This window comes from uncultured Maribacter sp. (assembly GCF_963977385.1).
Taxonomy (GTDB): domain Bacteria; phylum Bacteroidota; class Bacteroidia; order Flavobacteriales; family Flavobacteriaceae; genus Maribacter.
In genome coordinates, this window is record NZ_CAXBOU010000019.1 from 57,672 (window position 1) to 108,403 (window position 50,732).

51 protein-coding genes and 1 pseudogene (1 of these 52 only partly in view) are annotated in these 50,732 nt (G+C 33.6%); 30 read left to right on the forward strand and 22 right to left on the reverse strand.

All coding sequences use genetic code 11. The features are described 5' to 3' along the window. From AAC084_RS17675 to AAC084_RS17690, 4 genes are all read left to right on the forward strand, one after another. Positions 1–1,636 carry the 3' portion of a PAS domain S-box protein gene (locus AAC084_RS17675; RefSeq protein ID WP_339841569.1) on the forward strand. It extends 209 nt beyond the left edge of the window, so only the last 1,636 of its 1,845 coding nucleotides appear in the window; its start codon lies off the left edge, out of view; it ends in the stop codon at positions 1,634–1,636. A 117-nt stretch (positions 1,637–1,753) separates the two neighbouring features. Further along, a complete protein-coding gene (locus tag AAC084_RS17680) occupies positions 1,754–3,607 on the forward strand; it encodes a PAS domain-containing protein (RefSeq protein WP_339841570.1) in 1,854 nt (617 codons plus the stop codon). After that, positions 3,594–3,998, forward strand: coding sequence for a response regulator (locus AAC084_RS17685; protein WP_339841571.1), 405 nt, complete (start codon positions 3,594–3,596; stop codon positions 3,996–3,998). The genes AAC084_RS17680 and AAC084_RS17685 overlap by 14 nt, the downstream gene beginning before the upstream one ends. Before the next feature lie 67 nt (positions 3,999–4,065). Next, positions 4,066–5,814 (forward strand): M14 family metallopeptidase, encoded by a 1,749-nt coding sequence (locus tag AAC084_RS17690; protein ID WP_339841572.1) that lies wholly within the window; start codon positions 4,066–4,068, stop codon positions 5,812–5,814. On the opposite strand, the gene AAC084_RS17695 is transcribed toward AAC084_RS17690, so the two are convergent. Beyond that, the gene (locus AAC084_RS17695) at positions 5,811–6,401 is read right to left on the reverse strand and encodes an NUDIX domain-containing protein (protein ID WP_339841573.1); all 591 of its coding nucleotides are present in this window, start codon (positions 6,399–6,401) and stop codon (positions 5,811–5,813) included. The genes AAC084_RS17690 and AAC084_RS17695 overlap by 4 nt on opposite strands. A 7-nt stretch (positions 6,402–6,408) precedes the next feature. On the opposite strand from AAC084_RS17695, the gene pyrE reads away from it, so the two are divergent. Together pyrE and AAC084_RS17705 are read left to right on the forward strand one after the other, a co-directional pair. After that, positions 6,409–7,053 carry an orotate phosphoribosyltransferase gene (gene pyrE, locus AAC084_RS17700; protein ID WP_339841574.1) on the forward strand — a complete coding sequence of 215 codons (645 nt, stop codon included), beginning with the start codon at positions 6,409–6,411 and terminating at the stop codon, positions 7,051–7,053. Positions 7,054–7,055: 2 nt separating this feature from the next. Beyond that, positions 7,056–7,448: an SRPBCC family protein gene (locus AAC084_RS17705; protein WP_339841575.1), complete on the forward strand. Its 393-nt coding sequence runs from the start codon at positions 7,056–7,058 to the stop codon at positions 7,446–7,448. Here AAC084_RS17705 and AAC084_RS17710 read toward each other — a convergent pair. Continuing rightward, complete coding sequence (locus tag AAC084_RS17710) at positions 7,445–8,176, reverse strand: biotin--[acetyl-CoA-carboxylase] ligase (protein ID WP_339841576.1); 732 nt, start codon at positions 8,174–8,176, stop codon at positions 7,445–7,447. The genes AAC084_RS17705 and AAC084_RS17710 overlap by 4 nt on opposite strands. A gap of 93 nt (positions 8,177–8,269) precedes the next feature. Between AAC084_RS17710 and rsfS the strand changes: the two genes are divergently transcribed. The 7 genes from rsfS (at position 8,270) to AAC084_RS17745 (ending at position 13,622) form a co-directional block, all read left to right on the forward strand. Continuing rightward, the gene (gene rsfS / locus AAC084_RS17715) at positions 8,270–8,647 is read left to right on the forward strand and encodes a ribosome silencing factor (protein ID WP_339841577.1); all 378 of its coding nucleotides are present in this window, start codon (positions 8,270–8,272) and stop codon (positions 8,645–8,647) included. A 9-nt stretch (positions 8,648–8,656) separates the two neighbouring features. Continuing rightward, on the forward strand, positions 8,657–10,663 hold the full coding sequence (ftsH, locus tag AAC084_RS17720; RefSeq protein ID WP_339841578.1) for an ATP-dependent zinc metalloprotease FtsH: 2,007 nt from the start codon (positions 8,657–8,659) through the stop codon (positions 10,661–10,663). A gap of 41 nt (positions 10,664–10,704) precedes the next feature. Continuing rightward, positions 10,705–11,316, forward strand: coding sequence for an LUD domain-containing protein (locus AAC084_RS17725; protein ID WP_339841579.1), 612 nt, complete (start codon positions 10,705–10,707; stop codon positions 11,314–11,316). A 1-nt stretch (position 11,317) separates the two neighbouring features. Continuing rightward, positions 11,318–12,121 (forward strand): phosphatidate cytidylyltransferase, encoded by an 804-nt coding sequence (locus AAC084_RS17730; RefSeq protein WP_339841580.1) that lies wholly within the window; start codon positions 11,318–11,320, stop codon positions 12,119–12,121. After that, positions 12,111–12,794 carry a phosphatidylserine decarboxylase family protein gene (locus AAC084_RS17735; RefSeq protein WP_339841582.1) on the forward strand — a complete coding sequence of 228 codons (684 nt, stop codon included), beginning with the start codon at positions 12,111–12,113 and terminating at the stop codon, positions 12,792–12,794. The genes AAC084_RS17730 and AAC084_RS17735 overlap by 11 nt, the downstream gene beginning before the upstream one ends. Continuing rightward, a complete protein-coding gene (locus AAC084_RS17740; RefSeq protein ID WP_339841583.1) occupies positions 12,769–13,026 on the forward strand; it encodes an acyl-CoA-binding protein in 258 nt (85 codons plus the stop codon). The genes AAC084_RS17735 and AAC084_RS17740 overlap by 26 nt, the downstream gene beginning before the upstream one ends. A 107-nt stretch (positions 13,027–13,133) precedes the next feature. Beyond that, a complete protein-coding gene (locus tag AAC084_RS17745) occupies positions 13,134–13,622 on the forward strand; it encodes a hypothetical protein (protein ID WP_339841584.1) in 489 nt (162 codons plus the stop codon). On the opposite strand, the gene AAC084_RS17750 is transcribed toward AAC084_RS17745, so the two are convergent. The 4 genes from AAC084_RS17750 to AAC084_RS17765 all read right to left on the reverse strand — a co-directional run bounded on the left by AAC084_RS17750 (position 13,616) and on the right by AAC084_RS17765 (position 18,478). Then, positions 13,616–14,380 carry a creatininase family protein gene (locus AAC084_RS17750; RefSeq protein WP_339841585.1) on the reverse strand — a complete coding sequence of 255 codons (765 nt, stop codon included), beginning with the start codon at positions 14,378–14,380 and terminating at the stop codon, positions 13,616–13,618. The genes AAC084_RS17745 and AAC084_RS17750 overlap by 7 nt on opposite strands. Positions 14,381–14,526: 146 nt before the next feature. Then, positions 14,527–14,694, reverse strand: a complete 168-nt coding sequence (locus AAC084_RS17755) for a lmo0937 family membrane protein (RefSeq protein ID WP_339841586.1) — start codon at positions 14,692–14,694, stop codon at positions 14,527–14,529. Positions 14,695–14,832: 138 nt separating this feature from the next. Continuing rightward, on the reverse strand, positions 14,833–15,717 hold the full coding sequence (locus tag AAC084_RS17760; protein WP_339841587.1) for a dienelactone hydrolase family protein: 885 nt from the start codon (positions 15,715–15,717) through the stop codon (positions 14,833–14,835). A 130-nt stretch (positions 15,718–15,847) separates the two neighbouring features. Continuing rightward, entirely contained in the window at positions 15,848–18,478 is a 2,631-nt protein-coding gene (locus AAC084_RS17765) for a valine--tRNA ligase (protein ID WP_339841588.1), read from the reverse strand. 192 nt (positions 18,479–18,670) lie between these two features. Between AAC084_RS17765 and AAC084_RS17770 the strand changes: the two genes are divergently transcribed. Further along, positions 18,671–19,060, forward strand: a complete 390-nt coding sequence (locus tag AAC084_RS17770) for a DUF1573 domain-containing protein (protein ID WP_339841589.1) — start codon at positions 18,671–18,673, stop codon at positions 19,058–19,060. Between the two features lie 62 nt (positions 19,061–19,122). On the opposite strand, the gene AAC084_RS17775 is transcribed toward AAC084_RS17770, so the two are convergent. Next, positions 19,123–20,454, reverse strand: a complete 1,332-nt coding sequence (locus AAC084_RS17775) for a PDZ domain-containing protein (RefSeq protein ID WP_339841590.1) — start codon at positions 20,452–20,454, stop codon at positions 19,123–19,125. A 147-nt stretch (positions 20,455–20,601) separates the two neighbouring features. Here AAC084_RS17775 and AAC084_RS17780 point away from each other — a divergent pair, with 147 nt between their 5' ends. From AAC084_RS17780 to AAC084_RS17820, 9 genes are all read left to right on the forward strand, one after another. Continuing rightward, the gene (locus AAC084_RS17780) at positions 20,602–21,792 is read left to right on the forward strand and encodes a pyridoxal phosphate-dependent aminotransferase (RefSeq protein WP_339841591.1); all 1,191 of its coding nucleotides are present in this window, start codon (positions 20,602–20,604) and stop codon (positions 21,790–21,792) included. Next, positions 21,792–22,808 (forward strand): UDP-N-acetylmuramate dehydrogenase, encoded by a 1,017-nt coding sequence (gene murB, locus AAC084_RS17785; protein WP_339841592.1) that lies wholly within the window; start codon positions 21,792–21,794, stop codon positions 22,806–22,808. The genes AAC084_RS17780 and murB overlap by 1 nt, the downstream gene beginning before the upstream one ends. A 205-nt stretch (positions 22,809–23,013) precedes the next feature. Then, on the forward strand, positions 23,014–23,577 hold the full coding sequence (locus AAC084_RS17790; RefSeq protein WP_339841593.1) for a sigma-70 family RNA polymerase sigma factor: 564 nt from the start codon (positions 23,014–23,016) through the stop codon (positions 23,575–23,577). After that, complete coding sequence (locus tag AAC084_RS17795; protein WP_339841594.1) at positions 23,574–24,332, forward strand: anti-sigma factor; 759 nt, start codon at positions 23,574–23,576, stop codon at positions 24,330–24,332. Before AAC084_RS17790 ends, AAC084_RS17795 begins: the two co-directional genes overlap by 4 nt. A gap of 73 nt (positions 24,333–24,405) precedes the next feature. Next, complete coding sequence (locus tag AAC084_RS17800) at positions 24,406–24,609, forward strand: membrane or secreted protein (RefSeq protein WP_339841595.1); 204 nt, start codon at positions 24,406–24,408, stop codon at positions 24,607–24,609. A 44-nt stretch (positions 24,610–24,653) separates the two neighbouring features. Then, entirely contained in the window at positions 24,654–25,211 is a 558-nt protein-coding gene (locus AAC084_RS17805) for a sigma-70 family RNA polymerase sigma factor (protein ID WP_339841596.1), read from the forward strand. 109 nt (positions 25,212–25,320) lie between these two features. Then, a complete protein-coding gene (gene lipA, locus AAC084_RS17810) occupies positions 25,321–26,196 on the forward strand; it encodes a lipoyl synthase (protein WP_339841597.1) in 876 nt (291 codons plus the stop codon). 95 nt (positions 26,197–26,291) lie between these two features. Next, positions 26,292–27,302, forward strand: coding sequence for a type I glyceraldehyde-3-phosphate dehydrogenase (gap, locus tag AAC084_RS17815; RefSeq protein WP_339841598.1), 1,011 nt, complete (start codon positions 26,292–26,294; stop codon positions 27,300–27,302). Continuing rightward, positions 27,299–29,518, forward strand: a complete 2,220-nt coding sequence (locus AAC084_RS17820; RefSeq protein WP_339841599.1) for an ATP-binding protein — start codon at positions 27,299–27,301, stop codon at positions 29,516–29,518. The genes gap and AAC084_RS17820 overlap by 4 nt, the downstream gene beginning before the upstream one ends. On the opposite strand, the gene lpxK is transcribed toward AAC084_RS17820, so the two are convergent. Continuing rightward, complete coding sequence (gene lpxK / locus AAC084_RS17825) at positions 29,499–30,500, reverse strand: tetraacyldisaccharide 4'-kinase (protein WP_339841601.1); 1,002 nt, start codon at positions 30,498–30,500, stop codon at positions 29,499–29,501. The genes AAC084_RS17820 and lpxK overlap by 20 nt on opposite strands. Positions 30,501–30,550: 50 nt before the next feature. Between lpxK and AAC084_RS17830 the strand changes: the two genes are divergently transcribed. The 3 genes from AAC084_RS17830 to AAC084_RS17840 all read left to right on the forward strand — a co-directional run bounded on the left by AAC084_RS17830 (position 30,551) and on the right by AAC084_RS17840 (position 32,908). Further along, the gene (locus tag AAC084_RS17830; protein ID WP_339841625.1) at positions 30,551–31,645 is read left to right on the forward strand and encodes a Nif3-like dinuclear metal center hexameric protein; all 1,095 of its coding nucleotides are present in this window, start codon (positions 30,551–30,553) and stop codon (positions 31,643–31,645) included. Position 31,646: 1 nt separating this feature from the next. Further along, positions 31,647–32,426, forward strand: coding sequence for a C4-type zinc ribbon domain-containing protein (locus AAC084_RS17835; RefSeq protein ID WP_339841602.1), 780 nt, complete (start codon positions 31,647–31,649; stop codon positions 32,424–32,426). A gap of 68 nt (positions 32,427–32,494) precedes the next feature. Further along, entirely contained in the window at positions 32,495–32,908 is a 414-nt protein-coding gene (locus tag AAC084_RS17840; RefSeq protein ID WP_339841603.1) for a DUF4174 domain-containing protein, read from the forward strand. A 4-nt stretch (positions 32,909–32,912) separates the two neighbouring features. Here AAC084_RS17840 and AAC084_RS17845 read toward each other — a convergent pair whose 3' ends face one another. From AAC084_RS17845 to AAC084_RS17865, 5 genes are all read right to left on the reverse strand, one after another. After that, complete coding sequence (locus tag AAC084_RS17845) at positions 32,913–34,256, reverse strand: NAD(P)/FAD-dependent oxidoreductase (RefSeq protein ID WP_339841604.1); 1,344 nt, start codon at positions 34,254–34,256, stop codon at positions 32,913–32,915. A 353-nt stretch (positions 34,257–34,609) separates the two neighbouring features. After that, positions 34,610–35,158, reverse strand: a complete 549-nt coding sequence (locus AAC084_RS17850) for an ATP-dependent Clp protease proteolytic subunit (RefSeq protein ID WP_339841605.1) — start codon at positions 35,156–35,158, stop codon at positions 34,610–34,612. 118 nt (positions 35,159–35,276) lie between these two features. Further along, positions 35,277–36,110, reverse strand: coding sequence for a mechanosensitive ion channel domain-containing protein (locus AAC084_RS17855; protein ID WP_339841606.1), 834 nt, complete (start codon positions 36,108–36,110; stop codon positions 35,277–35,279). 27 nt (positions 36,111–36,137) lie between these two features. Continuing rightward, positions 36,138–36,323: a hypothetical protein gene (locus tag AAC084_RS17860; protein WP_339841608.1), complete on the reverse strand. Its 186-nt coding sequence runs from the start codon at positions 36,321–36,323 to the stop codon at positions 36,138–36,140. Next, positions 36,323–36,949, reverse strand: a complete 627-nt coding sequence (locus AAC084_RS17865) for a sigma-70 family RNA polymerase sigma factor (RefSeq protein ID WP_339841610.1) — start codon at positions 36,947–36,949, stop codon at positions 36,323–36,325. The genes AAC084_RS17860 and AAC084_RS17865 overlap by 1 nt, the downstream gene beginning before the upstream one ends. Before the next feature lie 78 nt (positions 36,950–37,027). Here AAC084_RS17865 and AAC084_RS17870 point away from each other — a divergent pair, with 78 nt between their 5' ends. Both AAC084_RS17870 and AAC084_RS17875 read left to right on the forward strand, forming a co-directional pair. Then, positions 37,028–37,708, forward strand: coding sequence for a hypothetical protein (locus tag AAC084_RS17870; RefSeq protein WP_339841611.1), 681 nt, complete (start codon positions 37,028–37,030; stop codon positions 37,706–37,708). Between the two features lie 43 nt (positions 37,709–37,751). Beyond that, the gene (locus tag AAC084_RS17875; RefSeq protein ID WP_339841612.1) at positions 37,752–38,921 is read left to right on the forward strand and encodes a hypothetical protein; all 1,170 of its coding nucleotides are present in this window, start codon (positions 37,752–37,754) and stop codon (positions 38,919–38,921) included. Positions 38,922–38,937: 16 nt separating this feature from the next. Here AAC084_RS17875 and AAC084_RS17880 read toward each other — a convergent pair whose 3' ends face one another. The 3 genes from AAC084_RS17880 to AAC084_RS17890 form a co-directional block, all read right to left on the reverse strand. Beyond that, positions 38,938–40,086 carry an MFS transporter gene (locus AAC084_RS17880; RefSeq protein ID WP_339841614.1) on the reverse strand — a complete coding sequence of 383 codons (1,149 nt, stop codon included), beginning with the start codon at positions 40,084–40,086 and terminating at the stop codon, positions 38,938–38,940. Positions 40,087–40,193: 107 nt separating this feature from the next. After that, complete coding sequence (kynU, locus tag AAC084_RS17885; RefSeq protein ID WP_339841615.1) at positions 40,194–41,462, reverse strand: kynureninase; 1,269 nt, start codon at positions 41,460–41,462, stop codon at positions 40,194–40,196. A gap of 65 nt (positions 41,463–41,527) precedes the next feature. Continuing rightward, positions 41,528–41,998 carry a GNAT family N-acetyltransferase gene (locus AAC084_RS17890; RefSeq protein ID WP_339841616.1) on the reverse strand — a complete coding sequence of 157 codons (471 nt, stop codon included), beginning with the start codon at positions 41,996–41,998 and terminating at the stop codon, positions 41,528–41,530. 63 nt (positions 41,999–42,061) lie between these two features. On the opposite strand from AAC084_RS17890, the gene AAC084_RS17895 reads away from it, so the two are divergent. Further along, positions 42,062–42,703, forward strand: a complete 642-nt coding sequence (locus AAC084_RS17895) for an O-methyltransferase (RefSeq protein WP_339841617.1) — start codon at positions 42,062–42,064, stop codon at positions 42,701–42,703. On the opposite strand, the gene AAC084_RS17900 is transcribed toward AAC084_RS17895, so the two are convergent. From AAC084_RS17900 to AAC084_RS17925, 6 genes are all read right to left on the reverse strand, one after another. Further along, positions 42,666–43,241: a phosphatase PAP2 family protein gene (locus AAC084_RS17900; protein WP_339841619.1), complete on the reverse strand. Its 576-nt coding sequence runs from the start codon at positions 43,239–43,241 to the stop codon at positions 42,666–42,668. The genes AAC084_RS17895 and AAC084_RS17900 overlap by 38 nt on opposite strands. 11 nt (positions 43,242–43,252) lie before the next feature. After that, on the reverse strand, positions 43,253–43,591 hold the full coding sequence (locus AAC084_RS17905) for a twin-arginine translocase TatA/TatE family subunit (RefSeq protein WP_339841620.1): 339 nt from the start codon (positions 43,589–43,591) through the stop codon (positions 43,253–43,255). Between the two features lie 83 nt (positions 43,592–43,674). Next, entirely contained in the window at positions 43,675–45,987 is a 2,313-nt protein-coding gene (locus AAC084_RS17910) for a M1 family metallopeptidase (protein WP_339841621.1), read from the reverse strand. Between the two features lie 57 nt (positions 45,988–46,044). Continuing rightward, on the reverse strand, positions 46,045–46,551 hold the full coding sequence (locus tag AAC084_RS17915; RefSeq protein ID WP_339841622.1) for a DUF6702 family protein: 507 nt from the start codon (positions 46,549–46,551) through the stop codon (positions 46,045–46,047). A 51-nt stretch (positions 46,552–46,602) separates the two neighbouring features. Beyond that, on the reverse strand, positions 46,603–47,376 hold the full coding sequence (locus AAC084_RS17920) for a hypothetical protein (protein ID WP_339841623.1): 774 nt from the start codon (positions 47,374–47,376) through the stop codon (positions 46,603–46,605). After that, positions 47,366–48,109, reverse strand: a complete 744-nt coding sequence (locus AAC084_RS17925; protein ID WP_339841624.1) for a hypothetical protein — start codon at positions 48,107–48,109, stop codon at positions 47,366–47,368. The genes AAC084_RS17920 and AAC084_RS17925 overlap by 11 nt, the downstream gene beginning before the upstream one ends. Before the next feature lie 293 nt (positions 48,110–48,402). Between AAC084_RS17925 and AAC084_RS17930 the strand changes: the two are divergent. Then, positions 48,403–50,732: pseudogene (locus AAC084_RS17930) on the forward strand (hypothetical protein); the annotation flags it as partial.

The window sequence follows — 50,732 nt, forward strand, 5'->3', positions numbered from 1 at the left end:
CTATAGTTTAGACGGCCTTCGAGATATTAAATTCAAATATAACGCCAAGAATTGCCAATATTCTTCAAATGATACTATTTGGCACCTAAACCCTTGGAAAGATGGTTATGGAAAAATTATAGGTGTAATAATAAAAGTAGAACCAATTACTAATTCCCATAAGCTCGAATTAGAACTTAGTAGGACCAAATTAATTCTAAAACAAAAAAGTTCTGTCGCAAAAATTGGTAGTTGGGAGTATGATGTTCAAAACAAAACATTATCGTGGACTCCTGTGATAAATAAAATATTTGGCGTTTCAAAAAATTATAGACCGACTTTAGAAAAAGTTTTAGCCTTTTATTTAGAAGGGAATTCTAGAAATACCAAAAAGAAAATCATAGATAATGCTATATGCTCAGGAAAGCCTTGGAATGAAAAACTACAATTAAAAAGAGAAGATGGGACCATTATTTGGGTAAACACAATAGGGAGACCTAAATACAGCGAAGGGAAATGTAATAGAGTGATTGGAACCATTCAAAATATTACAGATACAGTTAAAGACAATTCAAAGCAATTAACCAAAAGTTCAGATGACTATCCATTATTTGAAAAAGTCCCATTTGGCTTAGCAATCATAGATTATGCTAAAGGAAATTTTATAAATGTGAATGAACAATTTTTGAAACTGACTTGTTTTGAAAAAGAATACTTCTTAGGCCAAAATTTTAAAACCTTTTTAAATTCTAATGTAAAAAATAAACTTGCGACTTTAAAAATTCAATTAAAAGAGAAGAGTTCATTCGACCCAATTAAGCTTAATTTCTTAAATCAAAAAAAGACTAATTTAAATATAAAAGTATCTGGTACATTGGTTGACGATATTTCTGGAACTAAACATATTCTTTGCACTTTTGAGGACATTACCTCTCAAACTAAACTTGAGAAAAATTTAAAAAATACAATATCATCATCTAAAGAGCAAAATGAGCAACTTTTAAATTTTGCCCATATGGTATCTCATAATTTAAAGACTCATGCTACCAATTTTTCCTTATTACTAAATTTTTTAAATGCAGAAAAAGGTAAAAATCAACGCTCTAAATTAATGAACATGTTGTTTAATGCCTCAGATAATTTATCTGAAACTATTAAAGGACTTAGAGAAATTGTTGCCGTTAAATCTAAAATTAATGATGAGAAAAAAATGCTTTCTTTAAATGAACATATATTTCAAGTAGAACAAAATGTAGCTGGTTTATTAAAAGAAACTAATGGAAAAATAATTAACGAAATTCCAGATACTGTTAAAATTAAAGCATTGCCAGCATATTTAAATAGCATTTTAACCAATTGCATTACAAATTCTATTAAATATAGGAGTGATGAAAAAAATCCTTTAATTATACTTAGTACTGTGGAAGATAAAAATTTTACAATTTTAAGTATTGAAGACAATGGCTTAGGAATTGACTTGGAAAAATTTGGACACAAACTATTTGGTCTTTACAATACGTTTCATAGGAATAAAGAATCTAGAGGTATTGGTCTTTACATAACCAAAAACCAGATTGAAGCTATGAATGGAAAAATAACAGTAACAAGTGCTCCAAATGAGGGTAGTATTTTTAAAATTTATTTTAATAAAAAATAAGATAAATACTTATTTAAGCAGACTTTAAGTGGATATACAACATTTATCCACCTCTTCACAACAAATATTCATTTAAAACCCAGTAGTCCCACTACTTTAGTAAGAAATTACATCGGTATGATAAAAGTTCCCCAAGCAATAAATACCTCGTATATAATTAGTCAATTGCCTTCACCAACGGCTTTTATTGATACTGATTATAATATTGTTCATACATCTAATAAATGGAAGAGCATTTTTAGCAATAATAACGAGAGCTATAAGACTAAAAGTTTATTTAAGGTATTCCCTAAACTAAGTCCTAAATGGAAAATGGTTTTAGAGAATTGCTTTAAAGGAAATGCCCAACCAATGGGTATTCACCAAGCAAAAGATAACAATGATCAACAACTTTGGTTCGAGTGGACAATTGCCCCATGGTATGATTCAGACGAAAATATAATTGGAGCCATAATTCAACTTAACAATATAACCGATTCTGTCAATAACGAATTGGAATTAAATAAGAAAGATTTACTCTTACAACAACAAGCCGAAATAACTAAAATTGGTCGTTGGGAATATAATTTCAATGACAATAAACTTTTTTGGTGCACCACCACGAAGGCAATACACGAAGTGCCACCTCATTTTACACCGAATATTGAAACTGCTCTTTTTTATTATAAAGAAGGACATAGCAGAAATACTATTTCAATGGCTCTTTTTGAGGCTCAAGATAAAGGTAAAGCTTGGAATAATTTAAAATTGCAAATTATAACTGCTGAGGGAAACGAGAAGTGGATTATGGCTGGTGGAAAACCAGTTTACAACAAAGGTAAATTAGTTGGTTTATTAGGAACAATTCAAGATATTAATGATCAAGTAGTCGCCGATATTAAGACTTTAGATAATGAAAAATTACTAAGAACTTTAATTGACAACTTACCGGTTAACGTATATATAAAGGATACCGAATCTAGAAAAATTTTAGTCAATAAAGAAGAATGTAAATATTTAGGCATTGATGATCCAAATGAAATTTTAGGTAAAAATGATTTTGAACTTTATCCTTCAGAATCAGCCATAAAGTCAAGAGAAGAGGATTTACATGTAATGAATACTTTAAAACCTGTACTAGGTAAAGAAACCATAAATGTAAAATTAGATGGCAAAAAAACTACTTTTCTGAGCTCAAAAATTCCATTATTAGATAATAATGGGGTTGCATATGGCATTGTAGGTATTAGTTTAGACATTTCTAAATTGAAGGAAAAAGAAGTTGAATTAAGAAATATTATAAATATTGCATCTATTCAGAATAAAAAACTCTTGAATTTTGCTCATATTGTATCACACAACTTAAGATCTCATTCTGCTAATTTTTCAATGTTATTAAACTTTTTGGAAAGTGAACCAGAAGAAGATGAAAAGGTTCGGATAATTGGAATGCTTAATGATGCTTCTAAAAATCTTTTGGAGACATTAGATAATCTAAATGATGTTGTTTCTATTAATACTCATACTAACATAGAAAAGCAGAAAATAAATCTAAACGAGAAAGTAAGAAATGTAAACCAAAATTTAATTTCTTATCTTCTTAATAATAATGCTACTATAAAGAATAATATTCCTTCTAATTTCAATGTAAAGTCTGTACCTTCCTATTTAGATAGCATTTTAACGAATTTTATTACCAATTCTGTTAAATATAGAGACCCAAACAGAAAACCACTTATTACCCTAAGTGCAGTTAAAAAAAATAATTACTCTATTTTAACTATTGCTGATAATGGCTTAGGAATAGACCTAGAAAGGCATGGTAAAAAATTATTTGGCATGTACAAAACTTTCCATGATCATAAAGATGCAAAAGGAATTGGTCTATACATAACTAAAAACCAGATTGATGCTATGAACGGTAAAGTAGAAGTAACTAGCGAAGTAGGTAAAGGAACAGAATTTAAAATATTCTTTAATGACGAAAATTAGTGATATCACTATAATTGACGATGACGCAATAACAGTTTTTGGTTTGCGTAAATTAATTTCTTGCACTATAGATTGTAATTCCATAGTATCGTATGGAAATGGATTATTAGCATACGAAGGAATTTTAGAAAAGCTTAAAAACAACCAACCTATTCCAGAAATCATCTTTTTAGACATTAATATGCCTATAATGGATGGTTGGGAATTTTTGGAATCTTTTATAAAACTACCAATATCTAAAAAATTAAGAATAAACATTGTTACGTCATCTATTGACCCTTTTGATAAGCAACAATGGGACTTTTATAAAGATAAAAGTCACCATTTAATTACCTTCAATCAAAAACCGATGGATAGGAGTAAAATTGCAGAAATTACCAAAATTGCATAAGGCAATAAAGTATTGATTATTTTTACTGAGCTAATAAGGATTTTAATCCTAAAATACTCGTTTGGTAATGCGAATAATACATCTATCCCTACTATTGGTTCTATTGATTTCTTGTGAGAAAAAAATAGAAAATACCGAAGCTAATTTTCCTACACCATTCGAGATTTCGAATAAAACTGAAACTGCCACCTACGATCAGGTAGTTGAATTCTACCTTAAATTATCTAAAGAATTTTCTAGTATAAATATTCAAACTATAGGCACTACCGATAGTGGCAAGCCTTTGCATTTAGTAACCTTTAACGCACAAGGTGATTTTAATTTTAAAAAATTAGGAGAAGACCATACCATGATGCTTATTAACAACGGCATACACCCTGGCGAGAGTGATGGCGTTGATGCTACTATGTTATTATTTAGAGACTTAGCAAGCAAAAAAATAAAAACTCCAAATCAAACTATTATTTCTACAATACCTATCTATAATATTGGTGGCGCATTAAATCGAAATAATACAACAAGGGCAAATCAAAACGGACCTAAAGAATATGGGTTTAGAGGTAATGCCAAAAATTATGACCTAAACAGAGATTTTATTAAAACAGATACTAAAAATGCTGAAACATTTAGTAAAATATACCATCTTGTAAACCCAGATGTTTTTATTGACAACCATGTAAGTAATGGTGCCGATTATCAATACACGCTTACTCACCTATTTACGCAACACAACAAGCTTGGTGGCAAATTAGGAGAATATGTTCATGACCGATTAATGCCGCAACTAAAAGACTCACTTTTAAAATCTAATTGGGAAATTACGCCCTATGTGAATGTCTTCAATAAACCGCCAGAAATAGGGTTTCAACAATTTATGGACCACCCGAGATATTCTAGTGGCTATACTACATTATGGAATACTTTGGGCATGATGGTTGAAACACATATGTTAAAACCATATGACAAACGAGTAGAAGGTACTTATGAGCTAATGCTGAAAATGATTGCTATCACAGAAAACGATGGAAGTGAAATAAGAGCAATGCGCGATAATTCTACACAAGCGTTTAACCAAAATGAATATTATCCAATCGCCTGGCAAGTAGATACCACAAAAGTGTCAAAGTTTATTTTTAAAGGATACAAAGCAGATACCATAATAAGCGAAGTTACCGGATTACCTAGATTAAAGTTCAATCGTAATATACCTATTGAAAATGAAGTAGCATACCAAGATTATTTTAAAGCATCAGATTCAGTGCAAATCCCAAAAGCTTATGTCATAGGTAAACAATGGCAGAATATTATTGAAAAATTAGATTTAAATAACATTACTTACTCAACAATTAAAAAAGATACCATCATAAAGGTAGAATCTTATCAAATAGCTGACTATGAAACTGTTTCCTCGCCTTATGAAGGTCACTACTTGCACTTTAATACTACAATAAATTCAATTGAAACCAATGTAAATTTTCATTCTGGCGATATAGTAGTGCCCACAGATCAACCAGGAGTTAGATATATTATAGAAACTTTAGAGCCAGCTGCTATAGATTCATTCTTTAATTGGAATTTCTTCGATACTATTCTTCAGCAGAAAGAAGGTTTTTCTCCTTATGTTTTTGAAGATACTGCACTTTTGATGCTAGAAAATGATTCAGTTCTAAAAAATACGTTCATAAACAAAAAGAAACTAGACGCGAATTTCAACTCCAACTGGTATCTTCAGTTAGATTGGTTATATAAACAAAGTAATCTCTATGAGAAAGCACATTTACAATATCCTATTTACAGAATTATAAATTTAAATTAATCGCCTTCAAACAAAATTTTAATATTCGCGTATGAATTTAAAAGCGCCTTTTGAATTTTAACTGGACCTTTCCATTTTACTTTTACGATTCCTTCCTTTTTTTCAGGTTTTAGTTTACCAGTGTAATCGGTCTTCATCGCATACCAATGAACTTGTTTAAGCGTTATTATTCCATTATTTTTAAAAATATGGTATGTGGTTCGTAAGAAATTTTCAATTTTAAGCCCTTTCACACCAGTTTCTTCCTCAACCTCGCGAATAGCACAATCTTCTATAGATTCTCCTTTGTCCAATTTACCTTTTGGCAAATCCCACTTATCATTTCTATAAATAAATAAAACTTTTCCTTCTTCGTTGGTAACAACACCACCGGCTGCAACAACTAATGGAATTTGTTTAGTAAATTTCTTTAAAATCTCCTCATGATTTGGGTGGTAGATATATGCTTCTTGTAGCTTTCCCTTCTTCAAAGACCTTATTGCCTCTTGTATTGAAGCCTGATTTAATAAAAAATACTCCCCATTTGCGGTTTCGGAGAGCTTATTTGTTAAAATCAAAGGCAATTCATTAACAAAAACTTTATACATTTGCGTCATGGTTTTAGACAAAAACACGGCTAAAAAAACAGCAGAGCTTCTGCTGCAAATTAATGCAATAAAATTGAAACCGGAAAATCCTTTTACTTGGGCTTCCGGATGGAAATCTCCTATCTATTGCGACAATAGAATTTTACTATCTTATCCTATCATCCGAAATTACATTCGAGATGAAATGGCGAAGCAGGTTGAACAGCTATATGGCAAGCCAGATTGTATTGTGGGTGTTGCTACAGGTGCAATTGGTATAGGGGCATTAGTTGCAGACAAATTAAACTTACCTTTTGTATATGTAAGGCCAGAACCAAAATCTCATGGCAGACAAAATCAAATTGAAGGGCATTTAGAAGCACACCAAACGGTAGTTGTCATCGAAGACTTAATAAGCACAGGTAAAAGTAGTTTAAACGCCGTTGACGCATTAAGGGCTATCGATGCTAATGTAAAAGGCATGTTGGCCATTTTCACCTATGGTTTTGAAACAGCCTCGAACAATTTTAAAGAAAAAAATACCGAACTGCATACATTAAGCAGCTACGAGTATCTTATAGAACAAGCATCTGATACGGGTTACGTAAAAGAAGAGCAGTTAAAAACGTTAATGGAATGGAGGAAGGATCCTTCACAATGGTCAATTAAATAATTATGTTTATAGAAACACCAAAGGCTCAAGTATCGAAAAGTAAAGAAGATACTTTTAACTTTTTAAACGAATTATCAAACTTCAGACAATTAATGCCTGAAAACATTGATAAGTTCGAAGTTTTAAATGAAAATAGATTTTTGTTCGCATTAAAGGGAATGCCCGAAATAGTTTTAGAGAAAAAAGAACAAACACCATTTGACAAACTAATTTTAGGTGCTGCGAGTGAAAAACTACCGTTTACCTTAACTGCAGATATTATAGAATTAGAAAATGATAAGAGCGAAGTAGTTTTAAGTTTTTCAGGTGATTTTAATGCGATGATGGCAATGATGATAAAAAAGCCTATTACAAACTTTATTAATACGTTATCAACTAATTTGGGGAAGATTTAATACTGAAGTTGTATTTCTTTTAACCCAAATTCTTGAAGGTCACCATTTTCAAATTTTACTTTAAGCTTTCCGTTATTAGAGACTCCTTCTATAACACCTTCAATTAGCTTATCCTCTTGAATTTTGAAAGTGCTCTGCTCTCCTATTCTAAATAATTTGGAATGATATTCTTTGTACAGGTCATTTTCAAAAGTTAGAATAGGTCTGTTTAATTGTTGATGCAAATTTTCAATTATAGAATAAAAGACCGTATCAAGGTTAAAACTTTTTTTCTTTATATTTTTTAAAGACGAGGCATTTGGAGCATTTTTAAATTTTGATTGATTTATATTTAACCCAAACCCAATTATACTTTGTTTTATTTTTGATCCAGAAATAATATTTTCAATTAAAATTCCTCCTATTTTAAAATTACCTGACAGAATGTCGTTAGGCCACTTTACCTTCAAATTCGGAATTCCGAATAGACTTAAACTTTTCAAAATAGCTAATGAAACACAAATATTCATTAAGAATAAATGCGCTATAGGTAAGTCGATATTGTTTTTCAATATACTGATTGCTAGATTTTTACCTTTTTCAGACTCCCATTTAGAATTTAATTGCCCTCTACCTAATGTTTGATTATTAGTTGTTATAATTGTAAAATCTTCGAGTTCTTTAACTGTCGATAATTCCTTCAAATAGGTATTAGTAGACGCCGTGGCATCAAGTTTGATTATTTGCATATGCATTACATATTATAAATCTTTAATGTATTGTTAAAAACTAGACCTAAAAGAACAAAAATATAATAACTTTGTAAAAACTAAAATTTTTGAATGCAGGAAAGTAAAGCTAGCGTTGATGAGTTAATTGCATTAATTATACAGGGAGTTGACGAAGTAAAAGGGCACAATATAAATCTATTAGATTTAAGAGAAATCGAGAATACCGTTTGTGATTACTTCATTATTTGTAACGGTACCTCCAATACGCATGTAAATGCAATCGTAGGATCTATCCAAAAAACAGTCAGTAAAGCGATTCAAGACAAGCCTTGGCACGTAGAGGGTGAGGACAATGCAGAATGGGTATTAATGGATTACGTAAACGTAGTAGTCCATGTATTCCAAAAGCAAGTTCGAGAATTCTATGATATAGAAGGCTTATGGGGTGATGCAAAGTTCACAACCATAGAAAGCAGCGTTAATCAATAAAAAATTAAAATGGCAAAAGAAAACAAAACAAATCCGAAAAAACCAAAATTCAGTTCTTGGTGGATTTACGGATTAGTAGCAGTACTACTTATAGGATTTCAATTATTCAATAGTGATGATTTAGCTAGTACTAACAAAACTACTACTTCAGAACTTCAACAATACTTAAGAAATGGTGATGTCAAAAAGATTTTGATAATCACAAATACCAATCAGGCAAAAGTTTTCTTGACTGACGAGGCTATTGCTAAAGAAGTTCATAAAGATGTTAACGAAAAATCCTTTCTTCCATCATCTGGCAATGTTCCACAATACACTTTAGATTATGGTGATCTTCAAATTTTTCAAAATGAGATTACTGAAATCAAAAAAGAAAACAACTTAGATACCATTATTGAATTTGGAAAGGAATCTACAGCCATTTTAGATTTTCTACTTTCTTTATTACCATTTGTATTGATTATTGGTATATGGATATATCTAATGCGTAGAATGTCCGGCGGCGGCGGCGGCGGCGCAGGCGGTCAAATCTTTAACATCGGTAAGTCAAAAGCGAAATTATTCGATGAGAAGACCGATACAAGAACATCTTTTAAAGATGTAGCTGGTTTAGAAGGTGCAAAAGAAGAAGTTGAAGAAATCGTTGATTTTTTAAGAAACCCAGATAAATATACTTCTTTAGGAGGTAAAATTCCTAAAGGTGCATTATTAGTAGGGCCTCCAGGAACAGGTAAGACCCTTCTAGCTAAAGCAGTTGCCGGTGAAGCAAAAGTTCCTTTCTTTTCACTTTCAGGTTCTGATTTCGTAGAAATGTTCGTAGGTGTAGGTGCTTCTAGAGTTAGAGACTTATTTAAGCAAGCAAAAGATAAATCTCCAGCAATCATATTTATTGATGAAATTGATGCCATTGGTAGAGCTAGAGGTAAAAATAATTTCACTGGTTCTAATGATGAGCGTGAAAATACGCTTAACCAATTATTGACAGAAATGGATGGTTTCGGCACCAATACAAACGTTATTGTATTAGCCGCAACTAACCGTGCAGATGTATTAGACAAAGCTTTAATGCGTGCAGGTAGATTTGATAGACAGATTTATGTTGACCTACCGGACATTCGTGAACGTAAAGAAATTTTTGAAGTTCACTTAAGACCTATCAAAACAGCAGAAACACTTGATTTAGATTTCTTGGCAAGACAAACTCCAGGTTTCTCAGGTGCAGATATTGCTAACGTTTGTAACGAAGCTGCCTTAATCGCAGCACGTAAAGAAAAGAAAGCAGTTACTAAGCAAGATTTCTTAGATGCCGTTGACAGAATCGTTGGTGGTCTTGAAAAGAAAAACAAAATAATTACTCCAGGGGAAAAAGAAACTATTGCTTATCACGAAGCAGGTCACGCAACCACGAGTTGGATGTTAGAACATGCTGCGCCATTAGTAAAAGTAACTATTGTACCTAGAGGACAATCGTTAGGTGCTGCTTGGTATTTACCAGAAGAACGTTTAATTGTTCGACCTGAACAGATGTTGGATGAGATGTGTGCAACTATGGGTGGTAGAGCTGCTGAAAAAGTAATTTTCAATAAAATATCTACAGGTGCTTTAAGTGATTTAGAAAAAGTTACGAAACAAGCTAGAGCAATGGTAACCATCTATGGTCTTAACGAGGAAATAGGAAACATTACCTATTATGATTCTGCAGGACAAGATTCTTATGGTTTTTCAAAGCCTTATAGTGAAGATACCGCTCGAAAAATAGATGCTGAAATATCTAAAATTATAGAAGAACAGTATCAAAGAGCTATTAAAGTTCTAACCGACAATAAGGACAAGTTAACAACCTTGGCCGAAAGATTATTGGAGAAAGAAGTTATCTTTAAAGAAGATTTAGAAAAAATATTTGGTGTACGAAATTTCGAAAAAGATATCTTAGCTTTAGAAAACAAAAAAAAGCTTGAGAATATAAAAGATTCAGATTCTAAAACAGAAGAGCAAGAAATTACGGATAATAAATAATATTGCACTACTTTAGATTAGCAATTATTATAAACATATAAATGGGGCTTTTAGATATTTTATTTGGTGGTGGCAAGAAAAAGGTTTCGAAAGAAACTGCGGAAACGCGAGGCGACCATATGCCGGATATAAATATTCCTGTAGATGAAAAATTTACAATTCACTTCAAACAAAACGGTGGAAAATTTATATACTGTATTTCAGACTCTGAGGTTTCAAGGGCTTTACAAAATATAATTGAAGAGAATAATTGGCAAAGCGAACCTTTTTATATTTTAAACAAAAGATTAGGTGAAAAATTTGCTAAGGAACCAATTTCCTTTACAGATAATGCAAGACAAAGTGAGGTGTTCTTTACTACGTGTGAACATCTCATTGCCCAAAACGGCAGTATTCTTGTTTGCTCTAACCAGTTACATGAGAAAAAAGTAAATGAGCTTCCAAGTAATGTTGTAGTATTCGCAACAACAAGTCAATTAGTAGAATCAATTGGTGAAGGGTTAAAAACAATAAAGAAAAAATACGGCCAACAAATTCCGGCCAACATAACCACGTTAAAACACTTTAAAGCTACCGCAGAAAACTCAGATGATTTTCTAACTTATGGTAGTAGTACTAAAAATCTTTATCTTTTACTTTTGGAAGATTTATAGTATGAAAGAAATTTTAAGAAGGTCATTAACAGGGGCTGTCTATATCATTTTATTATTGTCTGCAGTTTTCCTTAGCTCCGATGCTTTCGATTTCTTATTTATGACCTTTGGCCTAGCTTGTTTGTATGAATACAAAAAACTTGTAGGACTAAGGGGATATCACATATTCGCTGCATATCTGGCACTTTGGTGGGTATTCATCTATTTAGTAAAGGATCAGCAAGTAATAAATATTTTAATGGTCATCACCATTATAGTTGATGTTTATCTACTTGTAAACCTGTTTTCTAAAAAGCCTATAAAGTTGAATAAACTAAAGAAGTTTTTAATAGGCTTGTTTTATATTGGAGGTGGATGCATATTTCTTACCATGATACCTTATAAGAACGATGCTTTTGCAAAACTTCTTATCATGGGAATATTTATTTTAATATGGGTAAATGACTCATTTGCATACTTAGTAGGTAAAAGTATAGGTAGAACTAAATTATTTCCATCAGTTTCTCCTAAAAAAACCATTGAAGGAACCGTTGGAGGATTTGTTTTTGCACTTGGGGCGGCATATTTGATTGCTACACAAGAAGAACTAATTAGTCCTGTACAATGGATGATATTGGCAACAGTCATTGTCATTGCCGGTAGTTTAGGTGATTTAATAGAATCAAAATTCAAAAGAGCTGCAGGTGTTAAAGATAGTGGTGCTATCTTGCCAGGACATGGTGGTATGCTAGACCGTTTAGATAGCTTAGTATTTGCAGCACCATTTGCATATTTAACTTTAAATATATTCAGTTATGTTTCATAGAGAAGGACAAAAAATCATCTTGTTTTCTTTTTGTTTAGTAGGAATCAGCGTAATCTTAGCTCATTTTTTCATTGATATTTCATGGTTAAAATTAACTGTTCAACTCATTGGTTTAGTTGTTTTGATAACAATTCTTCAGTTTTTTAGAAACCCTAAAAGAATAGCAGTAAAGAACTTTAATGAAATTCTCTCTCCTGTAGATGGTAAGGTAGTTGTTATTGAAGAAGTTTTTGAAAATGAATTTTTTAAAGATAAAAGAAAACAAGTTTCTATCTTCATGTCACCTGTAAACGTACATGTTACTAGATATCCTGCCAGCGGTAGTATTACTTTTTCAAAATATCATCCTGGAAAATTTTTAGTAGCTTGGCACCCTAAATCGAGTGAAGAAAATGAAAGGACTACTGTAGTTATTAAAACTCCTAAGTTTGGTGAAATATTATATCGCCAAATAGCTGGTGCCATGGCAAGGCGAATTGTCAATTATGCCGAGAAAGGTGAAAGCGTGCAACAGGGCGACGATTCAGGATTTATAAAATTTGGGTCTAGAGTTGACTTATTCTTACCTTTAGATTGTCAAATAAATGTAAAACTAAACCAAAAGGTAAAAGGTGCCGGTACCTGTATAGCTACTTTTGTTGATCCAAATGAAAAAGAAGAAATCACATATTAAATTTGAGGAGGCCGTAACTTATGTAAATAGTTATACCGAGCCTATACCAGCAGATGTGCTTCTAAAACTCTATGCATACTATAAAATTGCAAATTCTAATTTTGACAACCCTGGCAGCAAAACTCCTTTAATCAATGCTTTTAAGGCAAATGCATTATTTCAGGCTAAGAATATGAAAAAAAAAGAGGCTATGAAATTCTATATTGAATTGGTTTCTAAAGAGTTGAAATAATTACCGTTACTAACCTCTCCATATCAATAATTCGGTACGATTTAGATTTAACATTTTAGCCAAAATGAATTAATCTCCGCATATATTAAATAAATGATTAACCTTCAATGAAACGATTAGTAAAAATAAAATACAACATTTTACGTATTTCTATTGGTGCAGTCTATCTGATTTTTGGCTTTATTAAGTTTATTCCACATTTTAGTCCCGCTGAAGATTTAGCCACTAATACTATTAGCATACTTACGCTAGGTCTGTTACCTACTCAATTCGGATTAATAATCCTGGCATTAGGCGAAACAATAATTGGTCTCTTCTTGATATTGAATTGGAAACCAAGATTCTTTATCTATCTAGCTATTGTACATATTATTTTTACATTTACCCCCTTATTCCTTTTACCACAAGAGATATTCGGTAAAGATGAATTAGTATTTACATTGGCTGGTCAGTATATTTTTAAGAACATAATTATTCTGAGCGCCTTATTTTCTTTAAAACTTGAGTTAGACATCAATTTAAAAAGATTACAAAATGATAATTTATCTGAAACCCTAATTCCTTTAAATAATCATCAAAAGAGTTTCAATCAATGATATAAATCATTCAAATCAGCATCACATAATGAACAGTAAAGCTCTTCCAATTTTTCACAAATATCATTAAAAAATCGCTCACCTTTTTCAGTTGTTGCAAACTCAGGATTACCAATTCCTGTATCACTACTCACTTTAGACCACTGTCGTTCTGCCCAGACCCAGCCCTCGTTAAATGCCTTAATCTTAAATTTCTTTTCATCACCACTACCCCACTTCTCTTTTTTCAATACCAAATCTGGCCTTAAATAAAGCATAAGACTTGTTTCCATCTCATCGGCATGGTCACCTTTTTCCTTGAAATATTTTGATTTATCCAACATTGGCGGAAAAAAACAAAAGCTAATGAACATTTTAGGAAATATCAAACCTAATTCTCTAACAAGAGGCTTAAAATTATTACCTCCATGTCCGTTAAAAATTAATAACTTATAAATACCCTGTCTATTTAATACAGTCACAATATCTTTAAGTATTGCTAATTGTGTTGAAGGGTTTAGGTTCATATCAAGATATATATCTTTCTGCCCTGTATTAACACCAAAAGGAATTGTTGGTAAAACAATTACCTTTTTCCCTTTTTCCCATGATAGCTTAGCTGAAGTTTCGACTATACTCTGTGCTTGATAATTGTCTGTGCCATAAGGAAGGTGATAATTATGCGCCTCTGTTGCTCCCCATGGCAACACCGCCAAGTCGAACCGTTCATCTTTTAAACTATCCCAATTCGTTTCTGCAAGTACATATGGTCTTATCATAGTATTAAAGGTAATATTTTAAACTGCAATTACTTAAAACTCAATTCAGTATTAACAACTCATACATTGATTAAGAGGTATAAAAAAACCCTTGATAAAATTCAAGGGTATATATTTTATTCATTATTGGTTTTAGGTTCATTTACCTACAATACCTTCTTACCTGAAATTATATTGTATAGAATAACAATAACTGCTATTACCAATAAAATATGTATTAAACTACCAGTTGCAAGGCCAGGAACAATACCTAGCATACCAAGTAACCAAATAACTATACATATAACTGCTACTAACCATAAAAGACTTCTCATAATGTGTTTTTTAGATTGTTTATATGTTAAAATTAACAGTATTACACCATTTTGATTGACTCAAATAAAAGTAATAATAACTCAATATCTCTGTAACAGTCTCAATATTATGATAAAAATAAACTCATAATCAATGTTTTACACTAAATTTTCTTTGAAAAAATTTAGTGTACGCGACCAAGCTAATTCTGCAGATTCCTTATCATATCGTGGTGTTGACGTATTATGAAAACCATGGTTAACGTCTGGATAGAAAAATGCAATATATTTTTTATTATGCTCTTTTAGCATCTTTTCATATTCAGGCCACCCAGCATTTACGCGTTCATCTAAACCAGCATACTGCAACATCAATGGTGCATTTATATCTGCTATATTCTCAGTCGGTTGACCGCCATAGAATGGTACAGCTGCAGATAGGTCAGGAACTTTCACAGCCATCATATTAGAAATCCACCCTCCAAAACAAAAGCCTACTACACCTATTTTACCATTACAATCTTTGTTATTCTTTAAATATTCAAAAGCAGCAATAAAATCTTCTAACATTTCATCTCTATCACGGGTTCGTTGCATTTCCCTACCCTCATCATCATTTCCTGGGTATCCTCCTAAAGGACTCAAAGCATCGGGCGCTATGGTAATAAACCCGGATAGCGCAGCACTTCTAGCGGTGTCTTCTACATAAGGGTTTAGTCCTCTATTTTCATGAACCACCACAATGCCTGGTAATTTACCTTTTGCTGATTTTGGTTTGGATAATAATGCTTTAATATCACCGCCACCTTTAGGAGAATTATAGGTTATAAACTCAGAATCTAAATCGGGATTAGTTTTCTCTACTAAAAATGTATCCTCATAATTAGGCATCATAAAACTCATCAAAGACGCGACAGTTATACCTCCTACTGCGTACACCGAAAGTTTTTGTACAAAATCACGCCTTTCAATCTTATTATGCGCATATGCGTCATATAAATCAAATACTTCTTGCTTAATTTCTTCTTTACGTAGTGGCTTCATAATCTTATAAATTATGTTCTAACTTAAATATACAAAATCTATCGGATATTAAGTTCTCATTACAAAATGAAGAAGCCTCATTCCCAATTAAATAGGAATGAAGCTTCTATAATTTAATCTAAAAGAAAAACTAACCTAAACTAGCTAAACTCTTTTCTAAAGTTTCAATTTTAGCTTCTGCATCTGCAAGCTTTTGACGCTCTATTGAAATAACTTTCTCAGGTGCATTACTTACAAATCGCTCATTCGATAGTTTTTTCTGTACTGACATTAAAAAGCCTTTTGTATACTTTAGCTCTTCTTTTATTTTCAAGATTTCAGCCTCAATATCTATAGCTCCATCCATAGGCACAAAGTATTCGTTACTTTTTACCCTAAATGTTAACGCACCTTCTAATTGCTCTTTTAAATAGGTGATTCCAGAAACATTCGTCAACTTAGAAATTACAACATCCCAATTCTTATCTACCTCCTCAGTATTTAAGACAGAAAGCTCTAATGATTCTTTCATCGGAATATTTTTATTCTTTCTAATTGTACGAACTCCTGCTATAACCTCAGCAGCAAACTCGAACTGCCCTATTAATTCTTCATCAACCTTACCTGCCGTTGGCCATTTGGCAATAACTAATGCCTCACTTGTATTTCTCTCAGATATATGCTGCCAAACCTCTTCTGTCAAAAATGGCATAAAGGGATGCAACAATTTTAAGTTCTGTTCGAACAATTGAATCACTTTATTAAAGGTTGTTTTATCTATCGGTTGTTGGTATGCTGGCTTAATAATCTCTAATAACCAAGAACTATAGTCATCCCAAACCAACTTGTAAATAGACATTAAAGCATCTGAAATACGAAACTTATTAAAATGGTCTTCAATTTCTATCAGGGTCTTATTCAATTTCGCCTCATACCATTGTAAACCAAGTTTTGATGCTTCTGGTTGAGGAATGTCTGCCACTTCCCAACCTTTCAATAATCTAAATCCGTTCCAAATTTTATTAGCGAAATTTTTACCTTGTTGACAAAGGTCTTCATCGAACATTAAATCATTACCCGCAGCAGAACTTAATAATAAACCTACTCTAACACCGTCTGCACCATAATCCTCAATAAGTTTTAAAGCATCTGGTGAATTACCTAGAGATTTAGACATTTTTCTTCTTTGCTTATCTCGCACTAGTCCGGTGAAATAAACATTTTCAAAAGGTCGTTCCCCTCTAAATTCATATCCAGCAACAATCATTCTAGCTACCCAGAAAAATAAGATATCCGGACCTGTAACTAAATCATTCGTTGGGTAGTAATAATTAACTTCTTCATTATCCGGTTCTAAAATACCTCCAAAAACACTTATTGGCCATAACCAAGATGAGAACCATGTATCTAACACATCAGAATCTTGTCTTAAGTCACTTACTTGTAAATTAGAATTACCAGATTTTTTCTTAGCGAGTTCAAGTGCTTCCACTTCATTAGCAGCTACGACAAAATCTTCTTGACCATCACCAAAGTAAAATGCCGGTATCTGTTGACCCCACCACAGTTGTCTTGAAATATTCCAATCTCGAACATTCTCCATCCAATGACGGTATGTATTCTCAAATTTCTTTGGATACAATTTAACATCTCCACTTTCCATAACCGCTTCTAAAGCAGGTTTGGCCAAATCTTCCATTTTTAAGAACCATTGGTCAGACAACTTAGGCTCTATTACAGCTTTGGTACGTTCAGAAGTACCAACTTTATTAATATGGGTCTCTGTTTTTACCAAAAATCCCTTTTCCTCTAATTCTTTGGAAATTTCCTTTCTAACTACAAAACGGTCTTTACCTTCATAATGCAGACCAAAACTATTCAATGTCGCATTGTCATTAAATATATCGATGGCTTCTAAATTATGTTTTTCACCTAGAGCTTTGTCATTTATGTCATGCGCAGGAGTCACTTTTAAACATCCAGTACCAAATTCCATATCAACATATTCATCTTCGATAATCGGTATTACCCTATTACAAATAGGCACAATTACTTTCTTACCTTTTAGATGTGTAAATCGTTCATCATTCGGATTAATACAAATAGCGGTATCACCCAAAATTGTTTCTGGCCTTGTGGTTGCAATGGTAACTTTTTCGTCAGAACCTTCAATTTCATAAGCCAAGTAATACAAGAGACCTTGCCTTTCTTCATATATAACCTCCTCATCAGATAAGGTAGTCAAAGCCTCTGGATCCCAATTTACCATGCGATAACCACGATAAATCAATCCTTTATTATATAAGTCAATAAACACCTTAATTACACTATCATAGCGCTCTTGATCCATTGTAAAAGCAGTACGATCCCAATCGCAAGAACAACCTAGTTTTTTCAACTGTTCTAGAATTATACCACCGTATTCATGTGTCCAATCCCAAGCATGTTTTAAAAATTCATCACGAGTAAGGTCATTTTTATTGATACCCTGTTCTTTCAGTTTTGCAACAACTTTAGCCTCTGTTGCTATCGATGCGTGATCAGTACCTGGCACCCAACATGCATTTTTACCTAATAAACGAGCTCTTCTAATCAATACATCTTGTATAGTATTGTTCAGCATATGCCCCATATGCAATATTCCCGTAACGTTTGGCGGAGGTATTACAATGCTATAAGGCTCTCTTTCATCTGGTACGGAATGAAAGTATCCGTTTTTCATCCAGTACTCATACCAATGCGTTTCTGTAGACTGCGGATTATATTTTGAAGGAATTTCCATATTTGGAACAGTTTTTGAATAATAATAAAATGGGTTATTAAAAATAAAGCCGAATTGACATTCTAACGGTCATTTCAGCCAATTTCACCCAAACATAAATACGAAACAAAAATAAGTAACGTTAGAGTATAACAAAAGGATTTTGAGGTTGATCTGAAAAGATTTAATTTTGAAGTCTACCCAAAATTAAAAATGATGAAAAAAATAGTACTTGTATTATTTATTGGTTTGCTTGGATTTAGCTTAACTGCACAAGATGCGGCAGCGAAAATTGAGTTTAAATCAGAGACAGTTGATTATGGCGAAATTGCCAAAGGTTCAGACGGTGTAAGAGTTTTTGAATTTACAAATACAGGAACAGCCCCACTTATAGTTAGTAAAGTTAGTTCAAGTTGTGGTTGTACAATTCCTAAAAAACCCGAAAATCCAATTTTACCAGGTAAAACCGGCGAAATTCAGGTAAAGTATGATACTAACCGAGTAGGTCCTATTCGTAAAGCGATTACTGTAATATCTAATGCTGATACTCCAACAAAGGTTTTAAAAATAAAAGGAGAAGTTTTAGGTACCGGTACCAAATAAAAGTTTATTCCTAGATATTTAAAAGCCCAACTTTATAGTTGGGCTTTTTTTATTACTACTTTTTACTCGAACAGTGGTTTTAAAATAAAACTGAATAGTAAATCATTGTTATAACGCTCTACCAATACTTTTACTTTCTTATCCTTCTTATTATTAATCATCTGCATAATTTCTTGCAACTTATATCGGTGAATTGGTTTTCCATTTACCGCTAAGATGACATCGCCTTCTCTTAACCCAGCTGAGTGTGCCGGACTACCTTGTCGTATACCAGACACAATTATTTCAGGCACAAGACTTAACCTCGTTGCCCCTTGTAAAATTATCTGAACATCACCATAGGTCTTTTCATTATTATAAACCACCCCATTTGAGTCTGCTATTCTCTCCGAAACATAACGTATACCAGCATGTTGTAAATCTATACCACTAATATTGTATTGAAAAAGCTTACCAAAATTGGAATTTTTTTTCAAAATAATTTTCTCATTTGCATAGTCAAAAACTACATTAAAGCGCTTTAAAACCTCACCCCCCAAACTTCCGTTTCTTCCACCAAAATCTTTTATAGTAGTAAAGGTTTCCATATCAGGAAAAGCTGCCTTTGCATCACTCAATATAAAATCTGAAATTTTCAGGTGATGAATTTTGGTTCGCTTTCCATAAATATTACCCGCAAGCCCTTTCCCTAAAAAATCAGTATAGTACTTTTCGGGCAATTGTATTCGTTCATCCTCAAAAAGCCAAACGGCATCACTACTTCCTGTATCCATCAACATTTTTACAGGTAGTTCTTCTGTATCGTTAATCATAACACTAGCATCTAAATATGCTTTTTTTCTAATTATAGACATATCGACCACTCGAGTGTTCTTCGACGTTTTATACTTATACTCTTTGGGGTCATAAAACTTGATAGATTGGTTTATATAATTAATGTCAACTACAAAATCACGAAACAGGTCATATCCTATAATACCATGCACAGGAATACCTAAGCTTGGCGAGAAGTTTATACCAGCATCCATTACAACATATATGTTTTGAGAAACATTCTTAACATTACCAAGCTTCACAAAATTACCCGTTGATTTTAATGCATTTATGGGGTCTCCTTCGCCCAAACCATTTATAATTATTTCTGTAACATTATTAAGTTGTATGGAATCTTGATCAGATAAATTGAATAAAATTGGCGTGCCTACACCAGAATCTAAGACGAACGAAAGTTCAGTTCCATTCACCTCTATTGGTATTATCATTAAATTATTAATAAGCTGAAACTTCACTTTATGAAATTTTTTGCCCGCAGGTAATTGATAGGATTGCGCTATTCCCGAAAAAGAAAAACAGATTAATAAAACAGCAAAAAGTATATAGAATTTACGTAACATAATCTTAATGAATTAGTTAACCTCATTAAGATACATATTTTACCGTTACTAAACCTAATTTTAACACTAGTTCAAAAAATCAAATAAAAGCTAATAAAATTGTATGAATCATTATCATTTATCACTTTTGTGTAAAATAATATTCATATGCCATCTGTTTCTAACAAAGGGCTTACCATGCCCCAATCTCCAATAAGAAAATTAGTACCCTTTGCAGAAAATGCAAAGAAGAAAGGAGTAAAAGTTATTCATCTGAATATTGGTCAACCAGATATAAAAACACCTCAACAAGCTTTAGATGCGGTAAAAAACAACAACATTAACGTTCTTGAATATAGCCGAACTGAAGGTTCTGAAGAATTTAGAAACAAAATTGCGGGATATTATTTGAAAAATAGCATTCCAGTAAGCGCTTCTGATATTATTGTAACCACTGGCGGTTCTGAAGCACTATCATTTGCAATGAACACTATTGCCGACACTAATGATGAAATTATTATTCCTGAACCCTTTTATGCTAATTATAACGGATTCGCAACAGCTTGTGGTGTAAAAGTTGTGCCGGTAGTATCAAAGATAGAAGATAACTTTGCCCTTCCTCCTATTGAGGATTTTGAAAAATTAATTACATCTAGAACCAAAGCTATTCTAATTTGTAATCCAGGAAACCCTACAGGTTATCTTTATAGTAGGGAAGAAATACAAAAATTAGCATCTTTAGTTAAAAAACATGATATCTTTCTTGTTGCTGACGAGGTATATAGAGAGTTTACTTATGATGACAAAGTTCATACGTCTATATTAAAGGAAGATGGATTAGATGATCACGCTATTATCATTGATTCAGTTTCTAAACGATATAGTATGTGCGGAGCTCGAATTGGTTTTCTAGTTTCTAAAAATAAAGAATTTATAGCTACAGCATTGAAATTTGCACAAGCTAGACTTTCACCACCTACGTATGCTCAAATTGCAAGTGAAGCTGCTTTAGACACTCCTGATAGTTATTTTGAAGAGGTAAAAGTTGAATACGTTGCTAGAAGAAACATATTAATTGCAGAGCTAGAAAAAATTGAAGGGATAAAAATTGCTAGGCCTCAAGGGGCATTCTATTGTATTGCAGAATTACCTATTAAAGATGCAGACCATTTCGCCCAATGGCTATTAGAAGATTTTAGAGTCGATAATGAAACTGTAATGGTTGCACCTGCAGCTGGGTTTTATGCTACAGAAGGTTTAGGTAAGAACCAAATTAGAATTGCTTATGTTCTAGACCAAGACAGTTTAAAAAGAGCCGTACATATTTTAGGTGAAGCTCTAAAAAGCTATAACGGTTAATGATAATACATAACAATTTTTCTTTAAAAAATTATAATACGTTCGGTATTGATGCGACTGCGCAATACTTTGTGGAAATAAATACATTAGAAGATTTACGTGTTATTCTAGGCAATAAAGAATATCCCAGAAAGATAATTATTGGTGGCGGCAGCAATATGTTACTTACTGATACTATCGATGCTCTTTTTATACATGTAAATCTAAAAGGAAAAAATATTATTTCAGAATCGCCTGATACTGCTCAAATAGAAATAATGGCAGGCGAAAACTGGCACGAAATGGTTATGTGGTCGCTTGATCACGGCTTTGGAGGTTTGGAGAATATGTCGCTCATACCAGGTAATACAGGTACTGCACCTATACAGAACATTGGTGCATATGGAGTTGAACTAAAAGACAGCTTTGTAAGCTGTGAAGCTATTCGAATCGAAGACCAAGAATTAATTACCCTTACTAAAGAAGAATGCAAATTTGGGTATCGTGATTCATATTTCAAAAATGAAGGAAAAGATAGATTTGTTATCACTTCCGTCACTTTTACATTGACAAAAAATAACCATAAAATAAATTCTGGTTACGGTGCAATTGAAGAAGAGTTAGAGCGCACGGCTATTAAAAACCCTACGATAAAAGATATTTCAAACGCTATAATTACCATAAGGAAGAGTAAACTACCCGACCCAAAAGAATTAGGCAATAGTGGTAGCTTTTTTAAAAACCCGATGGTTTCAAAAGAAGTGTTTAATGAGTTTATAGCCAATCATCCTGAAGCGCCTTTTTATAAAATTTCAGATTCAATCTATAAAATTCCAGCTGGTTGGTTGATTGAAAAATGTGGATTTAAAGGAAAACGATTTGGTGATGCCGGGGTACACAAAAAGCAGGCATTGGTTCTCGTAAACTACGATAAGGCTACAGGAAAGGATATTTTAGATCTTGCATCAAAAATTATTAAGGAGGTCCAAAAGAAATTCAATATAACTATCAGTCCGGAGGTTAACCTAATAAAATAACCCCTATAAAATAAATTACAGGGGTTATTACCAAACCAAACCAACCAAAAACAAAGTGGGCAGTTACCAGCCGACCACTTATTCGATATATATTTTCAGATAACGCATCATTAACAATCAATTTTATAATTTAGCGTTTGAACATATACGTTTCAATCTTAGTATTTGGATGTCCATTTAAAAAAATATGTACATCTTTTAAATTATGAGCACTCTATTAGAAAATCATATCGTTGAATTATTACAAGAGCGAAACGAAAAAGCGATTTCACTTCTGTATGATAATTATGCAGACACTCTATTAGGTGTCGCCAATAAAGTCGTACGTGACCCAGAATTGGCTCAAGATGTGGTTCAAGAATCTTTTGTAAAAATTTGGAAGAAGGCTGACACCTATGACCCTAAAAAAGCAAAACTGTTTACGTGGCTTTTTAGAATTACACGTAATACAGCAATTGATAAGTTAAGAAGTGTCAATACAAAGTCTGATAAGGAAATCCAAATAGATGTTTCTGACGTATATACTTTAGGCGTAGAAAGTACAAGGCCAGAGTTAATGGATGTAAGAGAGCACCTAAGCAAAATTGAAGATAAGTATCAGATTGTTTTAGAAGCGCTTTTCTTTCAAGGCATGACCCAACAGGAAGCAAGTGATGAGTTGGATATACCCTTAGGAACTATTAAATCTAGATTAAAAATAGGTTTGCGCGAATTAGGTAAAATCTATGGTCCTGCACTTATAGCCATGATCTTAAATATTGTATTATGAAAGACAAAATAAAAATTTTTCTAGATTCTGATTTATTAGAGCAATATCTATTAGGCGCTACTACCGATTTGGAAACTATGCAAGTTGAACGATATATCGCGATGTACCCAGAAGTGCGCGAAACATATATAGAATTACAGGATAATCTAGAGATTTTCGCTAAACAATATGCTATAGAAGCACCGCAAGGTTTAAAAGATAAGATTCATTCAAGAATTAAATCTGAACGAAGTGGAAGAAAAAGATTCATCAGCTATGCTATTGCAGCAAGTATTACTGCTATTATGTTTGCAGGGATTTCAACTTTTTTCTGGAATCAAAATCAGAATTTACAGGAAGAGAATAGTGTGGTTAGCAACAAGATAAAGTTGCTTGAAGAAAACATGAAAGAACAGTTGGAAGATGTGCGAAACCAATTTATTGTTTTAAACAACCCACAGACAAAAAAGTATAATGTAAAGGGAAATCAAAAAGCAAAAGATTTAAAAGCTGTTGCCTACATAAATCCTGTTAAGAAATTATCCTATATAAATGTGAGCAAACTACCTCACATTTCAGAAAGCCAATGTTTTCAAATGTGGGCAGAGGTTAACGGAAAAATGATTAACCTAGGTATCATTGAAGAAGCAGGTGATCAACAAAAACTAATGGCATTACCTTATGCCGAAAATGCTGTTGGTTATATCACAATCGAACAAAAAGGCGGCAATCATGCCCCAAATGTAGAAAATATAGTAGCGAATATAGCTTACTAATTTTTCAAACATAAAGTATTCTTAAAGCCCCTATTTTGGGGCTTTATTTTTTATCTTTGTTTAAAATTAGCTTATGAAACTATTATTTTTAACCATCGGTTTATTGGCATTGGCATTTGCAGGTATCGCAATTAAAATTTGGTCTAAGAAAGACGGTGAGTTTGCGGGAACCTGTGCAAGTCAGAGCCCCTTTTTGAATCAAGACGGACAAGCTTGCGGTATGTGCGGTAAATTACCTGCCGAACAAGATTGTAAGAAAGATGTAATTTCTGAATAAAATATATTCAATCTTATTGAATTTATTCAACTCAAAACCATTATTTGAATAACGTAGACAATTTAGAAGAAACAATACTCAAAGCGAAAGAAGGCAAGCAAATTGCTTTTAGTCGATTATTGGATATGTTTTGGAACGATGTTTATGGCTTTCAATTAAAACGTACTGAAAACGAGAATGACTCTGAAGATATTACCATACAAACATTCTCTAAAGCGTTTGACAAAATACATACCTACAATGATGATTATGTTTTTAAAACTTGGCTAATCACCATATCTAAAAACATTCATATTGACTTGGTTCGTAAACGCAAAAAAAGCCTGTTAGACTCTAGAAGCAGCGTAGAGGCAATTACCAGTGCATTAGATGTCACTCCTTCCATGGAAGATCAGTTGATTCAAGAACAAAATTTAGCTGATTTATTGAGGGATATCAAGAAATTAAAGCCTCATTATCAAACAGTCATAAATCTTAGATATTTCAATGAGTTGAGCTATGCAGATATTGCAGCTAAATTGAACGAACCTATGAACAGCGTTAAAGTAAAGCTACTTAGGGCTAAAAAATTACTTTCTGAAATTATCAAAGCTAGAAAGTAAACTCCTATTCAATATTCTCCTTTTTCACATTTTAAAAGCCAATTCTTTCAAAGACTATTCTACTTTAAAGACACTTTATTAGTTCGTATATTTGTATTAAAATATTAGCATGTCTACAGTCCTAAATGAAAATGTTGCTCCACCAAAAGGTAAACCGAAATGGCTTAGGGTAAAATTACCTACAGGTAAAAAATACACACAGTTAAGAGGGTTGGTCGATAAATATGACCTTCATACAATATGCACCAGTGGTAGTTGCCCAAATATGGGAGAATGCTGGGGCGAAGGAACTGCTACCTTCATGATTTTAGGAAACGTTTGTACTAGATCATGTGGTTTTTGTGGTGTAAAAACTGGTAGACCAGAAAATGTTGATTGGGCAGAACCTGAAAAAGTAGCTCGTTCTATAAAAATTATGGGCATTAAACATGCAGTTGTCACCTCTGTTGACAGAGATGACTTAAAAGACATGGGCTCCATTATTTGGGCAGAAACGGTAAAGGCCATTAGAAGAATGAACCCAACCACTACCCTAGAGACTTTAATTCCTGATTTTCAAGGTATTGAAAAGCATTTAGATAGAATTATAGAAGTGGCCCCAGAAGTTGTTTCACACAACATGGAAACAGTTAAAAGATTGACTAGGGAAGTGCGTATTCAGGCAAAATACGAGCGTAGTCTTGAGGTACTTAATTACTTAAAAAAACAAGGCATCAATAGAACCAAATCTGGAATCATGTTAGGTTTGGGTGAACATGAAGATGAAGTAATTACTACGTTGGCCGATTTAAGAAAAGTGAATGTCGATGTTGTAACTATTGGTCAATACCTTCAACCTTCAAAGAAACATTTACCTGTAAAAGAATTTATTACTCCAGAGCAATTTAAAAAATATGAGGATATAGGTCTAGAAATGGGATTTAGACATGTAGAAAGTGGTGCCTTGGTAAGATCATCCTACAAAGCGCATAAACACATTCTTTAATTCTTATTGTTAGCTATTAATATTCTTAGATATAATTCTGGAATCTATTGCTATTATTCTTTTTTAAAGTGATAACTAATATCCACAATTAACCAATGCAAAAAATAAATATTGGCATTAATGGTTTTGGAAGAATAGGTAGAACCCTATTCCGCCTCTTACAACAACAAGAACACTTAAATGTAGTTGCCATTAATGATTTAGCAGACACAAGAACGCTTTCTCATTTATTAAAATATGATAGTATACACGGTACATCACCTCATAATATTAGTCATGATGAAAAGCATATTATAGTTAATGACAAGCCAATTCTATTAACTAACGAAACTCATCCTTCTAAAATAAATTGGTCTGCTACTAATGTTGACTTAGTTGTAGAGTGTACTGGTAAGTTTAAAGACCGAGAAACATTGTCATTTCATATTACAAACGGGGCAAAAAAAGTTATTCTCTCAGTACCACCAAATGAAGATGATATAAAAATGATTGTCTTTGGTATTAACGAAAACACTTTGGATACTAACGATGACATCATATCAAACGCATCATGTACCACCAATAATGCTGCACCGATGATTAAGGTGATAAATGACCTATGCGGTATTGAACAAGCTTATATTACTACAATACATTCATATACCACCGATCAAAGTTTACATGATCAACCCCATCGAGATTTAAGAAGAGCACGTGCAGCATCTCAATCTATTGTACCTACAACAACAGGCGCAGCAAAAGCATTGACCAGAATATTTCCTGAACTAGCAGATTCTATTGGTGGTTGTGGCATTAGAGTGCCCGTACCCAATGGGTCTCTAACCGATATTACCCTAAATGTAAAAAGGACTACAACTATTGAGGAAATAAACGATACATTTGAAAAAGCATCGAAAAATCAGTTCAAAAATATATTGTGCTTCACCAATGATCCAATAGTTTCTATAGATATAAACAATAGTTGCTATTCTTGTACGTTTGATTCTTTAATGACCTCTGTAATAGGAAAAATGGTGAAAATTATTGGTTGGTACGATAACGAAACCGGTTATAGCAGTAGGATTATTGATTTGATTAACTACATGAACAGTAAAAATTATATTTGAACCTATTATTCTTAAATAAAGCAATTAAAATCCTAATAGTCCCCATTTTCATTCTGGCGACTATCACTTGCGTATTTCCACAAGATTCAGTTAGCCAAAATGATATTCAATCGTATTTTGACCAAGCTAGAAAATTCAAGAATCAAGATAAAATAGATTTAGCGTTAGAAACCCTAAATACAGCCGCTAATGAAGCTGAAAAAAATGAAGATATCAAAGCACTAATTGATAGTCTACATGAGCTGGCGTTACTTTACTTAAAAATAGACAAAGAAGGGGATACTGAATTCTATTGGGATCGTGCCAGTGTTTTATTAAAAGACGTCGCCTACCCTTACGGAGATGCAATGCATAAATATATTGAAGCGATTCTCTTGCATCGAAGTAATCGAAATTTTCAATCGCTATTCATGCTTAATGAGGCTAAACAACTCAATAATGATAGAAATTTCTATAATAATCTATTGTTAACTGAGGCTAAGGTTTATATCAGTTTAGAAAAATTTGATAGTGCTACGAAAAATTTAAATTCCCTTATTGTAAATACCGATATTCATGAGAAAGAATATTTGACGACTCAAGCATATTTAACTCTTGCTGAGCTAAATTTAAAAACCGACAATTTAACAGAGTCTGCTAAGAACGGAGAAAATGCATTAGCCGTAGCTCAAACAAATGGCTTTTTAGAAGATATAAAATTAGCAAACGCACTTTTAACAATAGTATATGAAGAGCTAGGTTTGTATCAAAAATCTTTAGTGAACAGTCAAAATCTTGTACAATTAAAAGACTCTATTTTCAATATTGAAAAGAACAAGATTGAAGCTAAAACTGCCGATAAGATAAAAGATGATTTTAAGACTGAACAAATAGCACTATTAGATAAAAAAATTGAGGAACTAACAGAATCACAAAATAGATCTGAACTTACAGCCATTTTAGCGTCTGCCTTTTTAATTATCATCTCACTTTTGGCAGTTACTTTATATCGTAACAACCAAATCAAATTAAAAACCAACGACTTACTTCAAACCAAAAACAAAGAACTGCAAATAGCAAGAGATGGCGCAGTGCAAGCTATGGAAGCAAAGACAAATTTTCTTTCTACTGTTAGCCATGAACTTAGAACACCATTATATGCCGTGACAGGCCTTACCCACCTACTTTTGGAGGAAGACCCGCATGAACATCAAAAAGAACATTTAAAGGCTTTAAAATTTTCTGGTGATTATTTATTGAACTTTATTAATGATATACTTCATATTAATAAAATTGATGCCAATAAATTAGAACCCCTTAATATGGAACTTAACCTTTATAAGGTTATTAATGAAGTAATAAATTCATTGGCACAAAGTGCCAAGTCTAACCATACTAAATTGACCTTAGAGTATGATGCAGAAATACCTGGCCATTTATTAAGTGACCCATTGAAACTTTCTCAAATTTTCATGAACCTGATCGGTAATTCTATCAAGTTCACCAAAGGTGGCGAAGTAAAGGTTATCACCAAACTACTAAATAAAGTTGACGATGATGTAACTATCTATTTTGAAGTAAGTGATAACGGTATTGGAATATCAAAAGAAAAGCAAAAAAGCATTTTTGAAGGATTTGAACAAGGTTCTATTCAAATAAACCGTGAATATGGAGGAACTGGTTTAGGACTTACAATTGTAAAAAGTCTTTTAGGATTGTTCAATAGCAAAATAGAACTCGATAGCACTTTAGGAAAAGGAAGTTCTTTCTTTTTTGAAATTGAAATGAAAAGTCTAGATAATATTCCAGAAGATTTTTCTTTTGAAATTACTCCGCGTGATTACGATTTTAAAAACCTTCACCTCTTGATTGTTGAGGATAATAAAATCAATCAAGTTATTACTAAAAAGATGCTATCTAAAAAAGAAATGACCAGCGACATCGCAAACAATGGTCATGAAGCTATAGCCTTAGCTCAAGAAAACGTATATGATGCCATTCTAATGGATATACATATGCCTGGCATTAGTGGCGAAGAGGCTACCATTGAAATCAGAAAGTTCAATCAAGACACACCAATCATTGCATTAACTGCTATTTCACTAGATGATAGTTTAGAAAGTTTTTATGCCGCTGGTTGTAATGATGTGGTTACCAAACCTTTTAAACCAGCTGTGTTCTATCAAAAAATAGGCGAGAATATCTTTGATAAAAAACCTAAGAATTCGCTGTCATAAATTGATGTAATTCGGCATCAAATATTTCTTTATCATCCCCCATAAATTGGTGAGATACTTCAATATAATATAACTGTGTAAGTCTAGATTTCAACCGAACATAATCTTTTTCAGTAGTAAGAATACATTCTTTTTCCTTTAATAAAGCAAATTCCTGTTCAGTAAAAAAATGATGATCATTAAACTTCATATGATCAAAGGTGAGTCCTTCTTCCAATAAAAATTTCTCTAATGGATCCGGGTTGGCAATACCGGTCACCAACGTCACCTTTTTATTCTTCAGATGAGCGAGGTTTATATTAATTCCCTTCAATTCCTTATTATATTCCAAATAGCTAAATAGTACTTTTTGATGTTCGTTGGGTTTGATTTTATCCCTTATCTTGCTTCTTTCTGTTACCGATAAATTCTTAGGGCATTTTGTAACCACTATAGTATTTGCTCTACGAGCTTCACCTTTCGTATCTCTTAAATCACCTGTTGGCAAGTACCAATCATTTATAAAGAGATTATCGTAGGCAGTTAGTAGAACCGAATAGTCAGGCTTTACTTTTCTATGCTGAAAAGCATCATCTAATAGAATTACATCTGGTCTCACCTTCTGTTCTAATTGTGCGATACCATTTCTTCTATCGGAATCTACTGCAACCTCAACCTTTGGAAACTTAGACTTTAATTGAAACGGTTCATCCCCTAAATTCTCTACATTAGTATTAATGTTGGCAAGTAAAAAACCTTTTGATCTTCTCTTATATCCCCTACTTAAAATTGCTATTTGATAATTTTCTTGAAGTGACCTTACTAGCAGCTCAATCATTGGAGTTTTACCAGTTCCTCCTACACTTAAATTACCAACACAGATTGTTTTGGTTTGAAAAGATTTAGAAGTAAATATTCCTAAATCATAACAACGGTTTCGCAAAAACACTATAAAACCGTATACTAAAGAAATAGGAAAAAGAAGTTTTCGTAACACCTGCATCAGTACGAAATTATAATAATTTATCTTTGAATACCTTATTTTTCAATAAAATGACCATAAACACCATAACACAGATCCTAGAGGACTTTGCTCCATTAGGCTATGCAGAAGATTTTGATAACGTCGGGTTACTTGTTGGTGACTCATCTACCCAATTAACAGGTATTTTAGTCACATTAGACACTTTAGAAAATGTTGTTGATGAAGCCATTGCAAAAAAGTGTAATCTAATCGTTAGTTTCCACCCTATCATTTTTGGCGGACTAAAGAAAATTACGGGCAGAAATTATGTAGAACGTGTGGTTATAAAAGCTATTCAAAACAATATTGCAATATATTCTATGCATACTGCTCTTGACAATGTAGGGCATGGTGTCAATGGCAAAATTTGTGAGGTATTGGGTATTACTGAAACGAAAATATTAATACCTCAAAAGAACACTTTAAAGAAATTAACGACCTACATACCCATCGCTAATGTTGAAGAAGTTAAAAAAGCTCTTTTTAATGCTGGTGCAGGTGAAATTGGAAATTATTCGAACTGTAGTTTTTCTACTGAAGGCAAAGGAACATATAAAGCAAATGACAAAGCCAACCCAGTAATGGGTACTGTTGGAGAAACGCATACGGAAAAAGAGATAATGTTAACTTGTGTTTTTGACAAGAACACTGAACATGCTATTATTAAAAGTTTAATCGCTACTCACCCATATGAAGAAGTAGCGTATGACATTCAAACCTTAGACAATACCAACCAATATATTGGTATGGGCATGATCGGTGAATTAAAAAAAGAGGTGACAGAAACTGAGTTTTTAAATCATTTAAAGCTAAAAATGAACACTTCAGTGGTTAGACATTCTAAATTATTGGATAAGCCTATTAAAAAAGTTGCAGTTTTGGGTGGTAGTGGCGCTTTTGCCATTGGAGCAGCAAAAGCAGCGGGAGCGGATGTTTTTATTACTGCAGACATTAAATATCATCAATTTTACAAGGCTGAAAACCAAATGGTTTTGGCAGATATAGGACACTTTGAAACTGAGCAGTTTACAAAAAACCTTTTAGTTGATTATCTTACGAAAAAAATTCCTAATTTTGCAATCCATTTATCGGAAAGTATAACAAATCCCATCAATTATTTTTAATATGGCAAAAAAAGAAGATTCCTCTGTAGAAGCAAAGTTAAGAGCATTATATGATTTGCAATTAATTGATTCTAGAGTTGATGAAATAAGGAATGTTCGTGGTGAACTACCTTTAGAAGTAGAAGATTTGGAAGATGAAGTCCTTGGCCTAAAAACGAGAATGGACAAACTTAAATCTGATCTAGAAAATATAAATTTCGAAATCGGTGCTAAGAAAAATCTTATTGAAGAAGCAAAGACTCTAATTAAAAAATACGGCGAGCAACAAAAAAATGTTCGTAACAGTAGAGAATTCAATTCAATTAGTAAAGAATTGGAATTCCAAGAATTGGAAATTCAATTGGCTGATAAGAATATTAAAGAATTCAAAGCTCAAATTGACCAGAAGAAAGCGGTTATTTCAGAAACGAAAGAACGTTTATCTGAACGTGATGCTCACTTGAAGCACAAGAAAAGCGAATTAAATGCTATTCTTGCTGAAACTGAAAAAGAAGAAAAAGCGTTGTTACAAGAATCAATCAAGTTTCAAGATAAAATTGAAGAGCGTTTGGTTAAGGCATATGCACGTATTCGTAATAATGTTAAGAATGGTTTGGCTGTTGTGCCAATTGAAAGAGGTGCTTCAGGTGGTTCTTTCTTTACTATTCCACCACAAGTACAAGTTGAAATCGCTTCTAGAAAGAAAATTATTACTGATGAACACAGTGGTCGTATTTTAGTTGATCCTACATTGGCTGAAGAAGAAAGCGAGAAAATGCATAAAATGTTTGCTAAATTATAGTAACATTAAAGTGATAAGTAAAAAAGCCATCTTTTATTAGATGGCTTTTTTTGTTTAAATTCATACTAATGAATGTTTTAAAAACAGTCTTATTACTTTTTATAATGCAAGGTTCCTCCTTAACTGCTCAACAATTATCGGACTACAGGTGGAAAAATAGAATTCTGATTCTTTCGGATAATCAAATTGATTCTATCCATACCAAAGCTGCATTGAAAATTTTACGTAACCATTCTAAAGAAATAAAAGAAAGGGACCTTATCCTTTTTTTGTACAAGGATGGTAAATTCTACAACACAGACAGAAAAGAAATACCCTTAAAGAAAGCAAATAGCATCACTAAAAATTTGAACGGATATGTGTTAGTCGGAAAAGATAGCAGTATTAAATCAAGCCAACCTTACCCATTACGACTAGAGGAAGTTTTTACACTTATTGATGGTATGCCCATGCGAAAATCAGAAATAAAATCCGACAACTAACATACTAGTCAATTAAATCTAACATCAATTTTTCAACTGTTGCACTTTTCCATTCTTTTTCTATATTCGGTAATTTCATAACCTCTTTCATAATATCTTCTTGCATATCGCCTGCAGCTAAGGCTTCTGCATAAGGTCGTTCAGAAAATGTAACTCTACTATATGCAGGTATCCATTTATCAGGATGTTTTGCTGAAAAATGTTTCTCTATTTTCTTTTGAAGTAAAAAATTGGCATCTGCAGTTTTACTACTCATTTCTACAAAGTTTCGGTAACTCAATTCTGCAATAGCATCGGCATTAGGTTTACGTCTTTGTTGATAGGTATTAAAGATCTTTTCCCAATCATCTCCGAATTCTTTAATAATCTCGTCTAACACAAAAATATCTTCAAACCCAGCATTCATACCTTGACCGTAAAAAGGTACCACAGCATGCGCCGAATCACCTACCAGGGCCACTTTATCCCAATAGGTCCAAGGATAACATTTCATGGTTACCATTGCACTCGTCGGATTCTTAAAGAAGTCTTCTGTCAGATTCTCAATTTCATTCTTTACATTAGGAAAATAGGTGCTAAAAAAATGAACTGCATCATTTTTGGTTTTAATACTGTCAAACGAAATTTCACCTTCGAACGGCATGAATAAGGTACATGTAAAACTACCATCTAAATTGGGCATAGCTATAAACATAAACTTCCCTCTTGGCCAAATATGAAAAGAATTTTTATTCAATTTATGTGTGCCATCACTATTCGCAGGAATAGTCAATTCCTTATACCCCACATCTATAAAATCTTGTGAATAATCAAAACGACTACGGCGCTGCATCTTATGACGTACTCTTGAAAAGGCGCCGTCACAACCAAATATTAAATCAAATGGGTATTCTTTCCATTCTCCTTTTTCACTATCCCCTGTATACACTTTCGCTTCCGGTAAATCAACATCCCACACCTTTTCTTCAAAACGGAATTCTACTCCGTTCTTTTCGGCCAAATCTATCATTCGCTTATTAAGTACACCTCGAGATATCGACCAAATTGCCTCCCCATCTTTACCATACTTTTGAAAATACTCAGGTTTACCCACAACATGCATAGCACGTTTATCTAATGGAATGGCTATTTTTTTTATTTCTTCCTCAATACCAACAGCTTTTAAGGCATTCCACCCTCTATTGCTCATTGCAAGATTTATAGATCTACCAGAAAATTCAACATTTCGAATATCAGGTCGTCTATCAAAAACTGTAATTTGATGTCCGTACCTCTTCAAATAAATAGCAAGTAAAGAACCTACTAATCCTGAGCCAATGATGGCTATATTTTTTTTACTTTGGGTCATGAAATAGGCTTTACGCCAACATTAATTGAATGTTAAAAGTAGCAAATTATGCCCTATTTCCACTATTCCTACTACAAACTAAACAAATCATTTTTTCAATCCTAAATTATTACTGTTTACGTTATTTGTATTTTTAATACACAAAATTAAAAATTTGAAACATTTTAATACAATTCATCTGGGTAATATGCCTAGTAGAGAAAGTGCTCATTTAATTAATAGTTGCACAGGTTATAAGTCTGCAAATCTTTTGGGCAGAAAGAGCAAAGCTATAATCCATAAATCTTCAACCATAAAAAAAGTCCTTTACTACATTTAGTAAAGGACTTTTTAAATTATCTGTATTTAGATATTTATTCCATTATTCCGTCAACTATACCATATTTTATTGACTCTTCTGCATTCATCCAATAATCTCTATCGAAATCTTTTAAAACCTTATCGAAATCTTGACCACAGTTATCTGCTAATATCTGTGCGCTAAGCTCTTTAGTTTTAATAATTTCTCTAGCCTGAATTTCTATATTTGAAGCTTGACCTCTTGCACCACCACTAGGCTGGTGAATCATTACTTGAGCATGTGGCTGAATGAATCTTCTACCTTTTTTACCAACTGATAATAAAATAGAACCCATTGATGCTGCCAAACCAGTACAAATCGTAGAAACCGGACTTTTTAAAGATTTTATGGTATCGTACATGGCAAAACCAGAAGTAACATAACCCCCAGGACTATTTATATAAAGTTGAATTTCTTTACTGTTCTGCATATCTAGATATAATAACCTATCAATTACATGTTTTGCAGAATCGTCATCAACCATACCCCATAGGAATACTTTTCTTTCCTCCAGCATTTTCTCATCTATGGCTTCCTGAATTTTTCCTTTTTTAGCACTCATATTTTAAGTTTAATTATCTCTAACAAAATTAATGAATTAATTCATAAACGAATGCGGCATAGGACCTCCGAATTCAAATCCTATTTCACCATTCATAAATGAAAACGAAATTTATGCTTCACAATTGTTCTTCAACTACAACCGTTTTCTCAACAACCTTTTTTATAGGTATGACAACCTTGCCATTCTTAGTTTTAAGTATCATAGATATGTTATCTATACCAACAACAGTACCTTCTAATTTTCCTATTTTAACCTTATCTCCTACTACATAAATCTTTCGCGAATAGAATGACCTTAATAAATCACCCACTACTTCTCTAGCTCCTAAACCAAATGCTAATGCTATTGCTAATAAGAAAGCTCCAAGTATTATCGTGAAATTATTGGTGATGATTTGAGTATCGACTCCTGCTTGGTTTAAAGCCGTTATACTTACAAAAATAATTATCAGATAAAACAATGCATTCCCTAAAGCCTTACCACCGCCCATACCGATTGAATCGAAGACCTTAACAATCATTTCCTTAATCATTTTAGCCAAATACAGACCAATCATAAAAATAATAAGCGCTGAAAGTAAAATTGGTAAATAACGTAATAGGTTAGCTATTTCTGTTGATATAATAGACAGACCCATTATATCAGATGCAACAATGATAAATACCAACCATAGCAATACCTTAATAAAAGTGACAATTACTTTTGGTAAATCTATTTTGATATCTGCCTCACCAAAAAGCTTAGCCTCATTAATTTTTTCAGAAAAACGATCTAATTGAATCGCCTTAAAAATTCGTTTTAAGATGAATGTGGTTATTTTAATAATAATCCATCCAAATATCAGAACCACAAATGCACCGAATATACCAGGCAGTGCAGCTGCAATATCTTTGAATATAGTGCTTAAAGATTCAAAGGTTAGTTCTTTCCACTTATCAACTGTTTCCATGAATATAGTTTTACTTCTAATTATAATTTATTTAGTTTTCGTTTTCATCATGCCTTCTATAACTGAGGCAAAATTACCCGTAAACAGATTGGTTAATTCCATAATCAACTTTGCCGTAGCAATATCATCCATAACTTTTTTCCGTAGTTCAGGAGGAACATCTTTAAGATCCCCTTCTAAATTTTTAAATGGATTATTGTTCTGTTCTGACATTACGGTATGGTTTTATACATTTCCACAACTTTGGCTTTAGCCCTCTTAAGTCTCATTTTAATGGCACTTGATTTAATCTCTAAAACATCTTCTAATTCTTTTATTGAAGCGCCATCTTGATATTTTAATAATAAAAGTGATTTATCTTCTGGCGCTATAAGCTCTAAAGCTTTTTTAAGTTTATCTACTTGCATTTGCAACAATAGATTATCGGTAACATCTACTGGTACTTCTTCTTGTGAATCAAATTTTACTGAATTATCATTAATCTTTCTTTCCTTATTTCTATTTACATAATTGACGCAAAAATTATAAGTGAAAGAATATAACCATGTTGAGAATTTAGATGTTCCTTTAAAAGATCCTAATTTAACGTATAGCATCAAAAAAATATCTTGAGTCAAATCTTCAGCCTCTTTATTAGATTTAGCAAACCCCAAGCATTTGTTATAGACCAATTTCGAATATCGATCATAGAGCTCCCCAAACAATAAAGCATCCTTATTAGTGACAATTTGCTCTATCAGTTCAATATCGGTATATCTATCATCAACCGTATTAGAAGAAGAACTCTGGTTGAATTCGCTTCCAATTATTATAAAACATAGCTTTTTTAGAAATGTCACTATTGTGTTTTGTTTACAAAAAATAAAAGTAGGTTAAAGATACTGTAATTGATATATTTGATTCAAAATGTACTGAAAATGAAAAAACTAATTATCCTTTCCATAGTAATATCAAGTATAATTACAAGTTGCAAAACCGACAATAAAAAAACGAAAATTGAAGAAGCCGAAGATACGGAATTGACAGTTCTTGAAAAAATCGCGAATGCAAACGGTTTTGAGAACTGGAAAGATGTCTCTAGTATAAAATTTACATTTAATGTTGATCGCGATGCTGAACACTTCGAACGTACCTGGTTATGGAAAACAGGTTCGAACGATGTTACTATGATGACTAGACAAGATACCATCAACTATAACAGAAAAGCGGTAGATAGCACTATGATTGCTACAGATGGCGGATTTGTAAATGATAAATTCTGGCTGTTAGCTCCTTACCAATTGGTTTGGGACCAAAAAGGTTTTACCTATGAACATACAGAAAATGTAGAGGCCCCTATCAGTAAAACTCCTATGCACAAATTAACTACTGTTTACGCAAATGATGGTGGCTATACACCTGGCGATGCTTATGATTATTATTTTGGCGATAATTATATCATTAAAGAATGGGCATATAGAAAAGAAAATCAAGAAGAGCCTAACATGGTTACTAGTTGGGAAGACTATAAAAACTTAAAAGGTTTAAAAATCAGCATGATGCACAAAAGACCCGATGCAGATTTTTCACTTTTCTTTACAGGTGTTGAAGTGAAGTAATGCGGTATAGTGTTTGATAATTTCAATAAACATCAAATACCCAATGAAACTTCAGTTTTTTATTATTTTCCTGTTTTCCACTCTTGTTTATTCTCAAAATGAATTAAGTGGTATTGTCGTAGATAATGCAGACAAATCTCCATTAGAATTCGTTGGTCTTTACAACAAGACCGACCACACGATGACCAATGCTGACGGGCGTTTTCAGTTTTCATCATCTTTAAACTCCGTGACTATTTACAGGGTTGGCTATGATAAACTACGTACCACATTTCAAAAAGTAGGCGATACTATCTACCTCAACAAAAGTGTATTAGAGTTAAATGAGGTCACCGTTACCAATGAAAAAACACTATGGCAAAAAATAGGGGATTCCGTAAGCTCCAACTACCCTATTTATCCATACAAAGAGAAGTTTTTGCTTAGAGGTGTTTTACGGTATAATGGTAAAATTACCAGAATACAAGATATACAGGGAAAACTAGAAAGAAAAACACTTCTTTATACTCAAGATATTAACCCTGATGATAAAGATTTTAAAGTTGAAATGACCAACATGCGTAAAGTTGGTCTTGTAAAAGATGAAAATGAAGTCTATTTTATTTTTGATTCATTTTACGGTTTGTTCATGAACCTAATACCAGTAAATGCTACTGGAGATGATTTTGATCTGACCGAATCTACTTTCGATAATGGTAAAAAAATCAACATAAATTTTCAATCCAAACCCTCAATTGAAAATGAGGATTTTTCGGGTCATTATATTATAAATACAGACAACTATGCGATGGAACGGTTTAAAATGTCCGTTGAATTTAAAAATAAGCCTTTTCAGGAAAGTGGTAAAAAAATAAGATTTAGAACGGTATCATTTGAGAAAGAAATATCGCTCTCCAAAACTTCTAATACAGGTAAATACTATATAGCCTCAGCAAAATATGATGTTAAAGTTGAATTGACAGATGAGGATAAGTCATTTACCTCTTTCTACGATATATCTTTTATTTTAACCACTTCAGACAACGAAGGCGATTTTGATGTCAAGAAAAACGTTAGCACCTCTAAAGACTTATTTAAAATAAATCATCCTTATGATCAGAGTTACTGGAACGCTCAAAACCAATTATTGTTAACTGAAGAAATGTTAGATTTTATTGAAAAAGTGCAAGACCCAAACAACGAGTTTAGGGTGAGAAGTAATATCAAAAAATAACATCAGACAAATTCGCTTATGCTTTTTTCTTTTTCAATAAAAGAGTGAAAAACAGTATTAAGAATCCGCAGGCTAGGAGCACCACAAAACTTCGCGTAAGACTGTATTTTTCGGCTAAAAATCCTAAAATAGGCGGTGCACACAAAAAACCCGCATAACCAGAACCAGCTATAAAAGCTATTCCCTTTGAGGAATCTATACCTTTCACATTTCCCCCTATTCTAAAAACTTCCGGCACCATTACTGAAAAACCTAGTCCATTTAGAGCAAAACCTATAATACTTAAATAAATATCTGTAGTCAGTACCAATGCATAGCCTACAATTGCCAAAATAGCGCCTAATGTTACAATTTTTATGGAGCCTATTTTATCACTAATTCCATCACCTAAAAAACGACCCAAGGTCATGGTCACTTGAAATCCTAAAAAGCCTAATCCCCATAAAGCTTCAGGTGCCAGAGCAATTTCCTTTAAATAAAGTCCGCTCCAATCTACAATAGCTCCTTCACTACCCATGGCAACAAATGAAATAAGACCTAATAGTAAAAGTGGTTTTAGCAATCCAAAACTAAACGGCTCGTTTTCTATTTCTTCGGCTATTTCATAAATATACTTCCTCCTGAATATGAAATTGACCACAAGAACCAATAAAACTGCAATTGACATATGTAGCACAGGATTCGATAACGGACCAATTAAAAAACTTCCCAAACCTGCTAAAACTCCGCCCAGGCTAAAAAAACCGTGAGAGGCTGCCATAAACTTCACCTTGTCCTTTTTCTCAATTTCGGTCACCAAAGTATTCATAGATATATCGGTGATACCATTCGATGCACCGAATAAAAATAAGGCAATCATCAATACATAATAATTTGTAGCCAATAATGGCAACATGGCTGTGGCACAACTTAGTAGTACTCCATAAAAAGAAGTTTTACCTACCCCAACCCTATTTATTATCGATGATGCAAATGGAAAAATAGAGAATACGCCCAAAGCCAGAAAAAAAATGGCAATTCCTAATTCCGATTTACTAATATCCAACGCCTCTTTAACGCTAGGTATATAAATCGCCCACGTACCAAAAAGTATATTTATACTGGCAAAAACCCAAGAGGGTCCGAAATATCTGGCGTTACCTAATATTAGCTTTAATGATTTCATTTACCGTTGGTTGTTGGTTGTTGGTTGTTGGTTGTTGGTTGTTGGTTGTTGAAAAATAATATTACATTGTTAATTTATAAAACTCAAAACTGGTCTTTGATAACTGGTTAATTCGCAAGAACACCTGCTTTCAAAATTTGACCGAATCGATACATATCTTCATAAGACGAATAAAATGGTGAAGGTGCCAAACGTATTACATTTGGCTCACGCCAATCGGTAACTACACCATTTTCCATTAAGTAATTAAACAAAGGCTTTCCTTGTCCGTGCAAAAACACAGATAATTGACAACCTCTTTCTTTAGGTGTAATTATTTCAAAAGAACTATCGACCTCTTTATCAATCTCATGAAGAATAAATTCTAAATAGGAAACAATTTTAGTTCTCTTTTCAATCAATTTATCCATACCAACTTCTTCAAACATCGTCAACGATGCTAAATATGGTGCAACTGACAATATAGGCACGTTACTAATTTGCCAAGCATCAGCATTCTCCATTGGCTCAAACTCAGGTTTCATAAGAAATCGAGTTTCTTTTTTAGTTCCCCACCAGCCTTCAAATCTTTGAATATCTTTTTTATTCAGGTGTCTTTTGTTAACGAATATACCTGATGCATTACCAGGACCACTATTCATATATTTATAGCTACACCATGAAGCAAAATCAGCATCCCAATCATGTAATTTTAATTCTACATTACCCACAGCATGGGCCAAGTCCCACCCTACGTTAGCCCCAACAGCTTTGCCAGCTTTGGTTATATTTTTCATATCCATTACCTGACCATTGTAATAATTTACTCCGCCTATTAAAACCAGTGCCAATTCATCGCCAAGTTCTTCTATTTTTTCAAGTATATCTTCTGTTCTCCAATGATGCTCCCCATCACGTTTTTTTAACTCAACGATGGTCTCATCAGGGTCTAAGTCATGAAAACGCACTTGACTCTGAAACATATATTGATCACTAGGGAAAGCCTTTTCCTCACAAAGAATTTTGAATCGAGTTTTTGTAGGTCTATAGAAAGAAACCATCAATAAGTGAAGATTTACTGTCAAAGTATTCATCACCGAAACTTCTTCTGGTAATGCACCTACAACCTTTGCTAATGGTTCCGCTAGACGTTCATGATAATCCCACCAAGGTTTTTCAGCATAAAAATGACCTTCCACAGCAAGTTCTGCCCAATCTTTCATAACCTCATCTATAAAACCTTTGGTACGTTTTGGTTGAAGCCCTAAAGAATTTCCTGTAAAATATATAACCTCTTTCCCTTTTATTTTAGGGAATATAAATTCATCTCTATACTTTCGTAAGTCGTCTTGAGCATCTAACGATTGTGCATACTCAAGCGTATTTTTAAATTCCATAACTATTTTTATATAAAAGTAACTATAAGCTCATAACCTTATGAGCCCTTATGAATAAATGCTTGCTACGATTTAGTTCGTAGTCGCATTTCAACCATATGATTTTTAAACCCTACTTTTTCATAGGCGCGAATGGCTGGCTCATTTTCAGTATATACATGTAACCTGATTTCTGTTAACCCAACTGAACTGGCCCATTCTTGCAACCCACTAACAATTTTACCATTTATACCCCTACCTCTATAGTCTGGATCTGTATACATAAATCCTAAATAAGCAAAAGTCTCATGATCTAAATATGGGCGAGCTGATTTTTCAAGAGCATAACCCGTAGCTACAATTTTCGCCCCTTCACAGGCTACCAATACTATTGCCTGCGGATTCGACATTAAAGCATCTAAATCATAATAGGTAACATCGCTATTCCTAATCGTAGGGTCGAAAGGTCGTTCTGCCTTAACAACTTCTTGTTCATATTGTAACAATACTGGTAAATCTTCCTGTACAGCTTCTCTAATTCTAATTTCATTATTCATATCCTACTTATTTAGACGGCATTAAATTAAGGCTTAAAACCTTATTTTTGCAAAAAGAAACGTATGCATTTTATATCGCCACTTTTAGAAAATTATTTGGCCGATAATTCGCAAGAAGAACCTAAGCTATTACAAGATCTAACTCGTGAGACTCATTTAAAAGTAATTCAACCACGCATGCTCACAGGGCATTTTCAAGGCCGAGTTCTTAGTCTATTGTCTAAGATTATCAACCCTACTTATATTCTTGAAATAGGTACCTATACCGGCTATTCCGCTTTATGCCTTGCGGAAGGATTACGAAAAGATGGAGAACTGCACACCATCGACGTAAATGCAGAATTAAAACAAATTCAAAGAACGTATTTTGACCGTAGCGATTATGGCACCCAAATTATTCAGCATGTAGGTAATGCCTTAGATATTATACCTGAACTTGACATTACTTTCGACCTCATATTTATTGATGCTGAAAAAAAACAATATGATAAATATTTAGAAAAAGTATTACCTAAAACAAAATCGGGCACAATTATACTTTCTGATAATGTTTTATGGTCTGGTAAAGTTGTCGAGCCATTAGACCCAAAGGATACTACAACAAAGGTATTATTAGATTATAATAAAAAACTCAGTGAACATCCGCTTTTAGAGACGGTACTACTACCTATACGTGATGGCTTGACTTTAAGTAGGGTAAAATAAGCAACCCATACAATTTATAAAACATCCAAGCAGAAAATACCCCTACCAAAGCACCTATGATTATGTCGATAGGAAAATGTACCCCAACGTAAACTCTACTCATGGCAAATAGAAAAGGCCATATATAAAATAGGTACACCCATTTAAAGCGATGCCTTAAAAATAGGACAACCAAAGTGATGACAGAAAATGACGATGAAGCATGACCAGAAAAGAAACTAAACCCAGACGGACTTCTTAAAATACGAATCAAGGTATTTATTTCTTCATCATTATTTGGCCTTAAACGAGCTACTACGTTCTTGGTCAAATCTGTTAACGTGCCTACGAAGATGACCATGATTAAAAGAGTCAAAATCATAAACAATGCTTCACGCTTTTTGAATTTTATAAAAAAAAGGGAGATAATAAGTATGAAAAGAGGAATCCAAGGTGGAAACTTAGTAACTGTTGACCAAAATAAATCGTACTGCTCTATACCAAGACTGTTAAGATAGACAAAGGCCTCACGATCCCATTGTAAAATCTTATCTAGCATAATAGAATAGGTTACTTTCTCTTAATAGCACCAGTTACATCGCTGATATTCTTGCTTACATCACTTATTTGCTTCTTAACATCTTTTGCCAAGCCAGAACCAACATCTTTTTTCATGTCATCGATATCTTTCTTGATATCTGTCACAAAACTGGTATCAATACCCTGCTTGTCAGCGCTTTTTTGAATTTCTTGTTTAATATCTTCGGTAGCGTCCTTTAATTGGCGCATACCTTTACCTAACCCCTTGGCAATACCAGGAATTTTGTCGGCACCAAAAACCATCACTACGATAAACATAATGAAGAAAATTTCTGCGCCACTTATAAATAATGAATACATCGCAATCATACTACAAATATAAACAAGTTTAGTATCGAAATTAAAAAAGCCCCGTATATCTACGAGGCTTTTTACGAATTATTTTTTTTAATTTATTTTCCTTTAATCGCTTCTTTCATTTTATCGAATTCACTTGCTTGCTCTTTCTTCGGCCAGCTGTTATTCGTTATATCAATATCTGCTGTTTCCATTTTAGGATCGATATTTATACCGGTAAGCTCAGAAGTCGAAGAAAGTACCATACTTACTTCTTTACTGTTCTTTCTCCAAATTTCTGGCGGATACGTTATATTCTTAACCGAACCATCGGCATAAGTGTATTCTACAATCAATGGCATTGGCAAACCACCCGGACTGTTATAGGTTACCTCATAAAAATACTTTGGTTCTTTTACCGCGGCTCTTTCAGCCTCGGTCATATTATCCATCATAAATTCTTTAAGCGTTTTAGAATTTTCAGATGGTAAATTATTTTTAAGCTCAGATGCCACAATATCAGTATCACCATATTCCTCTAAATATACTAATGGCGCTAAATCTGCTTCTGTCATACCTCGTTCTGAAAGATATGCTTGCATTTTTTTATTTGGCTTATCGGTTACATAGTACTTTTTTATATCCTTAACGCCCATGTCTACAAAATCGGTGGTATAGAACCATCCTCTCCAATACCAATCTAAATCAACTGCAGAAGCATCTTCCATTGTTCTAAAGAAATCTTCTGGTGTAGGGTGCTTAAACATCCAACGTCGCGCATACGTTTTAAAAGCATGATCGAATACCTCACGGCCCATCACCGTCTCTCTTAAAATATTCAATGCAGTTGCAGGCTTTCCATAAGCATTTGGACCTAATTGAAATACATTCTCAGGATTTGACATAATCGGAGATATCGTGCTTTGATCGCCACTCATATAAGGAACAATCTTCGCTGGGTCACCTCTTCTTGAAGGGTACTTATCATTAGGTGCAATAGCTGCTGGATAAGCTTCACCAAATTCTTGTTCTGCCATATACTGCATAAAAGTATCTAAACCTTCATCCATCCATCCCCATTGACGCTCATCAGAGTTAACAATCATCGGAAAAAAGTTATGACCAACTTCGTGAATAATTACACTGATCATTCCGTATTTTGTCCTGTCAGAATAGCTACCATCTTTGTTTGGTCTACCATAGTTCCAACAAATCATTGGATACTCCATACCCTGATTCTTAGCATGTACCGATATTGCTTTTGGATAAGGATAATCAAACGTATGAGATGAATACGATTTAAGTGTATGTGCTACTGCCTTAGTTGAATACTCTTCCCATAATGGGTTACCTTCTTTCGGATACAAGGAAACTGCCATAATATCTTTACCTCCTAATTTCACGGCTTGCATATCCCAAATGAATTTTCTGGAAGTAGCAAAACCGAAATCACGAACATTTTCAGCCTTAAGCTTCCATGTTTTCGTTTTATCTGAAAAACCTTTCTCAGCTGCTTCCGCTTCTGCTTGAGTAACTATTATTACAGGCTTGTCATAAGATTTTTTTGCTTGCTCATAACGGCTCATCATTTCTTTTGAGTACACGTCTTTTCTATTTTGAAGTACACCTGTACCATCTAAAATATGATCAGCAGGTACGGTAATATTTACTTCATAGTTTCCGAATGGAAGTGCAAACTCCCCATTACCCCAAAACTGATGATTCTGCCATCCTTCTACATCATTATAAACTGCCATTCTTGGAAAAAACTGAGCAATTACGTAAGCTCTATTTCCATCTTCCTTAAAATACTCGAATCCAGATCTAGCTCTGTTTACTGTGTGATCAGGAATATTGTAGTTCCACTTTACGTCGAAAGAAAATTTGTCACCACTTTTAAGCGGAGTTGGCAAATCGACACGCATCATTGTAAAGCTAATAGTATATGGCAATGCTTTACCAGAAGCATCTTTTACATAATCTATATTAAACCCACCGTCAAAAGGCTCTGTCATGTATGTACTTACAAAAGCACTTGGCTGATCAGCTACAGGTACCCCGCTACCATTCTTCAATGCTGCTTTTGAATCTTTAGTTCTTATATTCTGGTCTACTTGTAACCATAAATATTCTAAATCATCAGGAGAGTTATTAATATATGTAATAGTCTCTTCCCCAAAAATTTTAGCATTCTTATCGTCTAAACGAATGTCCATCACATAGTCTGCCTGTTGTTGATAGTAATCTGGACCTGGTGCACCAGAAGCCGACCTATAGGTATTCGGAGTCGAAAACTCCTCGTATAATTGTTTAAACTTACTTTGGTTAATATGCCCTGGTTCCTTTTCTTTGGTTACTTCATCTTGTGCAAAAGTAACTGCTACAAAAAGAAATAAAACAGAGGCTAACGCGTACTTTACTCTCATCATTATTTAAATATTTAGTGTGGGAAAATTAAAGTTTTTATAGAGATTTCTTAAGATATGTTACAAATTTAACATTCCTTTAGTATGTGACTTGATCAATACATGGCTTTTTTTCTTTCCATTAATATTAAAATGGACTACATTTTGTTGGTCATCGTATATATCGGTAAGTACTTCATTTACGATACCTATCTGCTTTAAACTCTTAAGCGGAACGTCGGTCACCTCTAAATAACAAATGACCATATCAGAATCGTACTTCTTGCCTATAAAATTATAATTCACAGTTTTACCATTAATTTCCACCAAAAATTTAGTGCGAATATATTTCTCTAGATACTCCTTATCGACAGATGACTCTCTATCAGTTCCTAATTTTGAAGGTATACCGTAACGCTCTTTTAGAACAGCATTCATATCATCAATAAAAACTCGGGTAATTATTTGCACCGATTGGTCTTTTACTGAATAATCAACATTGGTGACACTTATGTAGAATTTATGCGCCCCTACGAAAGCAAAAAGCGGAAGCAATATGATCAACAAACTAGTTTTAATAAATCTCATACCTTCTTATTTTATATAACCTTTGCAAACCACATGCCAAATTCAAAAACTCTAATCTAACGAATTGTTTTCTCGATAAAGTATACTCTTTTGTCGCATATACTCCCAAATTGCAATTCGATCATGGGTATCTACTATGCCTTGAAATCTAGGGTCTATTTCACAATAATACAGAAAATCTTCAATTTTATCTAGCGGTAAACGTAGGCCGTCTACATATTCCTCGTCAGTGAAAAAATCACGTACACGTTTTGTTCTATCATACAATTTATTTCTTTCTACGCGGTGTTTCAACATTTTGGTACGCCCCGTAATAGCATTGACCAAAGGATCAAAACTCATTATAGGGTTTGCAGTTGCAGCCGAAAGCTCTCGTTCTGCTTTTGTAGGTATTTTCACGTAGGCATTGGGCAACCCTAATGTTGAAGCTGTAACTATGGGGTCTAATGACAATGTAGCCAAATCTTTGATTAAATCGCCACTAAGATTATAGGGTGTGACCGTTACTTCGTCTAACTCAGTCAAAGCATCTTCCAAGTTTATGGCAACAAATTTGCTGTCTAGTATCGAAGAATTAATTACCACGATCTTCTTTTTGTACTGTATTGCTGAGAACTCTAAAGAATCCAAGAAATTGACTTGTATTGCAAAAAAGCCATTGTTATCGGTTATTGTAGCCCGTTTCGTAGTTAAGTTGAGTACATGTGTAGCGGCTACATCACCATCATCACTATAGACCCTCCCTTCCAATTTTTTAGACTCACTTGTTTGAGCTACTACCGCAACCGAAGAGAAAATTAAAAATACAAGAAGGTTACTCCTCATCTATTCCTTCAAGAAATGTTTTGCTGTTTGTAACCAAAGCATCTATGAGTTGAAACTCATTTTCTTTCTTAAGTAGCGATTGTGCAGGCATTCTTGTATCACAGTAAATTAAGAATTCGTTTATTCTATCTTGAGGTATCCCTAAATCAACCACAAAAAACGAATCATCATATACTTGCCGCATTACATCACTTACCTTCAATTGAGGACCAGGCTCTTCTGTTTCATTCTGCGATTTAAAAATAGCCCTGAAAATATTAACAAAATTTAAACCATCTTGCATGCCTCTTTCGGCTTGAGACATTGATATGTTCTGTACCTCTGTGCCACGGTCAATCTCATATTCATATTCTTTAAACTCTTCGTTCTTTAACTTTAAAAAACGCTCTTGCTGTTCTGGTGTAATAACAACTTCGTCTAATTCGGTCACTTTTTCTTTAACCTCTACCACCAAGCGATTATTCGCCAATATTTCCTCTGTTATGGTTACCACCATAATATTGTAGTTTACAGCTGTAAATACTAACTGATCACCCAGTTTTACATTAATTTTAAATTGCCCTTGGTTATTGGTAATGGTCGCCCTTTCAGAGGTAGAATTAATAACATTCTCGTTAGGTACTGCCACATCCATATAAATAACGGACCCCATTAAAGGTCGTCTATCATCGTCTTGTGAAAAACCGGCTACTACGGTGAATAATACTATTAAAGAGAGTAATTTTTTGGTCATTTATTTTATTTTGAGCTAAGAATACCCCTATGATAGGGCATTCAGGATATAAAGTAAAGATATGTTAACATGATAAAAAAAATCGCGCCAATAAACTTTTGTTAATTTCTTAGTGTATAGGCCATTTCAACTTGTACCTTATAAAGTGTCTATGAGCACAAATAACATACCCATTCAACGAAGTTAGATGTTCTTTAACCTATTAGCATACTATTTCAACTTAAAAATAAAGCTAGATAAGAAGATAATCCTATTTTTGTTTTACACCATTTTAAAGTTATAAAACGCTTAGTATGAAAGGCATAATTTTCTTTATTTTATTTACAATGCTCACAATATCAACAGTATTCGGGCAAATAAAAATAGGCGACAATCCCCAAAATATAGACCCTTCATCTGTATTAGAATTAGAAAGTACCTCAAAGGTATTGGTCATTACACGGGTTACCACATTAGAAATGGAAGCTATTACCCCACAAAGAGGTGGTATGGTCTATAATATCGATACCGAGTGTATTAATTATTACGATGGTATACAATGGATTAACCTTTGCGATGCAGTAAACTTCACCATTACCAACGACCCAATAATCAATAATAGAGTAACTATAGAAATAACACCTACTGCCGGTGGCTATAATTTAGAGATTGCCAAAGACGGCATACTTGGTGATAATATAGTAGATGGTGGTATAGGGCCAGACGACATACAAGACAATAGTATCACCCAAGAAAAATTAGCGGCAGAATCTGTTGGATCTAGTGAAATACGCCAAAATGCAGTAGGCTCAGACGAAATACGTGATGGAAGTATTGCACCGACCGATATGGCGAATTATATACCAGGGCAAGTTTTAATTACCGATGAAAACGGAATTGTACAATGGAGCGAAGCTGGAAATTTACAAGGTGCCGTAGGAGATGAAATTACACTAACAGGCAGTGGCACACCAGCGAGCCCACTTCAAATAACAGATGGTATACAGCAAAATATTTCTAACAACACAACACTAATTGCGAATCATATTAATGATGACGCAGACATAGATGACACTAATGAGTTAATAGATTTAACCTTTACTAAATTAACGAACACCTTAAGCATTAGCCAATCTGCAACCCCAGTTGGGGCTTCTGTAGATTTAAGCGCTTTGGTCGGTTCAGATGACCAACAATTGACATTGAATAATAATTTTCTTACCCTAGAAGAAGGTGGCACTGCTATTGACCTTACCACCTATTTAGATAACACCGATGAACAAAATTTAGGCACGGCAACTTTAGCCAATGAACAGCTTACAATCAATATCCAAAACGGAAACCCTACCACGGCAAATTTAAGTGCTTTCGCCACAGATGCGGTCGTAACTTCCGGTTTAGCACTCAAAGAAAATATTGCAAATAAAAATCCTGATATAAATCTTGGCAATTCTAATGTTGATTACCCAACCCAGAATGCAGTAAAGGTTTATGTAGATAATGTCGTTGGGGGTTCTGCGCAAACCATCGTTAGTGCTGCAGCAAATAATTCTATTACACCAAATGCTATTGACGGTGGGGCATTTTATAATGATCTTGATGGTAGTGCTACAAATGAAATACAAAATATAGAAGAAGTTTTAATTCAAGGCAATAATGCTGGATTAAACCCAATTCTAGGTTTAAATGTTTCGGCAGATCCAACTTCTGCTGCCACTAGAGGTTATGTCGATGCCAACCTTGGAGGAACACAAGATTTGACTGATGTATTAGGAAATGGAAATAGCGCAGGAAATAGTCAAATTAAAGATTTGCTAGACCCAACATTGGCACAAGATGCGGCTACAAAAGCATATGTAGATACTAATGCTGGTATAACCACCTTGACCAACGGAACTATCTTAGTAGGATTTACTGGCGATGTACCTGCAGAAGTTACTGTGGGTGGCGATGCTACCATGAATAATTTGGGTCAACTTACTATAATGGCTGAAGCAATTACACCTGCCAAAATAGAACCTGGAGCAACTGATGAAGTTTTAACTACTGATATTAATGGAGACGTTGTATGGGCAACTATAAACGGTGGCGGTACTGATAACCAAAATGCTAGTGAAGTACCTTATGACCCTACTACCTCAGGATTAACGGCAATTAACACACAAGCAGCGATTGATGAACTTGCTGGCAGCACTTTGGTAAACACAGACAACCAAAGTGCTACGGCTGTTCCTTTCACTCCGGTTGGGAATACCACAAGTACAGATGTCCAGGCGGCAATAACCGAGTTACAGACAGATATCGATGGTATTACCATTACAGGCGAAACGAATACAGCTTCGAACCAAGGAACTGCCGGTATTGCCTCTTTCATCCAAAAAAACGGTGTCGACCTCGAATTCAGAAGCGTAAATGCAGGTTCCAATAAAGTTACTGTTTCCGAGGATGCTATCAATAACGAAATTCTTGTCGATATCGATGATACTAACCTAACAATAACAGAAAGTCAAATCTCAGACCTAACTCATACTGTCAATACCGACAACCAAAATGCTGCGGCTGTTCCTTTCATTCCGGCAGGGAATACCGCAAGTACAGATGTCCAGGCGGCAATAACCGAGTTACAGACAGATATCGATGGTAT

Excerpts from the sequence above, each read along its gene's own strand:
- AAC084_RS17680 (WP_339841570.1), top strand. The coding sequence starts at position 1,754 with ATGATAAAAGTTCCCCAAGCAATAAATACCTCGTATATAATTAGTCAA.
- AAC084_RS17685 (WP_339841571.1), top strand. The coding sequence starts at position 3,594 with ATGACGAAAATTAGTGATATCACTATAATTGACGATGACGCAATAACA.
- AAC084_RS17690 (WP_339841572.1), top strand. The coding sequence starts at position 4,066 with ATGCGAATAATACATCTATCCCTACTATTGGTTCTATTGATTTCTTGT.
- AAC084_RS17695 (WP_339841573.1), bottom strand. The coding sequence starts at position 6,401 with ATGTATAAAGTTTTTGTTAATGAATTGCCTTTGATTTTAACAAATAAG.
- pyrE (WP_339841574.1), top strand. The coding sequence starts at position 6,409 with ATGGTTTTAGACAAAAACACGGCTAAAAAAACAGCAGAGCTTCTGCTG.
- AAC084_RS17705 (WP_339841575.1), top strand. The coding sequence starts at position 7,056 with ATGTTTATAGAAACACCAAAGGCTCAAGTATCGAAAAGTAAAGAAGAT.
- AAC084_RS17710 (WP_339841576.1), bottom strand. The coding sequence starts at position 8,176 with ATGCAAATAATCAAACTTGATGCCACGGCGTCTACTAATACCTATTTG.
- rsfS (WP_339841577.1), top strand. The coding sequence starts at position 8,270 with ATGCAGGAAAGTAAAGCTAGCGTTGATGAGTTAATTGCATTAATTATA.
- ftsH (WP_339841578.1), top strand. The coding sequence starts at position 8,657 with ATGGCAAAAGAAAACAAAACAAATCCGAAAAAACCAAAATTCAGTTCT.
- AAC084_RS17725 (WP_339841579.1), top strand. The coding sequence starts at position 10,705 with ATGGGGCTTTTAGATATTTTATTTGGTGGTGGCAAGAAAAAGGTTTCG.
- AAC084_RS17730 (WP_339841580.1), top strand. The coding sequence starts at position 11,318 with ATGAAAGAAATTTTAAGAAGGTCATTAACAGGGGCTGTCTATATCATT.
- AAC084_RS17735 (WP_339841582.1), top strand. The coding sequence starts at position 12,111 with ATGTTTCATAGAGAAGGACAAAAAATCATCTTGTTTTCTTTTTGTTTA.
- AAC084_RS17740 (WP_339841583.1), top strand. The coding sequence starts at position 12,769 with ATGAAAAAGAAGAAATCACATATTAAATTTGAGGAGGCCGTAACTTAT.
- AAC084_RS17745 (WP_339841584.1), top strand. The coding sequence starts at position 13,134 with ATGAAACGATTAGTAAAAATAAAATACAACATTTTACGTATTTCTATT.
- AAC084_RS17750 (WP_339841585.1), bottom strand. The coding sequence starts at position 14,380 with ATGATAAGACCATATGTACTTGCAGAAACGAATTGGGATAGTTTAAAA.
- AAC084_RS17755 (WP_339841586.1), bottom strand. The coding sequence starts at position 14,694 with ATGAGAAGTCTTTTATGGTTAGTAGCAGTTATATGTATAGTTATTTGG.
- AAC084_RS17760 (WP_339841587.1), bottom strand. The coding sequence starts at position 15,717 with ATGAAGCCACTACGTAAAGAAGAAATTAAGCAAGAAGTATTTGATTTA.
- AAC084_RS17765 (WP_339841588.1), bottom strand. The coding sequence starts at position 18,478 with ATGGAAATTCCTTCAAAATATAATCCGCAGTCTACAGAAACGCATTGG.
- AAC084_RS17770 (WP_339841589.1), top strand. The coding sequence starts at position 18,671 with ATGATGAAAAAAATAGTACTTGTATTATTTATTGGTTTGCTTGGATTT.
- AAC084_RS17775 (WP_339841590.1), bottom strand. The coding sequence starts at position 20,454 with ATGTTACGTAAATTCTATATACTTTTTGCTGTTTTATTAATCTGTTTT.
- AAC084_RS17780 (WP_339841591.1), top strand. The coding sequence starts at position 20,602 with ATGCCATCTGTTTCTAACAAAGGGCTTACCATGCCCCAATCTCCAATA.
- murB (WP_339841592.1), top strand. The coding sequence starts at position 21,792 with ATGATAATACATAACAATTTTTCTTTAAAAAATTATAATACGTTCGGT.
- AAC084_RS17790 (WP_339841593.1), top strand. The coding sequence starts at position 23,014 with ATGAGCACTCTATTAGAAAATCATATCGTTGAATTATTACAAGAGCGA.
- AAC084_RS17795 (WP_339841594.1), top strand. The coding sequence starts at position 23,574 with ATGAAAGACAAAATAAAAATTTTTCTAGATTCTGATTTATTAGAGCAA.
- AAC084_RS17800 (WP_339841595.1), top strand. The coding sequence starts at position 24,406 with ATGAAACTATTATTTTTAACCATCGGTTTATTGGCATTGGCATTTGCA.
- lipA (WP_339841597.1), top strand. The coding sequence starts at position 25,321 with ATGTCTACAGTCCTAAATGAAAATGTTGCTCCACCAAAAGGTAAACCG.
- gap (WP_339841598.1), top strand. The coding sequence starts at position 26,292 with ATGCAAAAAATAAATATTGGCATTAATGGTTTTGGAAGAATAGGTAGA.
- lpxK (WP_339841601.1), bottom strand. The coding sequence starts at position 30,500 with ATGCAGGTGTTACGAAAACTTCTTTTTCCTATTTCTTTAGTATACGGT.
- AAC084_RS17830 (WP_339841625.1), top strand. The coding sequence starts at position 30,551 with ATGACCATAAACACCATAACACAGATCCTAGAGGACTTTGCTCCATTA.
- AAC084_RS17835 (WP_339841602.1), top strand. The coding sequence starts at position 31,647 with ATGGCAAAAAAAGAAGATTCCTCTGTAGAAGCAAAGTTAAGAGCATTA.
- AAC084_RS17840 (WP_339841603.1), top strand. The coding sequence starts at position 32,495 with ATGAATGTTTTAAAAACAGTCTTATTACTTTTTATAATGCAAGGTTCC.
- AAC084_RS17845 (WP_339841604.1), bottom strand. The coding sequence starts at position 34,256 with ATGACCCAAAGTAAAAAAAATATAGCCATCATTGGCTCAGGATTAGTA.
- AAC084_RS17850 (WP_339841605.1), bottom strand. The coding sequence starts at position 35,158 with ATGAGTGCTAAAAAAGGAAAAATTCAGGAAGCCATAGATGAGAAAATG.
- AAC084_RS17855 (WP_339841606.1), bottom strand. The coding sequence starts at position 36,110 with ATGGAAACAGTTGATAAGTGGAAAGAACTAACCTTTGAATCTTTAAGC.
- AAC084_RS17860 (WP_339841608.1), bottom strand. The coding sequence starts at position 36,323 with ATGTCAGAACAGAACAATAATCCATTTAAAAATTTAGAAGGGGATCTT.
- AAC084_RS17870 (WP_339841611.1), top strand. The coding sequence starts at position 37,028 with ATGAAAAAACTAATTATCCTTTCCATAGTAATATCAAGTATAATTACA.
- AAC084_RS17875 (WP_339841612.1), top strand. The coding sequence starts at position 37,752 with ATGAAACTTCAGTTTTTTATTATTTTCCTGTTTTCCACTCTTGTTTAT.
- AAC084_RS17880 (WP_339841614.1), bottom strand. The coding sequence starts at position 40,086 with ATGAAATCATTAAAGCTAATATTAGGTAACGCCAGATATTTCGGACCC.
- kynU (WP_339841615.1), bottom strand. The coding sequence starts at position 41,462 with ATGGAATTTAAAAATACGCTTGAGTATGCACAATCGTTAGATGCTCAA.
- AAC084_RS17890 (WP_339841616.1), bottom strand. The coding sequence starts at position 41,998 with ATGAATAATGAAATTAGAATTAGAGAAGCTGTACAGGAAGATTTACCA.
- AAC084_RS17895 (WP_339841617.1), top strand. The coding sequence starts at position 42,062 with ATGCATTTTATATCGCCACTTTTAGAAAATTATTTGGCCGATAATTCG.
- AAC084_RS17900 (WP_339841619.1), bottom strand. The coding sequence starts at position 43,241 with ATGCTAGATAAGATTTTACAATGGGATCGTGAGGCCTTTGTCTATCTT.
- AAC084_RS17905 (WP_339841620.1), bottom strand. The coding sequence starts at position 43,591 with ATGATTGCGATGTATTCATTATTTATAAGTGGCGCAGAAATTTTCTTC.
- AAC084_RS17910 (WP_339841621.1), bottom strand. The coding sequence starts at position 45,987 with ATGATGAGAGTAAAGTACGCGTTAGCCTCTGTTTTATTTCTTTTTGTA.
- AAC084_RS17915 (WP_339841622.1), bottom strand. The coding sequence starts at position 46,551 with ATGAGATTTATTAAAACTAGTTTGTTGATCATATTGCTTCCGCTTTTT.
- AAC084_RS17920 (WP_339841623.1), bottom strand. The coding sequence starts at position 47,376 with ATGAGGAGTAACCTTCTTGTATTTTTAATTTTCTCTTCGGTTGCGGTA.
- AAC084_RS17925 (WP_339841624.1), bottom strand. The coding sequence starts at position 48,109 with ATGACCAAAAAATTACTCTCTTTAATAGTATTATTCACCGTAGTAGCC.